This window comes from Methylocystis iwaonis, assembly GCF_027925385.1.
Taxonomy (GTDB): Bacteria; Pseudomonadota; Alphaproteobacteria; order Rhizobiales; family Beijerinckiaceae; genus Methylocystis; species Methylocystis iwaonis.
In genome coordinates this window covers 2,728,170-2,785,245 of sequence record NZ_AP027142.1, presented here as the reverse complement: position 1 = coordinate 2,785,245, position 57,076 = coordinate 2,728,170, and the positions used below count along the sequence as shown (strand labels likewise).

51 protein-coding genes (2 of these 51 only partly in view) are annotated in these 57,076 nt (G+C 63.5%); 28 read left to right on the top strand and 23 right to left on the bottom strand.

The window, feature by feature from the left end; all coding sequences use genetic code 11:
- The 3 genes in view from QMG84_RS13420 to QMG84_RS13410 are tightly spaced (at most 4 nt apart) and all read left to right on the top strand, a layout consistent with a single transcriptional unit that may run on beyond the window.
- A protein-coding gene (locus QMG84_RS13420) for a hypothetical protein (protein ID WP_202073605.1) crosses the window boundary here: on the top strand, positions 1-163 show its end. The gene continues 164 nt to the left of window position 1, outside the view; only the last 163 of its 327 coding nucleotides appear in the window; its start codon lies off the left edge, out of view; it ends in the stop codon at positions 161-163.
- Positions 164-167: 4 nt separating this feature from the next.
- On the top strand, positions 168-1,766 hold the full coding sequence (locus QMG84_RS13415; protein ID WP_281928491.1) for an OmpA family protein: 1,599 nt from the start codon (positions 168-170) through the stop codon (positions 1,764-1,766).
- Positions 1,763-2,260: a Rab family GTPase gene (locus QMG84_RS13410; protein ID WP_281928489.1), complete on the top strand. Its 498-nt coding sequence runs from the start codon at positions 1,763-1,765 to the stop codon at positions 2,258-2,260. Before QMG84_RS13415 ends, QMG84_RS13410 begins: the two co-directional genes overlap by 4 nt.
- Positions 2,261-2,351: 91 nt before the next feature.
- Here the strand turns inward: QMG84_RS13410 and QMG84_RS13405 are convergent, their stop codons facing one another.
- The 6 genes from QMG84_RS13405 to QMG84_RS13380 all read right to left on the bottom strand — a co-directional run bounded on the left by QMG84_RS13405 (position 2,352) and on the right by QMG84_RS13380 (position 7,210).
- The gene (locus QMG84_RS13405) at positions 2,352-3,158 is read right to left on the bottom strand and encodes a hypothetical protein (RefSeq protein WP_281928487.1); all 807 of its coding nucleotides are present in this window, start codon (positions 3,156-3,158) and stop codon (positions 2,352-2,354) included.
- 156 nt (positions 3,159-3,314) lie between these two features.
- Entirely contained in the window at positions 3,315-3,905 is a 591-nt protein-coding gene (locus QMG84_RS13400) for an alpha/beta hydrolase (protein WP_281928485.1), read from the bottom strand.
- Between the two features lie 58 nt (positions 3,906-3,963).
- A complete protein-coding gene (locus QMG84_RS13395) occupies positions 3,964-4,428 on the bottom strand; it encodes a GNAT family N-acetyltransferase (RefSeq protein WP_281928484.1) in 465 nt (154 codons plus the stop codon).
- A 157-nt stretch (positions 4,429-4,585) separates the two neighbouring features.
- The gene (locus QMG84_RS13390) at positions 4,586-5,182 is read right to left on the bottom strand and encodes a LysE family translocator (RefSeq protein WP_281928482.1); all 597 of its coding nucleotides are present in this window, start codon (positions 5,180-5,182) and stop codon (positions 4,586-4,588) included.
- 242 nt (positions 5,183-5,424) lie between these two features.
- Positions 5,425-6,147, bottom strand: a complete 723-nt coding sequence (locus QMG84_RS13385) for a class I SAM-dependent methyltransferase (RefSeq protein ID WP_281928480.1) — start codon at positions 6,145-6,147, stop codon at positions 5,425-5,427.
- 409 nt (positions 6,148-6,556) lie between these two features.
- Positions 6,557-7,210 (bottom strand): response regulator, encoded by a 654-nt coding sequence (locus QMG84_RS13380; protein ID WP_281928478.1) that lies wholly within the window; start codon positions 7,208-7,210, stop codon positions 6,557-6,559.
- Between the two features lie 168 nt (positions 7,211-7,378).
- Between QMG84_RS13380 and QMG84_RS13375 the strand changes: the two genes are divergently transcribed.
- Complete coding sequence (locus QMG84_RS13375; protein WP_281928476.1) at positions 7,379-7,732, top strand: hypothetical protein; 354 nt, start codon at positions 7,379-7,381, stop codon at positions 7,730-7,732.
- A 145-nt stretch (positions 7,733-7,877) separates the two neighbouring features.
- Here the strand turns inward: QMG84_RS13375 and QMG84_RS13370 are convergent, their stop codons facing one another.
- Positions 7,878-8,246, bottom strand: coding sequence for a hypothetical protein (locus QMG84_RS13370; RefSeq protein WP_281928474.1), 369 nt, complete (start codon positions 8,244-8,246; stop codon positions 7,878-7,880).
- A gap of 241 nt (positions 8,247-8,487) precedes the next feature.
- Between QMG84_RS13370 and hemN the strand changes: the two genes are divergently transcribed.
- From hemN to QMG84_RS13345, 5 genes are all read left to right on the top strand, one after another.
- Entirely contained in the window at positions 8,488-9,834 is a 1,347-nt protein-coding gene (hemN, locus tag QMG84_RS13365; protein ID WP_281928472.1) for an oxygen-independent coproporphyrinogen III oxidase, read from the top strand.
- A 44-nt stretch (positions 9,835-9,878) separates the two neighbouring features.
- Positions 9,879-10,268: a hypothetical protein gene (locus QMG84_RS13360; RefSeq protein WP_281928470.1), complete on the top strand. Its 390-nt coding sequence runs from the start codon at positions 9,879-9,881 to the stop codon at positions 10,266-10,268.
- 294 nt (positions 10,269-10,562) lie between these two features.
- Positions 10,563-11,660 carry an ATP-dependent DNA helicase gene (locus tag QMG84_RS13355; protein WP_281928468.1) on the top strand — a complete coding sequence of 366 codons (1,098 nt, stop codon included), beginning with the start codon at positions 10,563-10,565 and terminating at the stop codon, positions 11,658-11,660.
- A gap of 241 nt (positions 11,661-11,901) precedes the next feature.
- Positions 11,902-13,788, top strand: a complete 1,887-nt coding sequence (locus QMG84_RS13350) for a patatin-like phospholipase family protein (RefSeq protein ID WP_281928466.1) — start codon at positions 11,902-11,904, stop codon at positions 13,786-13,788.
- Between the two features lie 9 nt (positions 13,789-13,797).
- Positions 13,798-14,088 carry a hypothetical protein gene (locus QMG84_RS13345; RefSeq protein WP_281928465.1) on the top strand — a complete coding sequence of 97 codons (291 nt, stop codon included), beginning with the start codon at positions 13,798-13,800 and terminating at the stop codon, positions 14,086-14,088.
- 258 nt (positions 14,089-14,346) lie between these two features.
- On the opposite strand, the gene QMG84_RS13340 is transcribed toward QMG84_RS13345, so the two are convergent.
- Positions 14,347-15,603: a hypothetical protein gene (locus tag QMG84_RS13340; protein ID WP_281928464.1), complete on the bottom strand. Its 1,257-nt coding sequence runs from the start codon at positions 15,601-15,603 to the stop codon at positions 14,347-14,349.
- Positions 15,604-15,734: 131 nt separating this feature from the next.
- Between QMG84_RS13340 and QMG84_RS13335 the strand changes: the two genes are divergently transcribed.
- Entirely contained in the window at positions 15,735-16,346 is a 612-nt protein-coding gene (locus tag QMG84_RS13335) for a hypothetical protein (protein WP_281928463.1), read from the top strand.
- A 23-nt stretch (positions 16,347-16,369) separates the two neighbouring features.
- On the opposite strand, the gene QMG84_RS13330 is transcribed toward QMG84_RS13335, so the two are convergent.
- Together QMG84_RS13330 and QMG84_RS13325 are read right to left on the bottom strand one after the other, a co-directional pair.
- Complete coding sequence (locus QMG84_RS13330) at positions 16,370-16,867, bottom strand: hypothetical protein (protein ID WP_281928462.1); 498 nt, start codon at positions 16,865-16,867, stop codon at positions 16,370-16,372.
- A gap of 186 nt (positions 16,868-17,053) precedes the next feature.
- The gene (locus tag QMG84_RS13325) at positions 17,054-17,572 is read right to left on the bottom strand and encodes an HNH endonuclease (protein WP_202073742.1); all 519 of its coding nucleotides are present in this window, start codon (positions 17,570-17,572) and stop codon (positions 17,054-17,056) included.
- A gap of 559 nt (positions 17,573-18,131) precedes the next feature.
- Here QMG84_RS13325 and QMG84_RS13320 point away from each other — a divergent pair.
- From QMG84_RS13320 to QMG84_RS13310, 3 genes are all read left to right on the top strand, one after another.
- Positions 18,132-19,448 carry an exopolysaccharide biosynthesis polyprenyl glycosylphosphotransferase gene (locus QMG84_RS13320; protein ID WP_281928461.1) on the top strand — a complete coding sequence of 439 codons (1,317 nt, stop codon included), beginning with the start codon at positions 18,132-18,134 and terminating at the stop codon, positions 19,446-19,448.
- 88 nt (positions 19,449-19,536) lie between these two features.
- Entirely contained in the window at positions 19,537-20,754 is a 1,218-nt protein-coding gene (locus QMG84_RS13315) for a metallophosphoesterase family protein (protein ID WP_434085990.1), read from the top strand.
- Positions 20,754-24,503: an AAA family ATPase gene (locus QMG84_RS13310; protein WP_281928459.1), complete on the top strand. Its 3,750-nt coding sequence runs from the start codon at positions 20,754-20,756 to the stop codon at positions 24,501-24,503. Before QMG84_RS13315 ends, QMG84_RS13310 begins: the two co-directional genes overlap by 1 nt.
- 36 nt (positions 24,504-24,539) lie before the next feature.
- On the opposite strand, the gene QMG84_RS13305 is transcribed toward QMG84_RS13310, so the two are convergent.
- A complete protein-coding gene (locus QMG84_RS13305) occupies positions 24,540-25,634 on the bottom strand; it encodes a TadE/TadG family type IV pilus assembly protein (RefSeq protein WP_281928458.1) in 1,095 nt (364 codons plus the stop codon).
- 165 nt (positions 25,635-25,799) lie between these two features.
- Positions 25,800-27,020 (bottom strand): TCR/Tet family MFS transporter, encoded by a 1,221-nt coding sequence (locus tag QMG84_RS13300; RefSeq protein WP_281928457.1) that lies wholly within the window; start codon positions 27,018-27,020, stop codon positions 25,800-25,802.
- A 284-nt stretch (positions 27,021-27,304) separates the two neighbouring features.
- Between QMG84_RS13300 and QMG84_RS13295 the strand changes: the two genes are divergently transcribed.
- The 4 genes from QMG84_RS13295 (at position 27,305) to QMG84_RS13280 (ending at position 32,174) form a co-directional block, all read left to right on the top strand.
- Positions 27,305-28,876, top strand: a complete 1,572-nt coding sequence (locus tag QMG84_RS13295; RefSeq protein ID WP_281928456.1) for a porin — start codon at positions 27,305-27,307, stop codon at positions 28,874-28,876.
- 90 nt (positions 28,877-28,966) lie between these two features.
- Positions 28,967-29,683, top strand: a complete 717-nt coding sequence (locus QMG84_RS13290; protein ID WP_281928454.1) for a tetratricopeptide repeat protein — start codon at positions 28,967-28,969, stop codon at positions 29,681-29,683.
- The gene (locus QMG84_RS13285) at positions 29,680-29,808 is read left to right on the top strand and encodes a hypothetical protein (protein WP_281928452.1); all 129 of its coding nucleotides are present in this window, start codon (positions 29,680-29,682) and stop codon (positions 29,806-29,808) included. Before QMG84_RS13290 ends, QMG84_RS13285 begins: the two co-directional genes overlap by 4 nt.
- 626 nt (positions 29,809-30,434) lie before the next feature.
- Positions 30,435-32,174 carry an OprO/OprP family phosphate-selective porin gene (locus QMG84_RS13280; protein WP_202073629.1) on the top strand — a complete coding sequence of 580 codons (1,740 nt, stop codon included), beginning with the start codon at positions 30,435-30,437 and terminating at the stop codon, positions 32,172-32,174.
- A 79-nt stretch (positions 32,175-32,253) separates the two neighbouring features.
- Here the strand turns inward: QMG84_RS13280 and QMG84_RS13275 are convergent, their stop codons facing one another.
- Complete coding sequence (locus QMG84_RS13275) at positions 32,254-32,904, bottom strand: Fe2+-dependent dioxygenase (protein ID WP_281928450.1); 651 nt, start codon at positions 32,902-32,904, stop codon at positions 32,254-32,256.
- A gap of 514 nt (positions 32,905-33,418) precedes the next feature.
- On the opposite strand from QMG84_RS13275, the gene QMG84_RS13270 reads away from it, so the two are divergent.
- Both QMG84_RS13270 and glpD read left to right on the top strand, forming a co-directional pair.
- Positions 33,419-34,774: a DEAD/DEAH box helicase gene (locus tag QMG84_RS13270; RefSeq protein WP_281928449.1), complete on the top strand. Its 1,356-nt coding sequence runs from the start codon at positions 33,419-33,421 to the stop codon at positions 34,772-34,774.
- 212 nt (positions 34,775-34,986) lie between these two features.
- Positions 34,987-36,447 (top strand): glycerol-3-phosphate dehydrogenase, encoded by a 1,461-nt coding sequence (glpD, locus tag QMG84_RS13265; RefSeq protein WP_281932006.1) that lies wholly within the window; start codon positions 34,987-34,989, stop codon positions 36,445-36,447.
- A gap of 186 nt (positions 36,448-36,633) precedes the next feature.
- Here the strand turns inward: glpD and QMG84_RS13260 are convergent, their stop codons facing one another.
- A complete protein-coding gene (locus QMG84_RS13260; protein ID WP_281928448.1) occupies positions 36,634-38,358 on the bottom strand; it encodes an acyl-CoA dehydrogenase family protein in 1,725 nt (574 codons plus the stop codon).
- A gap of 361 nt (positions 38,359-38,719) precedes the next feature.
- Here QMG84_RS13260 and QMG84_RS13255 point away from each other — a divergent pair, with 361 nt between their 5' ends.
- The 5 genes from QMG84_RS13255 to QMG84_RS13235 all read left to right on the top strand — a co-directional run bounded on the left by QMG84_RS13255 (position 38,720) and on the right by QMG84_RS13235 (position 42,473).
- Positions 38,720-38,944: an FmdB family zinc ribbon protein gene (locus tag QMG84_RS13255; protein ID WP_281928447.1), complete on the top strand. Its 225-nt coding sequence runs from the start codon at positions 38,720-38,722 to the stop codon at positions 38,942-38,944.
- Positions 38,944-39,819 carry an alpha/beta fold hydrolase gene (locus QMG84_RS13250; RefSeq protein WP_281932005.1) on the top strand — a complete coding sequence of 292 codons (876 nt, stop codon included), beginning with the start codon at positions 38,944-38,946 and terminating at the stop codon, positions 39,817-39,819. Before QMG84_RS13255 ends, QMG84_RS13250 begins: the two co-directional genes overlap by 1 nt.
- Positions 39,820-40,002: 183 nt before the next feature.
- Positions 40,003-40,530 (top strand): translation initiation factor IF-3, encoded by a 528-nt coding sequence (infC, locus tag QMG84_RS13245; RefSeq protein WP_202073633.1) that lies wholly within the window; start codon positions 40,003-40,005, stop codon positions 40,528-40,530.
- Between the two features lie 195 nt (positions 40,531-40,725).
- Positions 40,726-41,508, top strand: a complete 783-nt coding sequence (locus tag QMG84_RS13240; protein ID WP_281928445.1) for a hypothetical protein — start codon at positions 40,726-40,728, stop codon at positions 41,506-41,508.
- Between the two features lie 125 nt (positions 41,509-41,633).
- A complete protein-coding gene (locus tag QMG84_RS13235) occupies positions 41,634-42,473 on the top strand; it encodes a TadE/TadG family type IV pilus assembly protein (RefSeq protein WP_281928444.1) in 840 nt (279 codons plus the stop codon).
- A gap of 23 nt (positions 42,474-42,496) precedes the next feature.
- Here QMG84_RS13235 and QMG84_RS13230 read toward each other — a convergent pair whose 3' ends face one another.
- The 7 genes from QMG84_RS13230 to QMG84_RS13200 form a co-directional block, all read right to left on the bottom strand.
- Positions 42,497-43,336, bottom strand: a complete 840-nt coding sequence (locus QMG84_RS13230) for an ABC transporter permease (protein ID WP_281928443.1) — start codon at positions 43,334-43,336, stop codon at positions 42,497-42,499.
- A complete protein-coding gene (locus QMG84_RS13225; protein ID WP_281928442.1) occupies positions 43,333-44,079 on the bottom strand; it encodes an ABC transporter ATP-binding protein in 747 nt (248 codons plus the stop codon). The genes QMG84_RS13230 and QMG84_RS13225 overlap by 4 nt, the downstream gene beginning before the upstream one ends.
- A gap of 94 nt (positions 44,080-44,173) precedes the next feature.
- A complete protein-coding gene (locus QMG84_RS13220; protein WP_491562318.1) occupies positions 44,174-45,265 on the bottom strand; it encodes a YVTN family beta-propeller repeat protein in 1,092 nt (363 codons plus the stop codon).
- Positions 45,262-46,440, bottom strand: coding sequence for an ABC transporter substrate-binding protein (locus tag QMG84_RS13215; protein ID WP_281928440.1), 1,179 nt, complete (start codon positions 46,438-46,440; stop codon positions 45,262-45,264). Before QMG84_RS13215 ends, QMG84_RS13220 begins: the two co-directional genes overlap by 4 nt.
- A gap of 280 nt (positions 46,441-46,720) precedes the next feature.
- Positions 46,721-47,122, bottom strand: coding sequence for a lanmodulin LanM (gene lanM, locus QMG84_RS13210; RefSeq protein ID WP_281928438.1), 402 nt, complete (start codon positions 47,120-47,122; stop codon positions 46,721-46,723).
- A 72-nt stretch (positions 47,123-47,194) separates the two neighbouring features.
- Complete coding sequence (locus QMG84_RS13205; protein WP_281928437.1) at positions 47,195-49,597, bottom strand: TonB-dependent receptor; 2,403 nt, start codon at positions 49,595-49,597, stop codon at positions 47,195-47,197.
- Between the two features lie 203 nt (positions 49,598-49,800).
- On the bottom strand, positions 49,801-51,129 hold the full coding sequence (locus QMG84_RS13200) for an ATP-binding protein (protein WP_281928436.1): 1,329 nt from the start codon (positions 51,127-51,129) through the stop codon (positions 49,801-49,803).
- Positions 51,130-51,238: 109 nt separating this feature from the next.
- On the opposite strand from QMG84_RS13200, the gene QMG84_RS13195 reads away from it, so the two are divergent.
- Positions 51,239-51,859 (top strand): response regulator, encoded by a 621-nt coding sequence (locus QMG84_RS13195; protein WP_202073641.1) that lies wholly within the window; start codon positions 51,239-51,241, stop codon positions 51,857-51,859.
- A gap of 235 nt (positions 51,860-52,094) precedes the next feature.
- Here QMG84_RS13195 and QMG84_RS13190 read toward each other — a convergent pair whose 3' ends face one another.
- Both QMG84_RS13190 and pqqA read right to left on the bottom strand, forming a co-directional pair.
- Positions 52,095-53,123: a cytochrome-c peroxidase gene (locus QMG84_RS13190; RefSeq protein WP_281928434.1), complete on the bottom strand. Its 1,029-nt coding sequence runs from the start codon at positions 53,121-53,123 to the stop codon at positions 52,095-52,097.
- A gap of 145 nt (positions 53,124-53,268) precedes the next feature.
- On the bottom strand, positions 53,269-53,346 hold the full coding sequence (gene pqqA, locus QMG84_RS21430; protein WP_165052019.1) for a pyrroloquinoline quinone precursor peptide PqqA: 78 nt from the start codon (positions 53,344-53,346) through the stop codon (positions 53,269-53,271).
- 404 nt (positions 53,347-53,750) lie between these two features.
- Here pqqA and QMG84_RS13185 point away from each other — a divergent pair, with 404 nt between their 5' ends.
- The 3 genes in view from QMG84_RS13185 to fhcD are tightly spaced (each overlapping or abutting the next) and all read left to right on the top strand, a layout consistent with a single transcriptional unit that may run on beyond the window.
- A complete protein-coding gene (locus tag QMG84_RS13185) occupies positions 53,751-54,863 on the top strand; it encodes a molybdopterin-binding domain-containing protein (RefSeq protein ID WP_281928432.1) in 1,113 nt (370 codons plus the stop codon).
- On the top strand, positions 54,857-56,491 hold the full coding sequence (locus tag QMG84_RS13180; protein WP_281928431.1) for a formylmethanofuran dehydrogenase subunit A: 1,635 nt from the start codon (positions 54,857-54,859) through the stop codon (positions 56,489-56,491). Before QMG84_RS13185 ends, QMG84_RS13180 begins: the two co-directional genes overlap by 7 nt.
- On the top strand, positions 56,479-57,076 hold the 5' portion of the coding sequence (gene fhcD, locus QMG84_RS13175) for a formylmethanofuran--tetrahydromethanopterin N-formyltransferase (protein WP_281928429.1). The gene runs 311 nt beyond the window's last position; 598 of the gene's 909 nt are visible here — the first part of the coding sequence; it begins with the start codon at positions 56,479-56,481; its stop codon lies beyond the right edge, outside the window. The genes QMG84_RS13180 and fhcD overlap by 13 nt, the downstream gene beginning before the upstream one ends.

Below are 57,076 nucleotides of genomic sequence, written 5' to 3'. Positions count from 1 at the left end.
GCGCAGAGAGTTCCTGACGCGCTTCGAAGAACTCGACTCCCGCATCCTCGAACTGTCTCAGGAAACCGAGAAAAACCGGCTGGAGACGATAGAGGCGATCGGCGGCGCGATCGTCGAATTGGGTTACATCATCAAGGCGATGAGCGAGAAGCGGAAGGCTTGACGCGATGTCGGCGCCAAGTGGGATCGAGGCCTTCGAGAAAGTAAAGTCGCTTTTACTTGGAGAGACCGTCCGTCGCCTCGACGAGACAGACGCACGTCTCGACAGGATCGACGCGCGCGTCGGAGACGAGGAGAAATTCGCCATTTCGTCAGGCGACGTCATGGTCGAGGCGTTCAAGCGCGCGGAACATAAACGCCCGCGTGACCTTACCGCCGCGCTGGCGCCTTCGGTCGTCTCGATCGTCCGCGCCGAGATTCGCAGCTCCAAGGATATGATGATCGAGGCCTTGTACCCGATCATGGGCCGTCTCGTGACGGTGACCGTCGCCAGCGCTTTCCGTGACCTCGTCGAGAGCCTCAACGCGCGCATCGAAGCGCTCATTTCGGCGAACTCGTGGCGTATGCGGCTGCGCGCTCTGCTGACCGGCCGCTCGATGGCGGAAGTCGCGCTCGCCGAAGCCGAGGCAGGTCGTTTGAAGCGCGCGCTGCTGCTCGAGCGGGGGAGCGGCCGCCTGCTCGCGATATGGCCCGCGGAGGAAGGCGAGGAGGGCGGCAACGCCGATCTGCAAAGCGGGCTGATTGCCGCCATCACCGAATTCGCTGCGAATGTTTACGCCTATCGAGGCGGCGAATTGCGCATGCTCGACATCGGCTCGGGCATCGTGTTCTTGCGCGCCTCTCCACGCGTGATCGTCGCGGGCGAATTCGGCGGCCAATTGTCGCGTCGAATGGAGCGCCGTCTCGACGACACCTTTCTGTCGATCGTCGAGCGGCACGAGGCGGATGAGGCTTCCTGCACGTCCACCGCTTTGGGCGATATGTTGAATGAAGCGCTCGCCGCAGAGAAATCGAGGCGGAGCAAGGCGCCGCTGATGATTTTCAGCGCCGCGCTGGCGTTTCTCGGCGCGTGGCTCGCCTGGGATTCGATGCTGCACGGATGGCGCGAAAGGCGCATCCGCGAGGCTTATGTCGTGGCGATGGCCGGCCATCCCGCCTTGGGCAAATATCCGCTCCGTCTCGAGATCGACCATCAAGCGGAAATCGTCGTTCTGCGCGGGCTCGCCGCTGACGAAACAGAACCTCGGACGCTCGCCGCGGAACTCATCGAAGCGGCCGAACCCTATCGCGTCGCCAGCGACGTCACCGCGGTTGCGCCTGTCGCGCAGATGGAGGCGCTGCGTGAAGCGCTCGGCGAAGCGCATGCGGCCTTACAGCGCCTCAAGGCCGAACAGGAGGAGCCGCGCGCCAAGCTGCGGCGTTTCACGGACAGTTTCGCGGTCTTCTTCACAGAGCTCGACACGTTTCTCGATCCCGCCGCCGCCGCGGCCGGCCTCGACGAGCTGGCGTCGCTTCTCAAAGCGAGCGGCGAGGGCGTGCGCGTCGTCGGCTATGCCGACGAGGTGGGTACGACGGGGCGAAATAGATTCGTTTCGCGCAAGCGCGCCGAGAGGGTCATCGCGATGCTCGTCGAGCGCGGCGTCGCGCGCAACCGTCTCGCGCTCGTTTGGCGCTCGACATATAATCCCATCGGCGATCCCAATGCGGAGCTGCATAGCCGCCGCGTGTCGTTCGAAATGCCCTTCGCCGGGGAGTTCGCGAAGTGATCTCGGCGAAAGTCATGCTGCTCGGGGACATTGGCGTCGGAAAATCGTCGCTGGCGCGCCGTTTCGTCTTCGATCGCTTCGAGAGCGATTACAAGACGACGATCGGCGTCGATGTGCTCACGCATGACGTCGCCCTCGGCCCCGACTCAAACCATGAAACCTTACGTTTTGTCCTATGGGATACGGACGGGGATTTCGGCCTGCGCATTTTCGAGACGGTCTATCTTGCAGGCGCTTCGGCTGCGATCATCGTCGCCGATGCGACGCGGCCGGCGACGCTCGTGAAAATGGCGGGCCTCGCCTCGCATTTCGAAGAAAGATTTCCCGGCCGCCCGGTGGCGGCGATCGTCAATAAAATCGACCTCGCCCCCGAACTCGCAAGCGACGGATCGCCGTCGCGGCACGACGTCGTTTATACGAGCGCCAAGACGGGGCAGGGGGTGGCGGAGATGTTTCTCTCGCTCGGCCGTGCGATCTGGCGGCGCGCGATGTGAAAGCCCGACCGGGAATCCAGAGCCACAAACGCTGGTGATCGCGCGCTGCGCGAGTGTCGGGAGCGACCGAACCAATCCAACGGATCGCGCATCAATTGCCGTTGGTTGGCTTGGAGCCCGCAGCCGCCTCCGGAACGTCCTTTTGTTGCTTTGCCGCTTCCTTCGCGAGATCGGCTCTGAGCGTCACGATATCGGCGACGAGCCGCTTCTTTCTTTCGTCGAGCGGCTCCTTGACCATTTTCTGGTAATCATCTTTCGACGCGCCATAGAAGGCGACGCCGAGGCTCGCGACTCTTTTTTCCGGCTCCCCGCATTTTATCTCGATGACTTTCACCAGTGTTTCGGCTGGTTCATTCGATAACGGCACAAGGCTTTTCGACTCCGAGACCAGACAATTATCGAAGGCGCTCGACGCTTCGCTCAAAAGCTTCGTGCGTTCGAACTCCACCGCTTTGATCCGATCTTGCGCAACGCTCGCCGCCTCTTCGCCGCGTGGCGCTTGAGCGGCTTGCTCTTTTTCGACTTGATGGCGTTGCCTTTCGGAGGCGGCGGCCTGGTCGAACAAAGAACGGAGCCCGGGCTGCATCGACGCATAGGCGGACCGAATGATCGCGTTCGCTTCGCTCCGACCAAAATCGCCACGGAAAAGCGCGTCGCGCGCCAGATCGATGTGATTGCCGCACGCCGGGCGCAGCGAGCTTTCGATGCGCTCGAAAAGCGCCGCAGGCTCTTTTTTGGCGGCCTGTCTCAGATATTGCTTGGCGCAGTCGGCATAAGCCGCAAAATGCGGCTTCACCTGCGAGGCGATAAATTGATCCGGTCCCGCAAAGACGGGGGAGGATGTCGTTACAGAGAAGCAGCAGACGATTCTGGAGAGAACCCGGACGATTTTGCTCATATCACACCTTCGGAAACGCCAGGGCGCTATGGCGGCTTTGCGCGCTCGTGGGAAACAAGCGCGAGACAGGATGGGCGGGGTTTGAAGCTTTCGAATCGACGTCGCAAGCGAACTATACCGGAGCGCTATTCAATTAAAAGCATGTAAATCAAGAACTTAGTTCAAATAGGCGGCGACGGTGGCGCGCATGGCCGCCAGACCGGCTGCCCGTCCATGACGGAAGGGACTGTCTGCTTCTGATTTTCTGCGATCGTTGATGGCTTGTGGCTTGGGATCCAGTTTCTCAAAATAATCGATAATCCAACAATCGTTCGACCAGAATGAGCCAGACTGGGCGATCACTTTTGTGAATCGGGATGGGTTCACCATCGAGACATAAGCTGCGGCCAAACCGGTATAGCTAAGACCCGCGATCACGCGCTCCTGGGCCTCGAGTGCGCTAGGATAGACGCTCTCCAGCCACGGGAATAACTCTTCTTCGATGAACTGAGCGAACGGAGAATAGCAGGGGCACTCCACCCATCTGGATGCGGCGCTTTCCATCGAGACAAAGACAAAAAGTGAACTAGCGATGTCACCCTTGGAATCGAGGGCGTCGATGATCGATATCGCCCCGACACGGTCTCGATAAAGCTCCGCATCCAGAAACACAGTCACGTTCGTGGCCCTATGCTCCGGCTCACGCACCCATACCGTCCGCTCATTCGCAAGGTGGATGCTCTTTAAAGTATGCTCTGTTTCTTTCATTACACGACCCGACGGTTAAAATCCGGGATTGCCGCGAACTGAAACGGATATCGGATCTTCAAGCCAGGGAGTGAGGCCGCTGAATCTCGAAAAAGTGGCAAAGCTCGTAACGCTCACGGGCGGGTGCGTAGACCATGCCCTCCCCAGTTGGCTTCATTCCACAAGCTCTCAGAACGGCAATCGACGCTGCATTTCCCGGTTGAACCGCCGCCTCGATCACGTCGAGGTCGAGCAGGTCGAAACCTGCCGCCAATGCTGCCGGGGCAAGCTCCCTCATGTAACCCTTGCCGTGATGCTTTTCGCCGAGCCAATAACCAAGAGAGCCGCGCCGACGGTTGTCTTCGTCGCGGAGGAGCATCACCCACCCGGTCAGCTCGCCGCTGGCTTTTTCGGTCACGGCGAAAGGAAGTGCATCGCCCCGGCGCGCCCGTTCACAAGCGGCGTCGATACACACGACAGCCATTGCATAGGTAAAAGGGACGGGCCAATAAGCCACCCATCGGCTGACTTCCGGCGTCATCATCGTGGCGGTCGCTGCCGCATCTTCGGCGTCGACACAGCGTAGGAGGAGTCGGGTCGTCTCCAATGGTTGAAATGGGTCGCTTTCCATACTTTGACAGATACCACAGATCGACATCGCAGGCGCTGATCCTGCGCGCGTAGGCAGTCTGCCGCTTCGATTACCACGCCGCTTTCGCAGCGAGCGTCAGCAAGAATATGCCCGCAATGATATTGAAAGCGGCCATCACATCGCTGCTTCTCGCGGCTTTCGCGGCCGTCGCGAAAGCCGCACCGCAAAGCGTCAGGAATAGCGCCATAATCGAGACGTGGATCGAAGCGGCGAGGAAATAGGAACTCAAATTCACGCCCGCAAAAAGAGGGACAACCGTCAAATAAAGAAGGAGCGGCTTTACGTTTAGCAGATTGGCGGTGATAGCGCTTGTCATCTTTACAGAGTCGAGGCTGGTCACTTCGCGCGTCACTCCAGATAACCCCTCTCCGATCATCCGGAGCCCCAACCACATCAAATAGATTGTTCCGCCGATTTTGAGGGCCCACATCGCCGCTGATGATCGGGCCAAGAGATTCGAGACGCCCAAACCTGCCAATGTCGCGTGGATGTAGATGCCGGTCGCCGTCCCCGCTATTACTGGCGCTACTCCGCGCAACCCGGAGCGCGCCGCGTTGCTCATGGCCATCGTAAAGCTGGCTCCGGGAGACAAAGCGATTGGTAAAATCGCAGCCGTGAAACCGGTTATATCCATGTTGATTTGCATATTACCGTTGCGATAGCGCCTGTATCGCCCGCTCTGTCCGGGTGCGCAAATGCAAGCGCGCCGCAAGATAGTGGCTTTATGAGGCCGAGGGAAAGCACGATCCAAGGAGCTTCCGATGCGCCTGAATGTCAGAAAGCCGAACTGTATCGAAGCGCTACCCAATTAAAATCACTGGATCAGGTAAGATTGGCAAGCTCCTGCACGGTAAGTCGCCGCGCTCGTGCATCCGATCCCCCCAGACCCTAAGGGGAGTTTTGCGGAAGCCGCCATTCCATCACGAGAAACCAAGGCGCGCGGCGATATCTTGCCTCCCGTTCAGGGTCGTCTCGCGACTGCGGCTGCGGTTCATCGAAGAAAGTCAGCGTAAGGCCCTGCGCAAGCAGTTCTTTCATATACGAGGCTAATGGTCGATGCCAGTTTTTGACGCGAATGCCTGACCACTCGACCCACTCGGGGAACTCCTCCAGGTAGCGATCGACCGGGTAATAAAGACAGTTTCCGTCCTGATCTGTTATCCAGCCGCTCGAACACGACGTGATGAAGCTGTTTAGATTGGCGATGAGTAGAGTCCCGCCGGGCTTTAGCACACGCGTCATTTCCGCCAGCGCCGCGCGGAAGTCATCTATGTCGAGTAGCGTCAAATAACTGACGACGAGGTCGAAGCTTTCGGCGGCGAATGGCAGGCTCTCCGCTCCGCCGATGCGGTAATCGCCATCAGGGTCGCGCTGACGCGCATGAGAAATCAATTCTTCGGTGGGGTCGATTCCCACCACATGGATACCTTTTAATTTGAGCGCGCGGCAAAAGCGTCCTTCGCCGCACCCCACGTCGAGCGCGCGCTCGAAAAGCTTTCCGGATACCCGCTCCATGATCACAGGATCGAGCACATGCTCGCGTCCAAAATCGCCGCGTTCACCTTGCGCCGCGATCCACGCGCTCGCCGATTCTTCCCAGCCGTTGCTCATAAGGCGCTCCATTAGACGAATTTATGATTTAAAACTGCAAGGATAAGCAAAACCGCGAATGGCGCAGCCGGGCGACGATGTTTGCCACTGGCCCATCGCGCATCTTTCCTAGCATTCCTGCTCAGCGTAACGCATGCATACATTCATGTCGCGGCCCTCGTCATGGCCGGGCTTGTCCCGACCACCCACGCCGCGCAACGGCGGCTAACGCTGGGCATAGGTCGATCATGGAACATTTGCGTCGGCTAGCAGGACAGGGAGCATCGCAAAGCCCGCGCTGAACTTCATCCCTAGCGATAACGCGTCCTGTTGGTCTGTGCCCGCCGGCGTGGGTGGCCGGGACAAGCCCGGCCATGACGGTCCCCGAAATGTGTGATTCCCTTAGACCCGCTTAGCGAAATATTAGCAGCTACCTTTCCGACAGCGCCCGTATCGCCAGCTCTGTCCGGCTACGCAAATGCAGCTTGGCGAGAATGGTCGAGACGTGGTTCTTCACCGTGCCTTCCGCGAGGCCCATATCGCGCGCGATTTCGCGATTGCCCTTGCCGGCGGCGACGTGGTTGAGGACGTCCTTCTCGCGTTCGGTGAGCGGCTCCTCGTCTTCGAACGATAATTTGCTCGGCGTTCTGACGCGGCGAAACTCGGTGAGAATCTTTGCTGCGACGCTGGGCGACAGGCGCGGCTCGCCGCGCGCCGCCGCGCGGATGGCGGAGAGGATTTCGGCCTCTTCGGCGTCCTTCAGCAAATAGCCTTGCGCGCCGGCCGACACCGCCTCGAAGACAAGCTCGTCGGCGTCGAAGGTCGTGAGCATGATGACGCGGATCGACGGCGATTTCGCCAAAATGGCGCGCGTCGCGGCGATGCCGTCCATGCGCGGCATTTTGAGGTCCATCAGGATGACGTCGGGCGCATAGGCGAGGGCGGCGCTGACCGCCTGCGCGCCGTCCGCGGCCGTGGCGACGACCGCAATATCCTCCTCGAGCGCCAGGAGCGCCGCCAGCGCCTTACGGATCACGCTCTGATCCTCGGCGATCATCAGGCGTATCTGCTTTCCGGCGGTCAATCGGCCTCTCCCCGCCTACCACGAGTTTGGCAATATAATAAGCGCAACCAGGGCTATGCGCAAAAAGCTGACTGGAAGCTGAACGGCGTGGACACCTTCGGTTCAGGCGCGCGGCGCGATAGTCGCTTCATGAGGCCGAGGGAAAGCCTCGATCCAAGGGAGCCTCCGATGCGCCTGAATGTCAGAAAGACAATCGCTCTCACTGTTTTGGCCGGATTGCTCGGCGCGGGCGCCGCCTCGCCCGCCGCCGCCGCCGATGGCTGGGGCTGGCATGGCGGCTACGGCTGGGGGCATCATGGCGGCTGGCGACATCATCATGGCGGTTGGGACAATGGCGGCGCGGCCGCCGCCGCCGCGATCGGCGGTCTGGCGCTCGGCGTCGCCGCCGGCGCGATGAGTCAGCCCCAATATGGGACCGGCTACGGCGGCTATTATGGCGGCGACTGTTACCCCGTCGATCGCCCGGTCGTGGACGGCTGGGGCAATGTCGTCGGCTATCGCAGGGCCCAGGTCTGCGATTAGCGCTCTCTTAATCTCCTCCGACCCGTCCTCCCCGGGTTTTGTTGCGTCCCGCGTGCTTTCCGAGTTTCCGCCGCCCACCCCCGCACCCCTCTCGCGCGGCGGCGGACAAAGAGCCTCCCGGAGCGATCCGGGAGGCTTCCTTTTTTCAGATCGGCTTGAAGGCGAGCGAGGATTTGCCCTCGGCCGGATCGCGCCGCCAGATGCTGGCGCTGTCGCGTTCGAAATGGGCCTTGTGGCCCTTGCGCGCGACGAGCACGAGGCGGCCACGGTCGAGCGACCACCGCACGGGGTCGAAAACCACAATGCCATTGTCGCGGCAGGCGGGGGCCAGTTGCGCTCTGCCGCCGCCCATCAAGGTCAGCATGCAGCCGGTGTCCTTATCGTCACGCAGAATGCCGTAGCGGCCTGCCGTGTCGCCGGCGGCGACGGCGTTGGCGAGCGGCAAAGCGGCGAACAGGGCCGCGGCCAGGCCGAGGCGCCGCAGCTTATCCGCGCGCGGGGAAGAGGTCGACATCGACGCATGCTCCAGAGTGGGTGAATCGCGTGCAGTCTGCCCTTTTCACGCGCCCGGGCCAAGGCGTCTGCGGCCGTTTTCGCAGCAATTCGGCTGAGCAATCATGCGCCAACGCACGTCCTGCTCAGATTCCGCCAACTTAGATGAGGCGCGGTAATCTGTAGCAGGCGGGGGCTTTTGCGCAGCGCGGTCGATCGGGATAAAATTACGAGAATTTCGTCCCCCAGGAGTTCCCCGCCTCATGGACCCGGCCGCACTCGCGCTCGCCGAACGCTCCGCGCCTCGCTACACGAGCTATCCGACCGCGCCGCATTTCGTAAAGGAGATCGGCGACGTCGAGATGCGCGACTGGCTCGGCGCCCTCGATCCGCACGCGACGCTGTCGCTTTACTTCCATGTGCCGTTTTGCCGGGAGATCTGCGCCTATTGCGGCTGCCACACCAAGGCGGTTCGGCAGGAGGCGCCGCTCACCGCCTATAAGGAAACACTGCTGCGCGAGGTCGAGATGACCGCCCGCGCGACAAGCGCGCGCAGCGTGGCGAGCATCCATTGGGGCGGCGGCACGCCGGGCATTTTGGGGCCCGCGCGCTTTGGCGAGATTATCGAGCGCCTGCGCGACCTCTTCGACGTCACCCACGAGACGGAACATGCGATCGAGCTCGACCCGCGCCTCCTCGAGCCTGAAATGGCAGAGGCGCTGGCGCGGGCGGGCGTCAACCGCGTCTCCTTCGGCGTGCAGGATCTGAACGCCCATGTTCAGGAAGCGGCCGGCCGGGTGCAGCCCTTCGAGATCGTGGAGCGCGCCGTCGCCATGATGCGCGGCGTGGGCGTCAGCGCGATCAATCTCGATCTGATGTATGGCCTGCCGCTGCAGAGCGTCGCGGACGTCGAGCGCACGGCCTCCATGGCGGCTTCGCTCGATCCGCAGCGCCTTGCGGTTTTCGGCTATGCGCATGTGCCCTGGTTCAAGGCGAACCAGAAGCTTATCGACGCCGCCGCGCTGCCCGGCGCAGCCGAACGCCTCGCGCAGGCGGCGGCGGTGCGTCGGGCGTTGGAGCGCGCGGGCTATGAGGCGATCGGCCTCGATCACTTCGCGCGCCCAAACGATCCGCTGGCCGTCGCAGCGCGGCAGGGGCGCATGCGCCGCAACTTCCAGGGCTATACGATCGACAGCGCAACCGCTCTGCTGCCCTTCGGCGTTTCCTCGATCGGCCGTCTGCCGCAGGGCTTCGTCGGCAACGCCACGGATCTTGCGGGCTGGCGGCGCGCTGTGGAGGCGGATCGATTCCCGGTCACGCGCGGCCTCGCCTTTTCCGTCGACGATTTGGCGCGCAGCGAGATCATCGAGCGGCTGATGTGCGACTTTGCCGTCGATTTCGGCGCCATCGCACTGGAGCATGGCTTCGCGGTCGACGCCTTCGACCAGGCGCGCCTATCCTTGAGCGGGCTGGAGCGCGATGGCGTGGTGGCGCTGCGCGACCGGCGCGTGAGCGTCACCGAGCGTGGGCGGCCGTTTGTGCGCCTTGCCGCTGCGGCTTTCGACGCCTATCTGGAGGCCGGCGCGGCGCGTCATTCCGCGGCCGTCTAATCTACGAAAAGCAGTGCCGGGCAGGGGGCTGTCTGGAGAGGCGCATGACGCCGCTGACGGCCTTTTTCGCCAAATTCATCGGCGCCTATGCGCTGTTTGCGGCAGCGTGGCTTTACTTCCGCCGCGAAGCCGCGGTGGGGCTGATCGAGCGCATCTCCCACGATCCCGTCTTCGAATCGATGATCGGCGTGCTCCGCCTCGTCTTCGGCCTGGCTGTCATCTCGGCCCATAACCGCTGGGGCGGATGGCTGGAGGCGCTGGTCTCGGCGCTTGGCTGGATCGGCCTCTTCAGCGGGCTTGCGACGATGTTCCTGCCAACCGGCTTTTTGCGCAGATCGGTCGACTGGATGCAGTTCAAGGAGAAGCTGCCCGTTTACGCGCTTGTTTCGGCACTTCTCGGAGCCGTGCTGCTCCTCGGCGGCCTTGCTGCGTGATGCGCACGCCAGGCTCGGAATCCAGGTTACGCACCAGCGTCATGCCCGCGCTTGTCGCGGGCATCCACGCCAAGACATTGCGACACGCGGGGAGGAGAAGCGGCGTTGTTCAGCTTATGCTCTCAGCTTTTCTGCGTCGGCGCGGCGTGGATGGCCGCGACAAGCGCGGCCATGACGCGGGAACACGTTTGCTCGTTAACCCGAATTCGGAGCTCTGATGCGCGCGCGGACCGGCTTGTGAGGCGGAGCCGTCTCCGGCATCGTGCACGTCCCCGATTCTAGCCGTAAGAACCCATGCCCGTCTGGACGCCCGAACAGGAGAATGCGCTGAACAGCGTCGCGAAATGGCTCGCGACGCCGCGCGGCCCGCAGGTGTTCCGCCTGTTCGGCTACGCCGGCACGGGCAAATCGACGCTCGCGCTTCACCTTGCCGAACATGTCGACGGCGACGTCGCCTTCGCCGCCTTCACCGGCAAGGCCGCGCTGGTGATGCGCTCCAAGGGTTGCAAGGACGCCCGCACGATTCACAGCCTCATCTATCGCGCGACCGATTCCGAAACCGAGGAGCCGTCCTTTGTGTTGAACGACGAAAGCGACGCCGCGCGCGCAAAGCTTATCGTCATCGACGAATGCTCGATGGTCGACGAGGAGCTCGGGCGCGATCTGCTTTCCTTCGGCAAGAAGGTGCTGGTTCTCGGCGATCCGGCGCAATTGCCACCGGTGAAGGGCGGGGGCTTTTTCACGGAGGCAGAGCCCGATGTGATGCTGACGGAGGTGCATCGCCAAGCCTCCGACAATCCCATCATCCGCCTGTCGATGACGATTCGCGAAGGCGGCACGCCGACGCGCGGCGTCTTTGGCGAGACGCGCGTCGTCTCGCGCGAAGGGCTCGATCCAGCGCTCGTCACCGGCGCCGATCAGGTGCTGGTGGGCATGAACAAGACGCGGCGCGCCTATAACGGGCGGCTGCGCGAATTGCGCGGCTTCACCGGGCAGTTTCCGCAATCGGGCGAAAAGCTCGTCTGCCTGCGCAACAACCGCAAGAAGGGCCTGCTCAACGGCGCCCTCTTCACGGTGAAAAGCGCGGGCGCGCTGCGGCGCGGGAAAATACGGATGCTCGTCATGCCGGAGGAGGGCGAGACGGGCAAATTCCAGCGCGTCGCCGTCATTCCGCAGTTCTTCGACGGCGGCGAGGGCGAAATTCCTTACGCGATGCGCAAGGATTCGGACGAGTTCGATTTCGGCTATGCGCTGACCGTGCACAAGTCACAGGGCTCGCAATGGGACAATGTGACCCTCTTCGACGAGTCTTTCGCCTTCCGCGAACATCGCGCCCGCTGGCTCTATACGGGCGTCACGCGCGCCGCGCACAAGCTGACGTTGGTGATGTAAAGCAGGAAGCCAGAGCGCCGTCATTCCCTACGCTCGCGGAGCGAGCGATCGGGAATCCAGAGCAAAGCTGGCTATTTTGGCTCTGGAGTCCCGATCGGGCCTTCGGCCCGTCGGGAATGACAAGCGCAATGGCATAACGCCCGCGCCTTCGCTTTCGGCGCGATAAGAAAGGCAGACCCGTTGTCAAAACGCGCGCGCGAGCGTTAATCTTCCGTCTCATATTTCAGTGATGGAGGTTTTTATGACTGCTGCGCGGATTCTAGCCATTGTCCCGAGTGTCGGCGCCTATATCCCAACCGTATGGAGCCTTGCGCCCGGCCAGAAATTGGGACTCGCCTTGTCCGGCGGCGGTTTCCGCGCCTCGCTCTTCCATATCGGCGTCCTGGCGCGATTGGCCGAGCTCGACTTGCTGCGGCGCGTCGATGTGCTCTCCACCGTTTCGGGCGGCTCGATCATCGGCGCATTCTATTATCTCAAGCTTAAGAAGCTGCTCGAGGAAAGGCCGCTCGGCCCGAATGGCGAACCCATTTTGCCGTCGTCGCAGGACTATGTGGACCTCGTCGGCGAGATCGAAAGCGAATTTCTGGCGGCGGTTCAGACCAATGTCAGAATAAAGGCGCTGCTCGACCCCGTCGCCAACGCCAGGATGATTTTCTCGGATGATTATTCGAGAAGCGACCGCATCGCCGAAGTATATGAACAGTGCTTTTACAGCAGATTCGCGAAGAACCCTGGCGAGAAAATTCCGCTGTCGGATTTGCTGATCACGCCAGCCTGGATGCAGCCCGGCTTCAATGTGCGGGAGTATAATTCGACATCGGATTTCAAGATTCCCATCCTCAACCTCAACGCGACGTCGCTGAATACCGGCGGCCGATGGGTTTTCACCGCGACGGATCTGGGCGAGGTCCCCTCGGCAAATCCGATCGGCACGATCAAGCCCTTGCCAAGGATCAGTTATTCGGACCCCAGTTTGACGCCGGAGCAGCAAAAGAAGCTGGCGCAGATCGGCCTTTCCGAGGCTGTCGCCGCTTCGGCCTGCGTGCCGGCGATATTTACGCCGCTCGCAATCCACGATCTCTATCCGAAGGGAGCGAATGGCGAAGAGATTGTGGTCGAGCTGGTCGACGGCGGCGTTTACGACAATCAGGGCGTCGAGGCGCTGCTTTCTGAAAAATGCGACCTGATCATTTGCAGCGACGCCTCCGGGCAGTTGGACGGGAACCGTACGCCGGACATTCAACTGTTGCCGGTCGCCACGCGCTCGAACGACATATTGGCCACGCGCGTGCGCGCCGAGTGCTACGACAATCTCCGCAATTGCCCCGGCGATGGGAGCTTCGTCTTTTTCCACCTGCGCGACGACTTCCCCGGAAATGCGGCCTATCCGTCGCTGCCCGGGCCGGTCGACCAGTGCAACGGTCTCAACGATGGGCATATCTACGCCCTTTCCAATATCAGAACCGATCTCGACGCCTTTTCGGACATCGAAGCCTATACGCTGATGTACGACGGCTACTGTCTCGCCGACTATTTTCTCCAGCATAACCAAGGTAACGCGGGGCTCGGCGCGCCGTCTCCCGGCGGCGCGCCTCGGCAACCGTGGCGTTTCCTGGCCATCCGGGGGATGGTCAAGACCGACAAGCAAAAGCTGCTTTCGCATCTGCTGATAGGGAAATACTTGTTCTTCAAACCCTTCTACGCCGATCCCGCGCGGACTTGGGGCGTCACGCTCCTTCTGCTTGCGCCAGTCCTTTTCTTCTTGTGGGCGCGCGTCGATCTCGTTGCAGAACTCTACAAACTATTCGTCGAAAATATATTGTACTACCTATTGCCAGCGGCGCTTATCGGCGCCGCGGGCTACGCCATCGTCAAGGCTTTGGACAATGCGCCAAAATTGCTGAAACTGTTCGACTTCATTCGCAAATACCGGCGCGCCGACAACCCCATGCTCACCGCCCTGTTTTACGCGCCCGGACTTATCGGCGCGGCAGTCGCGTTCTTGAACCTCTCCATCTACAACAAGATCTTCCTTCAGGCCGGCCAATTGCCGCCGCCGTCGGACCGCGAAGCAGCGCCGGAGGCCGACCGCCGTCCAGAGCAACTGGAGGCAGCCGCGCAGGAATAGAGGAAAACCATGGCCGAGCGCGCGATCGAAATGCGCCGTCTTTCCGACGGCGCCGTCTATCGCTTTCTCCCGGCGCCAGTGGCCGAGGACGGGCTGCCGCGCTTCAAGCGCGCCGACAAGGACATCTGGATTCTACGCGATTCGGATTTCGGTTGGATCGTTTGGGACGCAGAAGAGCAGGCGTTGATGGGGCGGCCCTGGGACGTCGCGATAAATCGCCAGGGCGCGACGCCGCCGGAATGCGACTGGGTAAGCCGGAAGGGCGCGAATTCCTTCGTGTATCGGCTCGTCTTCGTCTGATGCGAACCCGCTTGAACTGCGGATTTTGTCATTCCCGGCGGGCTGAAAGCCCGACTGGGAACCCCGGAGCCATAAGAGCGCTGGTTTTGCTCAGAGCCCGTCATTGCGAGCGAAGCGAAGCAATCCAGGCCGGCGATGCGGCATTGGATTGCTTCGTCGGCTCCGCCTCCTCGCAATGACGACGGTAATTCCGATCGCTCGCTTTGCGAGCGTCGGGAATGACAGGCAACCGAACGGGCGAGATTTCGTCTGAGGCGCTTATTTCGTCCAGGAGTCGATCGCATCGGCGAAGATGCGGTCTCCGGAGGGGCCCTTTTCCATATTGATCGTCGCCGGCCGCCCGTCGGTGAACTGCAACGGCAGATCGATCACCGCGAAGGAACGCAGGAGCTGGATGTTGCGCGCTTCATGGTCGCCGCGCATCAGGCCGATGAGGAAGTTGTTCTCGGTGATCGGCACTGGAATGCCGAAGACCTTTTCGCCGGCCTGCGCGTCGGCGCGGCGCATCTGAATCGGGCCGATCGCCTTCACGCCGCCGAGCGGGCTCCCCGGCGCCGGCTTGAAAGACACGTTGATCGTGTGGGAGGCCGAAAGCGCCGAGTCGTTGTTCTTTTGAATCAGCAGCGTCAGCTTCATCTTGCCGTCGGGAATATCCACATCGCCGCGGATCGCCGAACTCACCGGCTCTCCGGGGCCGCCGCCGACATTCTCCAAACGCCAGACCACCGTGGCGTTATAAATCCGGTCGACCTTATCGGGCGCCTGCAAGGTCGCGACCCACAATTCCGCCTTCTGCGCCACCGGCACAACGACCGTGCGCTTTCCAGATGACGGCGCCGGGGCGGATGCGCCGCCATCGACGCGGCCGCCGAATTTGCCGGCTTCCGCCGCGTCGGAAGGCGATGTCTCGGCCGGCTGCAGCTTTGCGAGATCTTCCGGCCGTTCGCGCAGATACCATGCGAGGCCGCCGACGACGGCGATCAGCGCCACCAGCACGCCTGCAAGCGCCCATATGCGCTGCGTCGGACGTTGCGCGCGCGGCGGCAGAGGCAGCGGCGCGGCGGGACGCTGCGCTTCGCGCGGCGGGGCTTCCGACTCGGCGGCGGGGAGCGCGTCGGACCAAGCCTCTTCGACGCTGCGCTCGGCCGGCGGCGGCTCCGGCGGCGCTGCGGGCTTCGGCGGTTCGGGCGCGCGCTGGCGCGTCGGCGCGGGCTGCGGCTTCGGCGGTTCCGGCTTCGCGGGGGCGGCGGTGGTCGGCGCTGGTTTCGTAGCGGATGGCTTCGCCGGCGCTGGCGTCGCGTTCTTGGCGGCGATTTCCTGTTCGAGGCGCGCAACGGCTTCTTCGAGCGCGCGGCCTTCGGCGGAAATGTCCGCTTCCGCAACCGGCGGCTGAATGCTTCTCAATTGATTGAACAACGCCTTGCGCGCCCGATCATAGACAGCCTGTCGCGCGTCGGGCGTCTGCTGGGGTAGGGCGGCAATGGCGCGGGAGATCAACGAATAGTAATCAGCCATGGGCGGTTAAGAGCACTTCCTGCCGGGGGCGTCAATCCTGACCCCTTGCAAATGCGAGAAAAACAAGGGATTCCAGCGTGCTTGTCGGCGATCGCGACGCGGCCGGCCGAGCCTGATCGGAAGAGGAAGATATGTCATCGCTCATCTCATTGGCGCGTCTCTTTGGCGTCGCCTTCGTCGTCGCATTTTTCGCGCCGGTTTGCGCAAACGCGATCAGCATGGACAAGGCCTCGACCATTCGCGACCAATGCGAAATCTCGATAGGCCCTGACCTTATCGGCGTCGTCTCCTATATGCCCGATCGTTCGCGTGATCGCTTCTGCGGCGATTTCCCCTCGACGGGCCGAATCATTCTCACGATCGACCTCATCGCCGAGCGCCTGCGCCAATTGCCGATCGAGGTGCGCATCGTGCGCGAGAAAAACGGACCGATTTCCCTGGAGGAAGATCCGGCGCCTTTCACCGTGGCTTATCTTCCGCCGCGCCTCTATCCGGGCGGCGCCGTGCCGATGGAGCATATGTTCGACGAGAGCGGCGCTTACGCCGCCTTGATCACCGTAACGGAAAACTCCGGAACGAAGCGCACGACGCGTTTCGCCATCAACGTGGGCGGCCCGCTGCAGTTCTATGCGACGGCGATGCTGTCGGCAGTGTTTATCTTTGGCGCAGCTTTTCTCTATTGGCGCTACACGGAAGAAAAGAAGCAACGCGACCGCGCTTCGCGCGCTTTCCGCCCGACCTGATTCGGTCAAGTGAGGAGCTCGCTCTAAATTCCGCGCCCGTCGCTCGCCGTCTGCGGCGCCGCCGCCTTGCGGGCGGGCGCGGCGATCAGCCAATAGATCGCGCCGGTCAGCGCGCCGGTGAGGAAGAACAAAAGCGCGAGCCGCGCCTCCGCCTCGCTGACCTTATGGGCGCGCTCCAGCCCTTTCGACGCGCGCGCAATCCAGGGCGAGGCGCCCGCGAGGACGCCGCTGACGCCCGAATACCAGACGATGGAGCGCGCGCCGGCCGCTTCTCCGACAAGAGCCGCCACGGCGAGCGGCGCGGCGCAGACCGCGACGATGGCGGCCCATATCACAAAGCCCAGCGTCGCGACGGCCTGCTCCGGTTCGATCGCCTCGTCCAGGATCGCGAAAATCCCCGCGAGGACGGAGGAGAGGCCTGCTTCCCGCGTCACGGGATCGAAGAAAGCCGAAACGAAGAGAAAGACCGCGCCGACGCCAACAGCGATGACGAAGCCGAAAACAATGACGATCAAGCGCATAGCAACTCTCTGGCGCCGGCCTTACACGATATCCGCTTGATTGGGCCGGTGTCATTCCCGACGCTCGCTTGCGCGATCGGGAATCCAGAGCCAAACCAGCGATATTTTGGCTCTGGATTCCCGGTCGGGCTTTCAGCCCGCCGGGAATGACATTCCCCAACGCGAGCTGTTCAAACGGAAATAGCCTTACGGCTCGAGCACCGAATCCCAGTAGAGATAATCCATCCAACTGTCATGGAGATAGTTAGGCGGGAAGCGGCGGCCGTTGCGATGCAGGTCGACGACCGATGGCTGATAGGGCGTCTGCGCCGGCGTCATATGCGCGTCGAGCGGCAGCCGGTCGCCCTTGCGCAGATTGCAGGGCGAGCAGGCTGCGACGACATTCTCCCAGGTGGTCGCGCCCCCCTTGGAGCGCGGGATCACATGGTCGAAGGTCAATTCGTCATGCGCCCCGCAATATTGGCAGGTGAAGCGGTCGCGCAGGAAGACGTTGAACCGCGTGAAGGCCGGCTGACGGGCCGGCCGCACATATTCCTTGAGCGAGACCACAGAGGGCAGGCGCATCTCGAAGCTCGGGCTTTTGACCGTCTTGTCATATTCCGAGACGATATTGACCCGATCGAGGACGACGGCCTTGATGGCGTCCTGCCAGCCCCATAGCGAAAGCGGATAGTAGCTCAGCGGGCGATAGTCCGCGTTGAGCACCAGCGCGGGACAAGCTTGCGGCGAGACATATTGGTGTCTGAAGTGAGCGGTCACCTTGCCAGCCTCTCGGTTTCGAGAAGGGCCCGAAGGACCGCGCCAAGGTCCACACCGGCCTTTTGCGACTCTCTATATGTTACAGGGAGGATGACGGGCTTGTGAAGGCGCCTTGTGCAGCCGATTTGCGCGGCTTGTCCGGCGGGTTCATGAAGTAGAAATCTAGCAAAACGATAGGTATTTTGAATAGTTAATTCCAGCTTGAGGCAGTGTTTTGCAATGCCCGATTAGCTGGCGAGCAGAGGGTGGCGCCAGACAGGGCTCATTACTTGCTCCGATTCGGCTATAGCATCGCTCTTGTTCCATTTTGGGGCAGGCGAGCCGATCCAGGGCCGATCAATTGTCTCAGCAGGCTGATTTTTCCAAAAGGCCGTCTCAGTTTGAAACGCGGTCCCCAAAGGCGAGGCCGCGGCTTCTCGCGGGGACGAATCGCGTCGCAGCTTATTGGGCGCCTCGCCAAAGCACGGCCTTCGTCCGGGCGTCGTTCTCGCTCCTCGCCGCATCTTTGGATTTTCTGGCGCTCGTCCTGACCTCGGTCGTGGTCCAATTCGCCTATGGGGCGCTCACGATCGGCAATCTCGAACTGGGCCTCGTTGCGACGATGATTTTCCTTCTCGGGAGCGTCGTCCGGGAGGAATATTCTTTCGCCAACTACCTCCAGCTTCGCGGCCACGCCTGGCGCTGTTTCAGCCTGTGGAGCGTCGTCAGCCTCCTCGCGCTCGCGATCGGATTTCTGTCCAACGTCACTGGAGAGACGTCGCGGGCCGCCTTCGTGCTGACCTCGACCCTGGGGTTTGTGGCGCTTTTCGCCGAGCGGGCGACGCTCACCCGTTTCGTCCGCTCCAGCGCGGCCGCGGGCGGCGTATCGGCGCGGCGCCTCTTTCTCGTCGGTTTCGAGAAAGACATCGAGGCCTTCACCTATCGCTACAAGCCCTGGACCTGCGGCATGACCGTCGTCGCTTCAGTCGTGCTGCGCGAGACCGAGCATACGCTCGACGACGACCTCACGCTTGCGGCGGCCTCGGCGCGTATGCTGCGGCCCGACGACGTCTTCATCCTCTCGCCCTGGTCGCGCACCGATGTCATCGACAAATGCGTGACGGCCTTCCTGCGCGTGCCCGCCCGCATCCATCTCGGGCCGGAGCGTGTGCTCGACCGCTTCGCCAACGCCCATATCGACAAGGTCGGCGCGATCTCGAGCCTGAGCCTCTCGGGCGATCCGCTCAATCTCTTCGAGGTGGCGGCGAAGCGCGCCTTCGACATTGTGGTCTCGGCGCTTGCGCTCGTGGCGCTGTCGCCGTTGCTGTTGCTCTGCGCGCTGGCGATCCGGCTCGACAGCCGCGGGCCGGCGCTCTTCTATCAGCGTCGTTACGGCTTCAATCGTCAGACGTTCCGCATCGTGAAACTCCGCACCATGACGACCATGGACGATGGGCGCCACGTCAAACAGGCCACGGCGAATGATCCGCGCGTGACCCGCGTGGGGCGCATTTTGCGCCGATACAACATCGACGAGCTGCCGCAGCTCTTCAATGTGCTGCGCGGCGAGATGTCGCTCGTCGGGCCGCGCCCGCACGCGCTGGCGCATGATCAGCTCTTCGAGCGGCGGATCGCGCTCTATGCGCGCCGTCACAACGTCAAACCGGGCATGACCGGCTGGGCGCAGGTCAACGGCCTGCGCGGCGAAATCGATTCGCCGGAGAAGATTCGACAGAGAATCGAGCACGACCTTTATTACATCGACAATTGGTCGCTGCCGCTCGATCTCTGGATCGTGTTCCTCACCGTCTTTTCGCGCAAGGCGTATCGCAACGCGGTTTGACGAGTTGGGGGGCCGGGCGGCGGACCCGGGCAGGCAAGTTGCGTATCGCTTGCCTCGGGTCCGCCGCTTGCTGCTTACTGTCGCCGCTGTGATTCGACTCCTACATACCGCCGACTGGCACCTAGGCGCCGCTCTGCAAGGCTGGTCGCGAGAGCCCGAGCATCGCGCCGCGCTGGCGCAGCTCGTCGAGACGGCGCGCGCCCGCGCCGTCGATGCGGTGATCGTCGCGGGCGATATTTTCGACAGTCTCAACCCGTCCGCCGAGGCGCAGCGGCTGCTTTACGACACGCTGCGCGACCTGCGCGCCGCCTGTCCGCGCGCGACCATCGCGCTTCTTGCCGGCAATCACGACCCCGCCGGCAGGCTGGAGGCGCCCCGCGCCTTGTTCGAGATCGCCGGGGTGCATTCGGTGGGCGTCATCACGCGGCGAGAGGGCGCGCTCGACCTTTCCACGCATCTTATGCCGATCCGGGACTCATCCGGCGCGGTCGGCGCGCATCTATTGGCGCTGCCCTATCCGCGCGCCGCCGACCTGCCGATCGCGGGGGCGGATGTGGCGGGCTCTGCTACCGTCTGGGGCGTGCGGGCGCTTTATCGGGAGGCCGTCGACGCCGCTCGGGCAAAAATCGGCGATGCGCCGCTGGTCCTCACCGGCCATCTCCATGTCGCCGGCGGGCTCGAATCCGAGGGCGAGCGGCGCATTCTGGTGGGCGGCGAGCATGCGGCGCCGCCCGACATCTTTCCTGCCGACGCCGCTTATGTGGCGCTGGGCCATCTCCATAAGCCGCAGAAGGTGGGCCGCGAGACGATCCGCTATTCCGGCGCGCTGATTCCGATGTCGAAGTCGGAAATCGACTATGCGCATGGCGTAACGATCGTGGAGATCGACGCTGTCGGCGCGGCGACCGCCGAGCATGTGGCCTTCACCCGCAGCGTCCCGCATCTGCGCCTGCCGCGGCAGGGCGCGCTGGCGGTCTCGGAGATCGAGAGCGCGCTTTCCTCTCTGGCGCTCGCCCCAGAAACGCCCGACGACGCCCGGCCTTTCGTTTATCTCGCTGTGACGGTCGACGGCCCCGCCGTGGGATTGAAGGCCGAGATCGACGCGATCTGCGAGAAGTTTCCGGTGCGCCTCGTCTCGCTCGCCGTCGAGCGGCCGCAAATGAGCGAAGCGCCTCAGCCGGCGCCAATGCGGCTTGCCGAACGCCAGCCGCGCGATCTCTTCCGCGAGGCTTTCGAAGCGACGCATCACGTCGCGCCGACAGAGGAACATTTGCGCTGCTTCGACCGGCTCGCGGAGGAAGCGTAATGCGCATCCTCGCGATCCGGGGCGAAAATCTTGCGAGCCTAGCAGAACCCTTCGCCATCGAGTTCGAGAGCGAGCCTTTACGCTCGGCCGGGCTTTTCGCCATCATTGGCGAAACGGGCGCGGGCAAGTCGACCATACTCGATGCGCTGTGTCTGGCGCTTTACGACGAGTTTCCTCGCGTCGTAGCGCCCGGCGCACGAGACGAAATGCCGGACCCCTCTGGGGCGACTATCAAGGAAAATGATCCCCGCACGCTGTTGCGACGCGGGGCGGGGCGTGGTTTCGCGGAGGCTGATTTCGTCGCGCGCGACGGCAAGCGCTACCGCGCCCGTTGCGATCTCATGCGCGCGCGCGGCAAGGTCGCCGGGAGGCTGCAAAACCGTGGCCGCAGTCTCTGGCGCATCGATGAGAGTGGGGAGAAGATCGAGACGCTGGAATCCGGCGTCGAGCCGGTCAACCGCCGCGTCGTCGAATTGACTGATCTGACTTTCGATCAGTTCCGCCGCACGGCGCTTTTGGCGCAAGGCGATTTCGACGCCTTTCTGCGCGCCGACGCCAAAGAGCGCGCCGATCTTCTCGAAAAAATCACGGGCGCGGAAGTCTACGGCCATCTGTCGAGACGCGCCTATGAGCGCTGGGACGAGGCCGCGCGCGCCGTGAAGGCGTTGGAGCAGCAGCGCGCGCTCATCGGCGCCATGCCGGAGGAGGAGCGCGCGGCGATCATTGCCGAGAGCGAAGAGATCGGGTCGCGGCGCTCGATGCTCGCCGCCGAGCAGAATGAGATGCTCGACGCCTTGCGCCGGATCGACGCGCGCGCGCAAGCGCAGCAGAAGCTCACTGAGGCGGAAACCACGTGCGCCGCTGCGAGCGAGGCGCTGGCGGCGCTCTCGCATCAACGACAAATGCTCACGGACCTCGCTAACGCCGAGCCCTTGCGCGCGCCGCGCGAGGAATTTCGCAAAGCCGAAGAGTTACTGGCCGAAAAACAGGCTTCGGCGTTGCTCGCGCAACAACAGGCCGAGGCGGCGCAGGCCGCCGTGGAGGCGGCGAGGACGCAAGAACGCGTGGCGGCGGAGGCGTTAGGCGCCGCGCAGCGCGAGATCGAGCAATTCGAGCCGCTGTGGCGGGAGGCGAGCGCGCTCGACGCGCGCATCGAGGCGCAGCGGCGTGAAGCCGACAAGGCGCGTGAAGTGGAAGCTGCCGCAGCGCTGCGCCTCGCCGGTAAGCAGGAGGCGCTCGCCAAGGCGCTAGCGGAAGAAGAAGCGGCGGCGGCTGAAAGCGCGGCGTCGCAGGGTCGGTTGGAAACGCTCGAAGCGGCGCGGCCGTTGAGCGAGCGGTGGGAAGAGATCGACGAATGGCTCTCCAAGCGCACGCTTCTGTGGAAAGAAAAAAGCGAAACAGAGCGCGCGCTGCAAGAGGCTGCCAAAGAGCTGGGCCGCGCCGGCGAGATGCGCGCGGCCTATGACGCCGCCGACAAAGCAGATCGCACGCAGCTCGACGCAGTGCTGGAGCAGACGCGCGAAAGAGAGGCAGCGCTTCAGGCCCTCGATGCCCCGGCTGCGCAAAGGCGGGCCGAGGCGTTGTCCGCCGCGCAAGAGGCTTTGCTGTCCATGGCGCGTTGCGCGCGCGATTACGCCGACGCCGAGGCGAGCGCTGAAAGTGCGGCGGCGGACATCGCCGGGCTCGGCGCGGCGCATGGCGCGCTTGTCGAGCAGTTGGAGAATTTGCAAGCCGCGCGCGATGTCGAGGCCGCTCAGACCGCTGAGGCCGAGCGCCTTGGCGAATTGGCCGACGCCGCCGCCGATCCACATGCGCTGAGGCTGCGCGCCGCTCTGGACGACGACGCGCCTTGCCCAGTCTGCGGGGCCAAGGACCATCCTTTCGCACATGCCGAAAACGCCGCGCGGGCGCTCGTCGATGCTCTGCGCGCCAAGCGCGAGGCGGCGCGTCAGGCGCTGGCGCGGACCAACAAGGCCATTTCGGAAACGTCTGCTCAAGAGGCGGCGACGCGCGCCATGCATGAAGAGGCGGCGCGGCGTCTCCGCGCCGCGAAAGCAGTGTTGGAAGCCGCCACGCGCGACTATGCGGCGCTGTTGACGCAAAACCCCGACTGCGGCGCCCCGCAGGAGATAGCGGGGGCCGGAGCAAATATTGCCGCTTTGCTCGAAGAACTCCGCGCGCAGCGCGCGGCGCTGACGAAGATACAGGAGACGGCGCAGAAACTCTCGTTGGAGATCGAGCGCCTGCGCAAGGCGTCGGACGATAAGCGCCACGCGATCGAGGGGCGCAAGGAGACGCGCGACGAAGCTGAGGCGCTCGCGCGGCGGGCGGGCGAGGCGCAGGCAGGGCACAAAGAAGAACTTGCGCGCGCCATGGAGGGCATCCGGTTGCACGACGGGTCGCTTGCGCCCTTTCTTACGCTTTGCAATCTCTCTACCGCCGATCTCGACCGCGACGCCGCCGGCGCGCGTAAAAGGCTCGAAGAGGCCGGCGCGCATTATCGGAAGGCCAAGGAGGCGCATGATAGCGCCGCCGCGCGGCTTATCGAGCTGAGGCCGCAAATCGCAGCCTTCGAGGCGGAGACGCGTTCGCTCGCCGATCAGGCGAAGGCTGCGGTGGCGGAGCATCTTGCGCGCGCCGCAGACCTCGCCAAATCGCAGCAGGAGCGCGGCGCGCTGCTCGGCGGCGAAGCCACCGCAGCCCACCGCGCGCGTTTCGAGGAACAGCACAAGACCACGCGCGGAACGCATGAGGCGATGCGCGAGGCGCTGTCGGCGGCCGATAAGGCGAAAGCCGCGAGCGATGAACGCAACGCCGGCGCCGCGCGCGACGTCTCGGCGGCGCAAACCGCTTCGGTGGCGGCGCGCGCGGCTTTTGGCGAAGCGCTCGCAGCGGCGGGGCTTGCCGAAGAGGACGCCACACGGCTTCTTGCGTTCTCGCGCGAGGAGACGGCGGCGATGCGGCTCGTCGTCGAAAACGCGCAATCGGCGCTCCACGCAGTGGAAGCGACTCTCGCGCAACGGCGCCGCGATCTTGCCGAAGCCGAGGCCGTTGCGCCGATCGACGTGGCCCGCGACACTCTCGCCGCACGCCAGGCGGAATTGGCGCAGGCGCTCGACGCCCTTTCTGCGCGGCTAGGCGCCTTGCAGGAGCGACTTGCGCGCGACGATGAGGCGCGCAGCCGCGCGCGCAGCCTGTCGGAAGAGATCGCGGCGGCGCAGACCAATCGCAGGATTTGGGACGAGATCAACGCCGCGATCGGCTCGAAGGAAGGCGACAAATTCCGCCGCTTCGCGCAGAGCGTGACGCTCGAACAGCTCGTCGCGCTCGCCAATCGTCGCCTGTCCTTGCTCTCGCCGCGCTATCGGCTGGAGCGCGCCGGCGAGATTGGATCGCTCGGGCTTCAGATCGTCGATCGCGATCTTGGCGACGAGCGGCGCTCGACGCGCTCGCTGTCCGGCGGCGAACGCTTCCTTGCGTCGCTCGCCCTGGCGCTCGCGCTCGCGGGATTGGAGGGCCGGGATTCCTTCGTCGATACGCTATTCATCGACGAAGGCTTCGGCGCGCTCGATGCGGCGACGCTCGACGTCGCGATCGACGCGCTCGAAAATCTGCAAGGGCAGGGGCGCAAGGTCGGCGTCATCAGCCACGTCGAATCGATGCAGGCGCGAATCGCGACGAAAATCTGCGTCGAGCGGCGCGGCGGCGGCGTCAGCGCGGTTCGGCTGCGCGCGCCGGGCTTTGCGTAAAGCTATTCGCGGACCGACCAATGCGGCCACGCCTGCTCATTTGGTCAATCTGGGGGCGCCGCTGTAATTATTGTTCGAGGCGCAGGTCGTTTGGATGCTGAAGAAAACGTCCTGGTTCGACCAACTCCCGCCGGTCAACGAGCCGGCATAGGGCGTATCCTCCCAGGCGTGGGTGTTGGTCGCCGTCGTCTCGCCTTTGGCGCAGGGCAAAAGCTGCATGATCGAGGGCGCGGTCGTGGTCGAATACATGTTGACGCCATTGACGAAGAGATTGCGCGATTGGCCGGCGTCCGAAGTGCTGTAAACGACAGGCGACGCCGTCTTCGTATAGGTCTTGCGGGAAACTTTCGTTCCGGACGTCACGCAGGCGTAATTCCTGGTCGACGACGATTGGGAGGTGGTCGGCGCCATTCCCGGGCCGCAACCGTCCGTGTAAACCGTCATGGTCAGATAGGCGTTGTCGTAATTCGAGCCGAGCGAAATCGACGTATTCACAGGCCCGGTGACCATATCGCCGCCCGACAGGAATTCGGCGGTCGTCGTTCCGGTCCCGCGGCCGCTCTGGCCGCCCAGGTCGACCGGCTGATAGACGTATGACGCGAGAAGCGTGTCGCTGGATGCGCCGACCGTATGAACATAGAGGTCGACTTCTTTCCAGTACCAGCCATAGGCGCCGGTCAGTGTGAAGATAAGAGTCGACGGCGTGCGCGCGGTCTGATTTGTCGCCGTCGCAGTGGCCCGGATCGGAATCGAGTCGATATAGGCGAGCTGCAGAAAGGTCGTCGGCACTTTCGCGTCGGCCGTGCCGGTGATCGAGCCGTCGGCGTTCTTCGTCCAGGAGACGGTCGCGTTTTTCAGCAGCGAGGCGTCGGGTTGGTTCGTGAGATGTATCGTGGCGGCGGTCGATTGATTTGCCGTCGCCGCCAGGGTCGCCGTATCGAGCGCCTGTTGAAGCTCCGATTTCGCGCGATCGACTCGCATGAAGTCGACGCCGGCGCCAACGAACAACATGATCGGCAAGAGCGCCATGGCGAAAAGAACTGCCACAACGCCGTCGTCCTCGCGCTGCATGGCGTGGACGAGCAGTCGAATCCTGCCCGAGTAATGGGAGAAGCCCCGAGTCCGCATCATGCGTCTCTCGTTTAGTTATGTAGTGATGCGGTATTACTCCTCAGTCGTTGACAAACCCTTCAGAGAATATTCCGGCCTCGCATCAAAATTCGGATAATTGGCGCAGCCGGCCCCCGACGCGCGATTGCGCCGTTTGCGGAATTTTCTGAATAAATACTTGTTAAATTAAAGCAATTTGTAATTGATGGCTTTCAGTCCCAGCGTAAGACTGGAGACGAGGAGCGCGGCGGCGGCGAAATAGCTCGCGCCGGAGAAAAAATCGATCGACAGCGAGAAGGCGAAAATCTGCGAGAAGATCAGCGGGCCGGTCATGCCCGAGACGCCGCGCAGACTGCCGAGCGCGCCTTGCAGCCGGCCTTGCTCCGAAGAGCCGGCAAGCCGCGTCGCCAGGCCTTGGAAAGACGGATTGGCCATGCCCCAGAGCGCCACCAACGGCGCCCCCGCCATGAAGCCCAGGCCCGTCGGCGCGAAGGCGAAGGCGAGAAAGCCGAGAGCGCCGGAGACAAGCGCAATGGTCAGCGTCACTTTTTCGCCGAGCCGCGCCACCGCGGGCCGCACCAGCCCGCCGGAGACGATGGTTTGCGACACGCCGACAATTGCAAGCGCCCAACCCGTGTCGGCCACGTCCCAATGATAGCGCTGCTGCGTATAGAGCACGAAAAGCGCCGGCAGCGATTCATGCGCGAGATAGGACAGGAAGAGCGCGCCGGACAGCAGCGTCAGCGCGCGATCACGCCGCAGGAAATCGAGCGAGCCGGCCACATTGGCGCTGCGCCAGACAATGCCGGTCGTGCGCTTTTCGGGCGGCAGAGATTCAGGGAGGATGAAATAGCCGTAAAGCGCATTGGCGAGGCTGAACGCCGCCGCGGCCCAGAACGGAAAGCGCAGATCATACGCGCCGAGCGCGCCGCCGATCGCCGGGCCGAGAACGAAGCCCAGGCCGAAGGCGGCCCCGATGAGGCCGAAACGGCCCGCGCGTTTCTCCGGCGGGGTGATGTCCGCGATATAGGCGTTGGCGGTCGAGACGCTCGCCGCCGTGGCTCCGGAGATCAGCCGCCCAATGAGGAGAAACGGCAGCGAGGGCGCGAGCGCCATGAAGATATAGTCGAGGCCGAGACCTAGGTTGGAGGCCAGCACGACCGGGCGGCGGCCGAAATGATCGGACAGGGCGCCGAGCACGGGCTGGAAGAAGAACTGCATCGCCGCCCAGGCCAAGCCGAAGAGGCCGACGATTCGCGCCGCCGAGCCCAGATCCCCGCCCTCGAACTGCACGATCAGCTTCGGCAGCACCGGGATGATGACGCCCAGAGCCAGCATATCCAGCGCGACGGTGACGAGGATGAAGATGAACGCCGCCTCACGACGAGGCTGTTGCGCGGGGGTCATCTGTGGCCTTGCAGTTAGGAAAAGTCGGCCTTTCCGATAGCGGCAACGCGACCGCGCGGCAAGGCGGTGATTTGGGCGAGGCCAGGACAAGCTATGGTTAATATCGTGGCGGAGTGTGGCCGTTATGCCACGCGAATCAGGCCTGTAAATGCTAAAACTGTGGCATTGGGGCCACAGTTGCGTTCGCGCCTCCTGTCACAGTTTGCGTTCTATGAAAATTGTCACGCCATTGTCATCGACGGGCGGCTTCACTCGCCCCCGGAAGTTAACGAAGGGGGTTCCTTATGAAACTTGGTGTTGGACGGGCCGCATTTGCCGCCGCGGCGTTCGGTCTTTTCGCGGGGGTGGCGGCCTCTCCGGCCGCGGCCGACACGGCTTCGGAAATCCGCGCGTTGAAAGCGCGCCTCAACAAGCTCGAATCCGAAGAGGCGGCCGCGAAACGCGCCGCCAAGGCGGAAGCGCAGCGCGCACATGCCGCGCCGGCTGTGGCGCATGCGCCGGAGGCGCCGAAGCACTGGTACGAGAAGCTCAGCATCCGCGGCTACACGCAGATGCGCTACAACGACACGATCAACGCGGACAATTGGAACAATGTCTACAGCCCGCATGATCGCTCGGTGGGCCCGCGCAGGAACTTCCTGCTCCGTCGCGCGCGCCTGATCGTCAGCGGCGACGTCTCCAGCCATCTGTATCTCTACGTTCAGTTCGACCTCGCCTCCGCGCCGTCGGGCACGTTCAGCAACAGCTTCACGGCGGGGACCAACCCCTCCTACGCCCTGTACAATCCCCAGATCGGCATCTACGGCAACTCGGCGGGTAATTTCGCCCAGATGCGCGACGCCTACGCCGATATTTCGATCGACGAGAAGAAGGAATTCCGTTTCCGCGTCGGTCAGTCGAAGATCCCCTACGGCTTCGAAAACATGCAGTCGTCGCAGAACCGCCTCGCGCTGGACCGCGCCGATGCGATCAATAGCTGCTGCAAGGACGAGCGCGATCTCGGCATCTTCTTCTACTATACGCCCGAGCATATGCGTCATCTCTTCCGCGACCTTGTGAGGAACAACCTCAAGGGCACGGGCGACTATGGCATGGTCGCTTTGGGCGTCTATAACGGCCAGGGCGCGAACCGCATCGAGCTGAACAATGGCGTCCACATCGTCGGCCGCTTCACCTATCCTTACGTCTTCGCGAACGGTCAGATCGTCGAAGCCTCGATCCAGGGCTACACCGGCCGCTACATGCCGACGACGTCCGCGATCACCCCGTCCCTCGGCATGGCCACCAATTGGGCCGGCTACCGTCCTGTCGGCTTCCCTGGCGCCGGCGTGCCTTTCGTCAATGCGCCCGGCTATTTCGACGGCACCCGGAATCTCGTGCTCGGCAATTATCCCGGCGCGAACGCCTGGGGCTGGAGCTGCGTCAATGGCTGCCAGGGCGTCAAGGACGATCGCGTCGCCGTCACCGGCGTGATCTATCCCCAGCCCTTCGGTCTGCGCGCCGAATGGAACTGGGGCCGCGGCCCCGCTCTCGATCCGACGCAGACCTATATCCGCTCGGCCGGCCTGAACGGCGGCTATGTCGAGGCGACCTATAAGTATGACGACAAGGAGTTCGGCCTCGGCACCTTCTTCCCCTTCTTTAAGTGGCAGTATTTCAACGGCGGCTGGAAGACCGAAACCAACGCTCCGTCGGCCCGCACCTATGAATGGGACGTCGGCGTCGAGTGGCAGCCGCTGCCGGAGGTCGAGGTGACGGCGGTCTATTCGAATATGAACCGCACCAACACCGGCGCGGCGCCCTACCGCCAGTTCCACGCCGACTTGCTGCGCATGCAGCTTCAGTGGAACTACTGAGCGAAATTCGATACGCTCCACAAACAAAAGGAACGTCCCCGGTTTTCCGGGGGCGTTCCTATCTCTTTATAGCGTGAAAAAAGGGTTCGCATGCGAAAGCGCATTGGCTCATTCCTGATCCTGCTCGCCGCCACAATCGCGGCTAGTTCAGCTCGCGCCGACGCTTACGAGGACGTGACCGCCGCGACAAGCAAGGGCGACTACGCGGCTGCGGTAAAAATCCTCAAACCGCTGGCCGAGAAAGGCGAAGCGCGGGCGATGTCCGAGCTCGGCCCGATCTACCTTATGGGCAAGGGCGTCCCGGTCGACCACAAGGAAGCGATCAAGTGGATCAGGCAGGCTGCCGAAAAGGGTGACGCGGCGGCTCAGGCCAATCTGGGCACGATGTATCTCGATGGCCACATACTGAAGCAGGACTATGCGGAAGCGATGAAGTGGAGCCTGCTCGCGGCGGGCAAGGGCGTCGCGGCGGCGCAGGCAAATATCGCCAGCATGTATTATGACGGCTCCGGGGTCGGGCAGGATTATAAGGAAGCCGCGAAATGGATGCGCCTCGCCGCGAAGCAGGGAGACGCCGAATCGCAGGTCAATCTCGGAACCATGTATGTGGCGGGTCAAGGTTTGGATCGTGACCTGCTGCGCGGTTACATGTGGACCGCGATCGGCCTCGAACCTTTGTCCATGCCGCCCGACCAGAAAAAGGAAATGCAGGAGTTATCCTCGCAGCTCCTCTCTGAGCCGGATCTCGCCAAGGCCAAAGAGATGGTCAAGAAGTGCAAGGAATCGCAATTCAAGAATTGCGATTGACGATGAGCCTGAACGGCGCGTCGGCAAAGCCGCGCCGTAAAGGGCGGCGCGGCTTTTTTTGTCGTGGTTTTTTTCTAGGCTTTTATTTCGGGCGCGGCGCGATTCTTTCCCGCCGCCAATTTTGAACGATTGAAGCGGCTGAACGCGCGCCAGGCGCCTCCCTCTGAATCTCGACGACAGCGTCTTCGGTCCCGATCTCTCGCTATCGGGAGCGCTCGCAAGCTCTGGTTTCTTGCGAGAGGCTGATCGACGAGGATTGTTTCAGCCCCGTTCAGCCAAGTCCACCACCACGCCCCTACGGCGATAGGCTTTTTGCCCGTTCTTCGCGCCTTTAGACAGCGGGCTCGACCCAAGGCGGGCGGATCAGACCGTCGGCTCCTTTCGCCGCGACCCATCCACTGCGCAAAGCGCGAGGTTGAGAATGGGATGCTGATATTTCTGCCATATGTCCAATAGATTTCTTGCATTGCCAATCAGCGATTATATGTTTCTCAAATACAGTAATGTTTCGAGGTGACGACTGGCGTGTTTCAGATTCACTGGAAGTATGTCGTAATATTATTAGTTGACACCATGTAGAAATATTCAGAAATGTGTCCGAACTGTGTTGCAAAATGGCAACGATATTTGTGAATAACTATCTATAGCGCAGCTAATACTTAGAATGTCATGGATATGTCATAGGATGTATCGACTATGCCTCAGCCTAAAAAATAGGCACAATCGGAGTGCGGGCTGGAGAAATTCGGACATGATCAAGAAATATGCAGTTTGCGGCGCAGCGCTCGGCGCGCTTCTATCCTCGTCGGGAGCCTTCGGGGCCGCCGACCCGGGGTCGATCGAAAAGCGCATGAAAGCTCTGGAGGCGGAGATGGCCAAGCTGCGTAAGGAAGCGAAGGAGGCCAAAGCCGCGGCCGCCGCCAAATCCAACGTCGCCAACCTTTCGCACAAAGGCGATGTCCACGCGCCGCCGCCGGTGTTCGTAAGCTTCAAGAACGGTCTCTTCGTCGAGACCGAAGACAAGGCTTACAGCTTCAAGGTTGGCGGCCGCATCATGGTGGACGGCGGCGGCATCTCCCAGCCGTTGAACGGCTTCTCGAACCAGGTCGGCGTTCGCCAGATCCGTCTCGAGGTCGAAGGCAAGGCCGCCCAAGTCTGGTTCTACAAACTGCAGTACGACTTCTCCGGCACTGGTCAGGTCACCGGCAACAATCAAGTGCTCGGTGGAATGCGCGATGTGTATTTCGGCATCCAGCATCCGGCCCTGTCGGTTCCTTTCGCGAAGGACCCGCTCTTCGTGATGGTCGGGAATCACTTCGAGCCTTTCAGCCTCGAGTCGACCTCTTCTTCTAAATTCCGCACGTTCATCGAGCGCGCGATGGCGGTGGAAGGCATCGCCCCGAACCGTCACCTCGGCATTTCGGTGGGCGGTTACGGCGACAACTGGACCGGCCGTATTGGCGTCTTCTCCACATCGATGGAAGACGCCTCCTACACGCCGGGCCAGAACACGCCGTCGAGATGGGGCATTCCGAAGGCCGCTGGCTGGGTCTCCACGGGCGGAGCCCAATATGTCGACGTCGCTGGCCGCTTCACTTATGCGCCGATCAAGGACGAGCACAATCTGCTGCACTTTGGCGTGTCGGGCCGCTACCACAGCCCGAACGACGCCACCGGCGCCAACGACGATCGAGTTCTGCGTCTCGGCAATCGCCTGCGCTCGGAGGCGACCGTGCTCGGCCAGGGCCTTCTGGGCACGCCGGATATGTCCTGTGGCTCCTACGCCAACGGCGGCCTGTTCGGGGGCATCCCGTTCAGCGCGGTGGCCGGGCACTGCACCAAGCATGTCACGAGCTACGGCTTCGAGCTCGCGGGCGCCTATGGGCCGTTCGACATGCAGGCCGAATATATCGCAACGGATTATACGCGCGACAACAACAAAATCCTGCAAGCTCGCGCCTCGGGCGTGTTCGCTCCGGGCGGGTCGAGCTCTCACTTTGGCGGCTACTATATCTACGGCCAGTATTGGGTGACGGGCGAAGAGCGCGCCCAAGCCTACAGCACCTCCGATAAGTCGGGCGCGAATTTCTTCGAGCCGAAAATCAAGAACCCCTTGAGCGCGGGGGGCTTTGGCGCGTTCAGCCTGGCCGGGCGCTACAGCTCGGTCAATCTGAACAGCGGGCCTTACTCCGGTTCGGGCCTCGCGAATATGCTCGCCTACACGACTTATGTGCAGCCGAGCGCCGCCACGACCGCCGCAATCGTCAACTCCGGCGTCTATGGCGGCCGTCAGGAGAACGTCACGACGGGCTTCAACTGGTATCCGGACAAGGGCGTGCATCTCCAGTTCAACTGGACGCATGTTCTCCACGTCTCGGCGCCGCTCAACGATTACAACATCGTCGGCGCCCCGATGCCGGGCCGTCAGGGCTTCTACTACAATGGCGCGCATCCCGACCTCTTCGAGGCGCGCGCGCAGGTCTACTGGTAAGAGTTCGCGCAAGAAGACCGTCCCGCGCCTCGCGCGGGGCGGTTTTTTCGGGGCGCGGAAAAGAGGCCGTGGCTCTGCGCTATTCGCACCACATGCGCATGAGACTTGCCGCGTTCTTCAGCAGCAGGTCGACCAATTCGTCACGTCCATGTCGCGCGACGTAAGAGCGGTGAACGACATTGAGCTCGCGGAGAACCGTGCGCCGCTGTTCGTCCCGCACCCGGCTTTCGATCCAGCCGACGCATGCGAGGCGGCTGCCCCGAGTGACTGGCGTCACGCGGTGAATCAACCCGGTCGAATAGAGGAACAGGCTGCCGATCGCGGGCTTGACTTTCAAGAGACCGTGCTCTTGCTCTAGCACCAATTCGCCGCCGTCGTAATTGGCGTGATCTTCGAGAAACAAGGTGAACGAGAGATCGCACCTGTAGTTGTTCATGATCGGCGCGTCGGTGTGGTTGCCGTATTCCATCCCTACGTCGTAGCGGTTGACGCTCATCGCGGCGATGCGTTTGGGAATGGCGTAAAGCTCTACCTCTTCGTGGGTCATCAACCTCGAAGCGATGTCGTCGAGAATCCTGCTACCTTTCTCGCGGTCCATTTGCAGATTGTTTTTGACGCGCGCCGCAAGGCCGGTGGCCGTCGACGAGCCGGCATTGAAGGGCGTATCGACGATCTTCCTACGCAGACGTTCGGCGCTGTCCCGGTCCAAGAAATTGTCGATGAGCAGCACGGGAAAATCCTTTGAGTGGATCGAGCGAATTAATCGCGCTACTTCCGGGTCGCTCGACGACGCAGGCCCGGCAAAGACGACCGCGCCCGAGAGGAGGCGATGACGCAGGCTTTCTGAATGGCTGGCGGAGGCATGATCGAAAGGGAGCGCCCGGCACAAACTGGCGGAGCCGTGCCGGGCGCTGGGGGTCGGCCGCGGATGGAGACCGGCCGACGCGACGCAATTATACCCGGGGCGTCTTGGACTCTGTTTCTGAAGCATTGCTGCTCTGCGTCAGACGGGCCCATTGACCAGCGGCGCTTCTTCTTATACGAGATTGAAAGCTGCGCCGCAGCATGAGGCGCTCCAGCCGCGTATAGCCGACGTCACTCTCAGTTGCGTCGGGCCCGCTGTCGAGCCTCCCCACGCATCAATCGACGGCCCGATACGCGGGGCAAGTCTCCCTTTTTTCCGGATCGAAACCGCCGCGCCCGCTTTCCGGCCGCGGCTGCGAATCCCTTATGAAAGACGCTCAGTGACCCAATTTGCCGATCTCGGTCTTTCCGAGATTCTTCTTCGCGCCTTGAACCGCGAAGGCTATGAGACCCCGACGTCCATCCAGGCCCAGTCCATTCCCTATCTGCTCCAGGGCCGCGACCTTCTCGGAATTGCCCAGACCGGCACCGGCAAGACGGCGGCCTTCGCTTTACCGATCCTGGAGCGCTTCGCCGCCGACCGGCGCCGTCCTACCCCCTTTACGGCGCGCGCGCTGGTGCTTGCGCCGACGCGCGAGCTCGCGGCCCAGATCGCCGATAGCTTCCGCGCCTATGGGCAATTCATGCGGCCGAGCGTCGGCGTGATCGTCGGCGGCGTATCGCATCGTCCGCAGATCGAGATGCTGTCGCGCGGCCTCGACGTGCTCGTCGCGACGCCCGGCCGGCTTCTCGACCATATTGCGTCGGGGCGCTTCAAGCCGGCGACGACAGAGGTGCTCGTCCTCGACGAGGCCGACCATATGCTCGATCTCGGCTTCGTCGTCCCGATCCGCCAGATCGTGGCGAAGCTCTCCAAGAACCGCCAGACCTTGCTCTTCTCCGCCACCATGCCGAAGGAGATCGCCGGCCTCGCGCAGGACATGCTGAATAACCCCGCGCAAGTGTCGGTGACGCCGGTCGCCACCACCGCCGAGCGCGTCGACCAGCATGTGTTTCTCGTCGACGGCGGCGCTAAACGCGATGTGCTGCTCGAGCTGATGAAGGATACGGACGTCTCTCGCGCCATCGTCTTCACGCGCACCAAGCGCGGCGCCGATCGCGTGGCGCAGCACCTCGAGGCGGCGGGCGTCGGCGCCGAGGCGATCCACGGCAACAAGAGCCAGAACCAGCGCATCCGTGCCCTCGACTCGTTTCGCAAAGGACGCACCCGCGTTCTGGTCGCGACGGATATTGCGGCGCGCGGCATCGACGTCGATGGCGTGACGCATGTCGTCAATTTCGAGCTGCCGGAAGTGCCGGAAGCTTACGTCCACCGCATCGGCCGCACGGCGCGCGGCGGCGCTTCTGGCCGGGCGATTTCCTTGTGCGACAACGGCGAGCGTCCGTTGCTGCGGCAGATCGAGAAGCTGACGCGCCAGTCGCTGCCTTTCACCGACCGCCGCAGCGAGGACCAGCGCCGCGACGACGCCCAACCGCGCCGCGCCCAACCGAGCAATGGCGCCGGGCGAAATGCGTCGCATAAGCATCCGCGCCGCGAAGGCCAGCACGCCGAAGCGCGCCGGCCGGGCGGCGAACGCCAGAACGCGCAGCGTCCGGCGCGGCCAGCCAATGGCCAGAAGCGGCGGGCGCATGGCGGCGGCGGCAATCGCCCGCAATCGCGCGCGCCGCAGGCCTGATAAGAAAGACCATCGCTTTCGCAAAGCCGGCAGCCGCCGGCTTTGCCTTTTCTGAGAGGCTCGGCGTCATTGCGAGGAGCGAAGCGACGAAGCAATCCAGGGCCGTGATGCGGCTCTGGATTGCTTCGCTGCGCTCGCAATGACGGCGGATGGTATTGGCGCTCGCCCGCACGCGCCTTAGATTGAGCATGAGCCAACCGAGAGCGGCGCGCATGCTCTATGACCTTCTCATTATCGGCGGCGGGATCAACGGCTGCGCCATTGCGCGCGACGCGGCGGGGCGGGGGCTTTCGGTGCGCCTCGTCGAGCAGAACGATCTTGCGAGCGGCACGTCGTCGGCCTCGACCAAGCTCATTCACGGCGGCCTGCGCTATCTCGAGCTTTATGAGTTTCGTCTCGTGCATGAAGCGCTGGAGGAGCGCGAGCGTCTGCTCGCCGCCGCGCCGCATATCATCTGGCCGCTGAAATTCGTGCTGCCGTACGAAAAGGGCCTGCGTCCTTTGTGGATGCTGCGGCTCGGCCTCTTTCTCTACGACCATCTCGCGCGCCGCAAACGCCTCGAAGGCTCGCATTTGGCCGCGCTAGGGGACAATGCGCTCGGCGCGCCGCTGCGCGAAACCTATAACGTCGGCTTCACTTACGCCGATTGCTGGGTGGAAGATTCCCGCCTCGTGGCGCTCAACGCACTCGACGCCAAGGAGCGCGGCGCGACGATCAGCGTCGGCGCGCGGCTCGTTCAGGCAAAACGCAAGGGCGCGCATTGGACCGCTAAACTCGATGGCGGCATGGAGATCGAGGCGCGCGCTTTGGTGAATGCGGCGGGACCGTGGGTTTCGCAGGTTATCGAGGGCGCGCTGCATATGCATTCGCGCAAGCATGTGCGGCTGGTGAAGGGCTCGCATCTCGTGACACGCAGGCTCTATGACGGCGACCACGCTTATATTTTGCAGAACCCGGACGGCCGCATCGTCTTCGCCATCCCCTTCGAGCATGCGTTCACGTTGATCGGCACGACCGATGTCGCTTATGAGGGCGCGCCGGGCGAGGTTGCAATCAGCGACGCGGAGACGGACTACCTCCTCGACGCCATCAACCATTTCCTGCGAAAACCAGTCACGCGCGCAGACGTCGTGTGGAGCTATTCGGGGCTGCGGCCCCTTTACGACGATGGGTCTCTCAACGCTTCGGTGGTGACGCGCGACTATGCTTTCGATCTCGACGCGCCGGAAGATGGCGCGCCGGTTTTGTCGATCTTCGGCGGCAAGATCACCACGGCCCGCCGTCTCGCCGAACATGCGCTGGACGAGTTGCGCCGCTTCCTGCCGGCGCATGGCGAGGCATGGACGGCGGGAGCTACGTTCCCCGGGGGCGATATGGAGTTCGACGCCCTTCTCGCGCGGTTGAAGAGCGAGAAGCCTTTTCTCGGCGACGTATTGGCGCGGCGGCTCGCGCGCGCCTATGGGACGCGCGCCGAGCGCATTTTGAAGCACGCGCATGCAATGGCGGATTTAGGACGCGACTTCGGTTGCGGGCTCACCGAGGCGGAAGCGCGTTACTTAATGGAGAATGAGTGGGCGCGCAAAGCCGACGATATTTTGTGGCGGCGTTCTAAGCTCGGGCTGCATATGAGTGCGGAGCAGCAGTTGGGCTTAAGAGAATATATGGGCGCTTAGGCGCTTCCCGGCGATCCAGCGTTGTGAGCCGCCAATACCTCCCCTTTACGGGGAGGTCGGCGGCCAAAGGCCGCCGGGTGGGGCTCGCGCCGCAACAACCGTGGTGGGGCTTTACCCCACCCGACCCCGCTTACGCGGGGCCACCCTCCCCGTAAAGGGGAGGGATTCGCTCGCGCCCCAGCGCATTCACCCCCCAAACGCGGCCTTTCCTTCTGTCACTGAGCGCGCGCCTTCTATTACTGTTTGCGCCAAGCCCGGCGCCGCAACCGCAATGTTCTTGGCGAAGAAATGCGCGAGCGCTTCATAGCGCGCAGCGTTGTGGTCATTTTCGCGACGTTCGGCTTTGGCGGCTTTTTCGAGAAGCGTCGCGCCGCGCGCCAGTGCAAACAGGCGCAGATAAGGCGTCGCGCCCGCAAGGGCCTCGGCCGGCGCTTGCTTCGTCGCGCACAACAGATAGTCGCTGGCTTGTGCGAACGCTTCCACCGCCGCGCCGACCGCGGCGACAGTGCTCTCTCTTGCGATGGCGCGCATGTCGTCGATTTCGCGGTTCAGCGCCGCGCCGCCCGACATCGGCAATTTGCGGCCGACGAGGTCGATCGCCTGAATGCCATTCGTGCCTTCATAGATCGCGCAGATGCGCGCGTCGCGCATAAGCTGGGCGACGCCTGTCTCTTCGATATAGCCCATGCCGCCATGCACCTGCACGGCGAGCGACGTCACCTCATCGCCCATGTCGGTGGAGAAGGCCTTGGCCACAGGCGTCAGTAAGCTCGCGCGCTCTTCCGCTTCCCTGGCGCGGGTGGGGTCCTGGTCGCGATGCGCGCGGTCGAGCGACGCGGCCGTCTCGAAGCAGATCAGACGCGCGGCCGCCGTCAGGCTGGCCATGGTGAGCAGCATGCGAGCGACGTCCGGGTGCTCGATGATCGCGCTTGTCTCCGGCGCGCCCGGCGCACGGCCCTGCTTGCGTTCCTTGGCGTAAGCCAGCGCGGCCTGCGTGGCGCGTTCGGCAAGCGCAACGCCCTGCAGGCCTACCGAAAGCCGGGCGTTGTTCATCATGGTGAACATGCAGGCAAGGCCGTTGTTTTCTTCGCCGATCAGAAAGCCGACGGCGTCCTCATAGACCATGGTGCAGGTCGGCGAGGCGTGGATGCCGAGCTTGTGTTCCACTCCGGCGCAGTGCAGCGCGTTACGCCGCGTGAAGGCGCCTGTTTCATCGGGCAGGAACTTTGGCGCGAGGAAAAGCGAGATGCCCTTCGTTCCGGGCGGCGCATCGGGGAGACGCGCCAGCACGAGATGCACGATGTTGTCGGCGAGATCGTGCTCGCCATAAGTGATGAAGATCTTCTGGCCCGTGAGGCGATAGGAGCCGTCGGCGTTGCGCTCGGCCCGTGTGCGCAGAAGCGCAAGGTCGGAGCCCGCCTGCGGTTCGGTGAGATTCATCGTCCCGGTCCATTCGCCGCTGACGATCCTGGCGAGATAGGTCTCCTTCAGCGCCGCGCTCGCATGCGCCTCCAGCGCCTCGATCGCGCCATGGGAGAGGAGCGGGCACAGGGCGAAGGAGATATTCGCCGCGTTCCAGATTTCCGTGCAGGCTGCGTTGAGAAGCGCCGGGAGGCCAAGCCCGCCGTGATCCGGGTTCCCCGCGATGGCGTTCCAGCCGCCGGCTTGCCAAGCGGCATAGGCCTCGCGCCAGCCGGGGGCGGTGGTCACGGCGCCATCGGCAAATTTGACGCCGGCGCGGTCGCCGGTCCTGTCGAGCGGCAGAAGCTGCCCTTCGGCGAATTTCGCCGCCTCGTTGAGCGTCTGCTCGGCGACGCCGTCGGCGATATCGGCGTAGAGGTCCTCGAGGTCCGCCCCCGCTGCGAGGCGTAGAGAGAAGAGAATATCAGTAAGCGGCGCGCGATAGGTCATCCGGCTCAGCCTCGGGAAAGCGAATCGTCAAACTGAATTTAGCGCCCTCGGGGAGAGCGTGGTCGATAATGACACCCTTACACACCGTCATGGCCGGGCTCGTCCCGGCCATCCACGCCGTGCAGGCGTCAGAACGTGCGGAGCGGATAAGTTTACTGGCATAAACCCCGCCTGTGGGACAGCGCGTCCCGTCATCGGCCGTATCCCTCGGCGTGGATGGCCGGGACAAGCCCGGCCATGACGAGATGCGAGGTCCGACCCGTGAGCGCGCCACCCTCTCCAGCCCGCGCTTTTTCGCCGGCTTTTCCGCGGCGCCGGCAACGCCTATTATGCGGCGAACCTTTCCAACCCACGAGACCCCATGCCCCTCTACGCCTTTCGCTGCCAGGATTGCGCCCATGAATTCGAGACGCTCGCGCGTTTCGAGGAGATCCCCGAGTGCCCCGCTTGCGGCGGCGCGCATGTCGAGCGCCAATTGTCGCTGATCGCCAAGCCCGCGGCGGGCGGCGATGTGGACACAGGCCCGAGCTGCGGCGCCATGTCCGGCGGCGCGCCCTGTCCGAGCTGTCCCGCGCTCGCCGGGTGATGGACGCCGAGGCCCTTCTCGGCGCGCGGCGCATTTTCGTCCCCGCCAATGGGCTGATCTTCGAGGTTTTCGAAGCTGGGGAGGGGGAGCGACTCGCGCTGCTGCTGCATGGCTTCCCCGAAACCGCCGTCATGTGGCGCCATCTGGTCGCGCCGCTCGTCGCCAAGGGCTATCGCGTCTGGGCCGTCAATCAGCGCGGCTATGGCGCCACGAGCCGGCCGAAGGGCAGGAAGCATTATGCGCTTGCGGCCCTCACCGGGGACATCGCGGGCCTTATCGACGCTTCCGGCGCCAAGTCGGTCACGCTGATTTCCCATGATTGGGGCGGCGTCGTCGCCTGGATCGTCGCCATTCGCCGGCTGCGGCCGCTGGAGCGGCTCGTCTTCATCAATATTCCGCACCCGCTCTGCTTCTGGCAGACCTTGCAGCGGAGCCCCCGGCAAAGGCGGAAATCGTTCTATGTCGCCTTGTTCCAGATTCCGGCGCTGCCCGCTTGGCTGCTGTCGGTCGGGCGCGGCTATCTGACGGCGGCGCTGATCCGCAAGGCGGCGCCGCGCCCGGGCGCGATCTGCGACGACGCCATGGACATTTACCGCGACAACGCCGCTGCGCCCGGCGCAATGACGGCCATGCTCAACTGGTATCGCCGCGCCCTGTGGGATGCGCTTGCGGCGCGTGACGAGTTCGCCGCGCGCGTCGAGGCGCCGACGCTGATCGTCTGGGGCCTCCGCGACGTCGCTTTGGACCGGGACTGTCTCGAGGGCACGGAGCGTTACGTCGCCAACCTTCGCATCGAGCGCCTGCCGGGCGTGAGCCATTTCTCGCCCGAAGACGCGCCCGAAAAGCTCGCCACGCTCATAGATGATTTCCTTTAACGCGCATTTCCGCGTGAATAATCTCTAAATGGCCATTTCGCCTGTTGACTTGCCGCGCAGTCGTGAGAATCTCCCCCGCTCCGGACATCCGTCCGAAAATCATCTATCCGCGCGCTCAGCGCAGTTTTCGATCACGGCCGAGGTTGTCGGCCCTCAAAGGAGTAAAGATCCATTCGCAGGCCAATGAAGAGCACCGCGGCGCCGCAAAAAGAAGGCCCGCGCACCAACCGAGAAATTCGCGCCCGTGAAGTGCAGTTGATCGATTCCGAAGGAAAGAATCACGGCGTCGTCCAATTGCTGGACGCGTTAGGCATGGCCGAGCAGGCCGGACTCGATCTCGTCGAGATCGCGCCGAACTCGACGCCGCCGGTCTGCAAGATCCTCGACTACGGCCGTTTCCGCTTCGCCGAGCAGAAGAAGGCCGCCGAGGCCCGCAAGAAGCAGAAGGTGGTCGAGGTCAAGGAAATCAAGCTCCGTCCCGGCATCGACGAGCATGACTACGACGTCAAGATGAAGGCGGTTCAGCGCTTCTTCGAGGAAGGCGACAAGGTCAAGGTGACCCTTCGCTTCCGTGGACGCGAGATCGCGCATCAGGACATCGGCTACCGATTGCTGACGCGCGTGAAGGCCGAGACCGCTCAGATCGCCAAGGTCGAGCTGGAGCCCTCGATGGAAGGGCGGCAGATGGTGATGGTTCTTGCGCCGAAATAGGCGCTGCGCCCGCCGGCGACCCGGCGGGCAGGGGGAGGGGTTGGCAGGCCGATGTCGATTGCGCCGTCCAGGACATTTCTTTCTCGGGCGGCCGCTGGGCTTGTGTCCAGCGCGCTGATGTCGGGCGCTGCGCTAACGCCTGCTGGCGCCCAGCTTGCGCTTCCCGGGGCCGTGGCGCCGACTCCGGAAGGAACGGTGACGTCTCCTGGCGGAAAGTCCAAGAAAAAGCTCAGCAGCGGCGAAATGGGGCAGGCGCGGGGGCCTGTCGTCATGCCCAAGGCCCCTTCCGAGGAGACGATCGTCGGCAAGACGCTGCAGCTCGACGGCGCAGGCGGCGCCATAGAGTTCTCCCGGATCGGTCCGGATCTGGAAGTCGCGAAGCTGACGCTTTCCGGCGATCGCCTGTCGCGCTCGGGCGAGGAATGCCGCGTCGAGATCGCCGGCATGCCCTTGAAACTCACGCGCCGCGACAGCGGCTCCGGGCTGCGCCGCTATCAGCTTCTGTCTCTCCCGGCCTGTCCGTTCACGCTCGACGTGCTGGATGGCGCCATTCTCGTCACCAATGACGGCAAGGCCTGCGAGATCAAGGAAGCGGATTGCCGCGCCGATCCGAGCGGGCTTTGGGGCACGGCGGAGAGGGAGTTCGACCCCAAGAAGGCCGAGGACATGCTCGGCGCCCGCGCCAAGGTCGAAAAAGACGTGCGCGCCGATTTCCGCGAGCTCTACGAGCGCAACAAGAAAGAAAAGCTGGTCCGCAGTTTCGTGGTGAAGGAGCAGGCGGGCTTTTCCTCCTGGCGGGAGGAGGTTTGCCGCTCCTACGCCAAGGAATCCGACTTCGGCTATTGCGCCCTGCGGCTGACGGAGGCGCGCGCCATTGCGCTCGGGGCCCAGCTCGCGAGCGGCGTGAAGCTGCCGGAAGGCTACGCCGAGGCCGCAGCGGCGGAAGAGGCGGCGGCGAAGGCCAAGGGCAAAAAATAAATTAGCTGGTCGAAACAAGCGTTTAGACTGGCTGCGTTTAAGCTGCCGCTAAGGTCTTTCCCTGATCCTGTCGATGAAGACATGGTTTGGGGGCCTGGAAATTGCGCCTATTACAGCTTTACGCCTTGGCGAACAGGCCGTCCGGCTTCGCGGCCTGTCAGCGCGGCACTGTCGCCATTCTCTTCGGCCTAGCGCTTTTTCCCGTGGCGCTCCTGGTGGGCGGCGCCGTCGACTATTCTGCGGCAGTGACGAAGAAGTCGCGATTGCAGGAAGCGCTCGATAAAGGCGTTTTGGCGGCTGCGGCAAAAGGCGCCGCCGATTCTGCGCTCCTCAACCGATATTTGAACGCCAATATGCCTGTCGGGATCAGCGCCATCAGTGCGACGCTTGCCGTCAGTACGGCTGCAAATGGCGCCGTTATCTACGCGTCTGACGCGACCTTTGCTGTTCAGACGGCTTTTCTGAAGATCATCGGGATGAACTCGATCAACGTGGGCGCGCATTCCGAGGCGACGCTTCCGACGCAGATCGTCACCGCGACTTTCAACGCGGTCAGCGCCAAGGGCGCTTTCGCCAAGGACATGTTCCTCTGGACGAAAAACGCTTCTGGGGCCGTCACCTCTAAGCAGACGGTTCTTTCCTACCGTTACGGCGTCTCCGGCTCCGGAACCAACCCGCCGGTCGGGGCTTGGACAGTCACTTTTTCGGTCCCGAAATATTCGACCTATGGCGTCGGAATGGTCGCTTACCAGGACCTGAGTTATCAAGGTGGGCTGATCAATCCGGTCGAGTTCTATAGCGACGTCAACTCGGCCTCTTTTCGTAAAACCGGCAATTGTCAGGATAGCGGCGGCGCCCAGTACAACGTCGAAGACGGCGGCGACAACGACTATCTCGATTTCGTCTACACAATGAAATGCGCGCTCGGCGTGGCGTCCAATAGTGTGGCGCGCCTCTCGAAATAAAGAGGGAGATGCGGGGCGCCGCTCTATCCGCCCCTGCGCATCAGCATGCCCCGCGCGGGATCGTAGGCGATGATTGCGCCGATGAGAAAGACGCTCGTATAGCCTGCGACCGCGAGCAGCGAGACCCAGTCGAGCTGCTGATAAAAGGCGAAGCGGATCAGCTCGACCGCGTGGGTAAACGGATTTGCCTGGCAAGCGTAATAGAGCCAGGGGCTCGAATCCTTCACGCGCCAGAGCGGGTAGAGCGCGGAAGAGGCGAAGAACATCGGGAAGATGACGAAGTTCATCACGCCCGCGAAATTCTCGAGCTGCTTGATGAGCGATGACAGCAGCATGCCGAGCGCGCCGAGCATGAGTCCGCCGAGCGCAAGCGCCGGCAGGACGGTGAGATAGCCCCATTTGGTGGGCGGCTCGATCTCCCAGAAATAAGCAATCAGCAGAAAAGCGTAGACCTGCAGGATCGACACGGCGACGCCGGCGAAAAGCTTGGCGCCGAGCAGGAACCAGCGCGGGAAGGGCGAGACGAGCAGCGTGCGCATATTGCCCATCTCACGGTCGTAGACCATGGAGAGCGACGACTGCATGCCGTTGAAAAGCTGGATCATCGCCATGAGGCCAGGCGCGATATAGACCTCGTAGAGCACATAGGTCTCGTAGGGCGGGATGATGGAGACGCCGAGCACCTGCCGGAAACCCGCCGCGAAGATGAAGAGCCAAACGAGCGGCCGCACCAGCGCCGAGACGAAGCGCTCGCGCTGATGCAAAAAGCGAAGCCCCTCGCGCCAGACGACGCCCCAAAGACAGACGAGATATTGGCGCGGGGTGAAAGAGGAGGCGAGCGTCATTGGCTCCCGACAGCTCATGCCGAAATCCTCTCCACGTCGGCGCCTGTGATCTTCGCGAAGGCCGCCCCGATCTCCGCTGCGCCGCTTTGCGCGACGATCTCTCGCGCCCGTCCGGTCGCCAGCGCTTTGCCCTTGTGCAGGATCACCACCTGATCCTCGGGATCGATCTCGTCGATGAGGTGGGTCGTCCACAAGACCCCGAGCCCCTCGTCGCGGACGAGGCCGCGCACATGGGCAAGAATATCGGCGCGCGCCTTGATGTCGAGGCCGACGGTGGGTTCGTCGAGAAGCAGAAGGCGCGGTTTGTGCAGCAAAGCGCGGGCGATCTCGATGCGGCGCATCTGCCCGCCCGAGAGCGCGCGGGCCTTGTCATTGGCGCGCTCCGCAAGGCCGGCGCGCGTCAACGCCTCTTGCCCTAAGCGGCGGGCTTCGAAGGGCCCGATGCCGTGCAACGCCGCGTGATAGACGAGGTTCTGCATCAGGCTCAATTCAAGATCGAGCGTGCGCGCCTGAAACACGACGCCGAGCCGCCGCAGCGCCGCGCCAGGGCTGCGCATGACGTCTGCGCCGAAAATCTCGATCTGGCCCTGCCGCGCCGCATAAAGCCGCGTGACGAGGGAGAAAAGCGTGCTTTTACCTGCGCCGTTGAGGCCGAGCAGCACGGTGAAGCTGCCGGGCGCGACAGTGAAGCTCACATCGTCGAGCGCCTTGCGGGCGCCATAGGCGTGCGAAAGATGGCGGATGGCGAGGGCGTCGGTCATTGCGGCGCTGTGTTGCAGGCGAGCCTGAAGGCGCGCGGTCCGGACCGCGCGCCTTCAGGCGCGCATCGGCGATAATCAAGCAGCGCCGGCGCCATCATTGCGGCGCCACCACCACGCCCCAGGGGAAGGAGCCGACCGGAATAGACTTCACCACTTTAAGGCTCGCCACGTCGATCACCGACACGTCGTTCGACACGCCATTCGCGGTGAGCAGATATTTTTCGTCCGGCGTGAAGGCGAGGTGCCAGACGCGCTGGCCGACGAGCAGATACTTTTCGATCTTCTTGGACTCAGCGTCGATTACCGCCACGCGGTTCGCGGGGCCCAGTGCGACAAAGGCGCGCTTGCCGTCCTTGGTGATCGAAATGCCGATCGGCTGGATCGCCTCCTTCGACATTCCGGGAATCTCGAAACTGATCTTCTGCTTCAATTCGCGCTTGTTGGGATCGATCACCGCCACCGTGCCGCCAACCTCCGACGACACCCAAAGCTCGGAGCCGTCCTTCTTGAATTCGGCGAAGCGCGGGCGGTTGTCGACGAGGATGTTGGCGACGATTTCCTTGGTCTGCGTATCGATCAGATGCGCCATATTCGTCGTCTCCGACGTATTGACGAGGAGCTTGCCGTCCGGGCTGACCGCCATGCCTTCCGGCTCGACGCCGACGGGAATGTCGCCCACCTGCTCCTTGCGTTTCACGTCGATAAGCGTGACGAGATTATCATTCTCGTTGGAGACGTAGATCATGTCGCCCTTGGGGCTGAGCACGAGCAGCTCCGGGTCCGGGCCGGAAGGGAGCTTGCCCGTGAGCTTTAAGGTTTTGGTGTCGAGCACCTGAATGGCGTCGTCGTCGCCGGCGCAGATGAAGAGCTCGGAACCGTCCTTGTTCAGCTCGATGCCGCGCGGGCGACGGCCGACTTTCACGGTCGCCGTCGCTTCCAGCTTCTCCGTGTCGATGACGGTGATGGAGTTGCCTTTTTCATTGCTGACGAACGCCGTGTAGGCGTGGGTTTGGGCGGGGAGGAGAACGCCGCAGAGGAGCGCCGCTCGCAGCAGCCCCCTCCCCAGCCCTCCCCCGCTTCGCGGGAGAGGGAGCAGATCGCGGTCTCCATAAAAAAAGCGGCTCTTGGGCGTGAGTGTTCCCTCTCCCGCGCAGCGGGGGAGGGGCAGGGAGGGGGCCTTCTTCATTTTAACCTGCACTTCGTTTCGGGCTGATCGAGCCCCAGCGTATCGAGTTCGCTCACCTGATGCAGGAAGCCTTCCTGCGGCGAGACGGAGACGGTGATGCGGCCGTCCGACAGCAGGATCGGCTGGCGCAATTGCTGGTTCCAGGGACGCAGCGTCTGACGCACGCCCTTGAAGGCGGCGATGGAGAAATCCTTGCCGAGCATAAACGCGCGCAGTCTGTCGGGCGCGTTGGAATTGGTGCGCGTCGCCGCTTCGCCGATCATGCGCATGGCGAGCCAGGCGGCGTTGTCGCGCGCGTTCATGAGACGGCGATAGGTCATCATGAAACGGTTCTGCAATTGCTGGGCGCCCCATTGTTCATGGGCGGGGTCCCAATTGGTGGGATAGAGGCCGGCCGAGCCCGCGACAGGGCGCGGGTCCCATGTGCGATAGGGGAGATAGCCCGCGAAAACCTCGCTCTCATCCACGGCGACAAGCGCGTCATAGGCGGGCGCATTCTGGGTCAGGACGGGCATTTGCCGTTGCGTCTGAACCGAGCCCGAGTCGCTGCGCCGCCCGCCGCCGGTGTCTTCATAGAGGCGCTCTTCGACGATCTTGGCGCCGAACTTCTTGGCCGCGCGGCGATAGGCCTGCGCGAGCAATTCATCATTGGCGTGCGAGCCCTTGATGAGCAGCCATTTGCGCCACTGTTTCCAGACGAGATATTGCGCGAGCCCGTCCGCCAGCATGGCGCGCGTCGGCGTGACATGCACGACATTGGCGCGGCAGTCTTCCTCGCGAAGCCGATCGTCGGGCGCCGACACGTTGAAGAGCAACGCGCCCTTCGTCTTGGCGCGCTCGCTCGCCGCAAGAAGACGATCGGGCGAGAGATCGGCAATGATGAGAAGCGCGCCCTTGTCGACGAGCGCGTCGATCGCCGCCGAGGCATCGGCGCCGTCGTCGAGCTTCTCGTCGATCGCTTCAAAGGTTTGATGCGTGAATTTGCCGGTGGTGTTGTTGTCGACCGCGCCCATCAGCGCGCCGGCGAGCGTGTCGTCGGCGGCGGGAATGTCGAGGATGGAGAGGGTCTCGCGCGAGTGCGGCTCGCGCAGCACGCCGACCTTGATATCGAGCGTCTCGGCGCGCGCGGGGGCGGCGGCGAGCATGAGGCAGAAAGCGGCGGCGAGGCGTTTCATGGCCTTCTACATGGCCGGATCGGCGGGAGGGATCAAGTTGTAAGAACGCGGTCCATCATTCGCGCCCTTGGTGTTCGCGCCCTTGGAGAATGCGAGGCAATCGGGAATCCGGAGCAAAGCCTGACACCTTTTCCGGTTGAACAGCTCGCATTGGGGAATGTCATTCCCGGCGGGCTGAAAGCCCGACCGGGAATCCAGAGCCACAAAAGCGCTGGTTCGGCTCTGGATTCCCGATCGCTCGCTTAAGCGAGCGTCGGGAATGACAGCCGGAAAGCCGGGATCAGCGGACGACGCGCAGCAGCGCCTTGCCTTGCTTGGATGCGAATTCCTTGTCGTCCAGCGTCCCTTCATTGTCGCCGTCGGCTTCCTTGAAGAGCTTGCCGACGACGGCCAGATATTCGTCCTTGCTCAGCGTGCCGTCATTGTCGGGGTCAGCCGCTTTGAATTCCTTTTTGGAGAGGCGGCCCTGAAGCTCCTTGGGCTCGATGGTGCCGTCATTGTCCTTGTCGAGCTTGGTGAAAAGCGCCTCGGCGGATTTGTTCGCCTCGTTCACGTCGACCGTGCCGTCGTTGTCCGTATCGAGCGAGGCGACCGGCGGGGCCTTTTTGGCCAGCGCGGGCGCGACCGGGGCGACGAGCAGCCCGGCAAGCGCCAGCGCACAGAACACAAACGTCTTTTTCATATCGATCTCCAAAGTTGGCGCCGAAGCAGCGCTAAAATAGGCGCCCGGGAGCCCGGGCGCCAGCGCCGCCGGTTAAAAGGAGATCTTCACGCCGCCAAAGAGGCCGAGCGGCGGTCCGAGCGAAACCATCTTCGGATTCGACAAGGGCAGGAAGGAAATCGCCGCCGTATCGTAGAAAACGCCGAAGCTGCGCGACCGCACATTGGCGACGTTTTCGATGAGCCCGTAGAATTGCAGATTCGGCGTCGCCTGCCAGGACGTGCGTAAATTGATCAGCGCATAGGGCGAGAGCGTGCCGAAGGCGTTGATTTCGTCCTCGCGCAGCCAGCCCCCCGTCGAATAGACGACATCGCCCCCGATTCGCCATTGCGGCGTCACGGCGTAATCCGCGCCCGCCTTCAGGCGGTGGCGCGGGATCGAGGACATGTTTGCGCCGGGCGTGATCATCACGCTGCCATTGCCGAAGGCCGCCGCCAGCGGATTGTTCGGCGCGCCGAGCAGGATCGTCGACTGGAAGGTGGCGTCGGTCAACGTATAGCTGAGCCAGGCGCTGAGCCTTTCGTCGGCGTAGCGCAGCGAGGCTTCGACGCCCTGGCGCAAGGTCGTCCCGGCGTTGGTGAAATAGCCGCGCCCGCCGACCTGGGTTGGGACGCTCAGAATGTCGTTGAAATTATAGGTGCGATAGAGCCCCGCGCTCCAGGTGAGCTCGCCGGGGAGATAATCCGCCGCCCACGGAATGATCGCAGGAAGCGCGACATTGCCGCGCAGGCCCGTCTCGATCGTATGCGACACCACTTGTTTCAGCGGCGGATCGGCGACAAGGAAATTGTCGATGAGACAGGGACGGTTCGGGTCGGCGCAGGCGAGCTCGAGCGGCGTCGGCGCGCGATTGGCCTCCGAATAGCTGGCGTAGGCCGAGACATTCGGCAGGATTTTATAGGTGAGGCCGGCAACAGGATTGATGCGCGTATAGACCCCCGAGCCGTTGATCTGCGTCCCGCGCATATCATAAAGCGAAATGCCGGCGCGATTGAAGCGCGCGCCCGCGGTCGCCGAGAGCTTGTCGGTGATGTCGAGCGTGTCGAGCGCATAGACGCCGAGATAGTCGTTCGAGGCGCGCACCGAAACGCTCGAAATGCTGCTCCCGGGTTCTTCCACGACCGGGCCGGTGATCCCGACGACGAGGTTCGGTTGAATGACGCCGAGCGTCTCATTCGCCGAAAAGGCCGTCCAGCCGTGATCATAGCTGACGCCGAAAGTGATCTTATTGTGGAAGCCGAAATAAATATCGTCGTTTGTGGCCTGGACGGTGCCGCCGATGGTGCGTGAGCGAGTCCAGGTGTTGTCGATCACGCCGAGCGATGCGGCGCCGCCGAAATAGTCGGGAAGCCGCGTGTCCTCGCCCTCGCCGTTGCACAGCGTTGCTTCGCCGCAGGAATTGAACTCGGTGGTGTTGCCGTCGACGCGCGCTTGATCGAAGGCGCGGAAGTGAACGTCGCCGAAAAGCTTCCAATGCTCGTTGGGCGCGATGTTGCCGTTGATGTCGTACATCGCCAGCGTGTTCTTATAGGTTTGCGGCGTCGTATAGGCTGCGCCCGGATCGATGTTCGTCAGCTCGACGGGCGCCGGGCCGCTGGCGCCAAAGCGGTTCTGCGCCACCGTGACATTGGCGTGGATTTCGCCGCTCTCGCCGCGATAGCCGACGTCGCCGTAAAGCCGCTTGACGTGCGAGCCGGAGAAATGGCGATAGCCGTTATCGCCCGCGGCCTCCATGGCGAGGTAGCTCGCAAAGGCTCCTTTTTGGACGCCATATTGCATCGAGGCCTGACGGCGCGCCCAGCTACCGGTGCGGGCGTCGAGTTCGAAGCCCTGATAGGTAAAGCCGTTCTTCATATCGACCGTGACCGCGCCGCCGATGGCGTTGAGGCCGAAGAGCGGGTTGCCGGTGACCACCGTTAGGCGGTCGATGGCGATATTCGGGATCAGGTCCCAGTTGACCGCGTCACCCCAGGCTTCGTTGACGCGAATGCCGTTCTGATAGACGGCGAGCCCCTGCGGCGTGCCGGAGATGGGCGAGGCGACAAAGCCGCGGAAGTCGATCTGCGGCTGGAAGGGATTGCCGGCGACGTCGCTGATGATCACGCCCGGCGCCTGGCGCTGAAGCGCGCCGGAGACGTCGAACTGGCGGGTCTGCGCCAGTTCCTTGGAGGAAAGCGTATAGGTCGCCGCCGGAACGGCGTATTTGATAACGACCGGGGAAGCCGCGGGCGTCGCCGAGATCGGGGCGGAAGAGACGCGTGTGGACTGGCCGGCGGCCGGGCGGCTCGGGGCGGTTTGCGCGGTCGCAGGACGCGCGGTCGAGCGCAGCGGTGCGCCGCCGACCTCGATCGTCGGCAAGGAGGTCTGCGCCAAGGCCCCGCCCGGCGCGAGCGCCACCGAGAGAGCGATGAAGGAAATCCGTCTATCCAAAACCATGGCCCCAGTCCGATTTTTGCGAGCATCTTTATTGGGCGGGTTTATATCTCTCAGCCTGCCGCGCCGTCCCGTCGCCAAGACAGTTTAGCGACAATATTCCCGACCTGTTGCGCCTTCGCTACAGGTTTGAAAAATAACGGTTTTACAGGGATGCAGTCCTGCTCTTTTCGGGAGAAAATCCCGGGCCTCTCGGGCCGAGCGGCTCAGCTCCGCGTCTTGTCGGCGGACGCTGCGTCGAGGGGCAATTCGGCGACGAGCCGGGCGCCGCCGTTCGAGCCGTTGTCGAGCCTGAGGGTTCCGCCAAGCGCGGTCACCCGCTCGCTCATGCCGCGCAGCCCGAGTCCGGCAGGCGTGAAAGCGGCCGGAAGCCCCGTCCCGTCGTCGCGGACTTCGACGCGTAGCCGCTGGCCGGCGCGCGCGATCGCGACGGCGATTCGGCTTGCGCCCGAATGTCTGAAGGCGTTGGTGAGCCCTTCCTGGACGACGCGATAGGCTGTGATCGCGGTCGTTTCGTCGAGCTTGGCCCGCGCGCCTTCGAGCGAGAGATCGATGGCGATTTCCGCCCGCGTCTCACGCCAGCCGCGCGCCAGCGCCTCGATGGCGTCGGCGAGGCCCATCTCTTCCAGGGCCGCTGGCCGCAATCTCCCTAAAATGCGCCGGTTCACCTGCTGCAAGGCGGCGATCTGGGCGTCGATCTTGGCGCAGTCTTCCGCCAGTCGCGCCGGGTCGGCGCCAGAGCTTTGCGCCTTGCGCGCCAGGGCGCCGACGCCGGCGCGCACGGTGAAGAGGAAAGGTCCGATCTCGTCGTGCAAGTCGCGCGCGATGGCGCGCCGCTCCTCGTCCTGCACATGGATCATGCGGCGCAGAAGCTGCCGGTTTTCCGAGTCGAGTCGCTGCAAAGTGGCGGCGAGGCTGTCGATGCGCTCGGCGATCATCACGAATTCGCGGGAGCCGTCGGTGGGAACGCGTATCGCATGATCGCCCTGTTCGAGCCGTTGCAACGCGTCCGAAAGTGCGCCGATCGGGGCGAGCGCGCGGGAAACAGCATAGGAGACGAGTGCGAAGGCGATCGCGGCGACGCCGGCCGCGCCGATCGCGAGCCAGACAATTTCCTCCCAGATCTCCGCGATTTCGTCTTGCGAGCTTGCCGCAATTTCGATTGTTCCAAGCGGCGTTGCGACGCGCGTCGGCGCGGGCGCGCGAAACACCAGCGCGCTGAACCAGTCGGGCGCGCGTTTTTCGGCCGCCGGGGTCGATGGCGCGTCGCCTTCCAGTATCACGCGCACATGGCGAAGGCGGCCCGCGTCTTCCATCAGTTCCGCGAGGACGGCGCGTGGATTCTGCGTCGTCGACAGTCGGGGCAGGGTGGCCTGGACGAGTTCGCGCGCGAGTCTGGTCGCGCCCTCGGCCTCGGCGCTGACGCGCGTTCCCGCATGGAGGATCAGAAGGCTTACGCCAAAGCCGAGGCCCGCGATGATGACGCCGCCGATCAGAAGCGAGAGCCGCGCGCGCAACGTCATTTTTCGTAACATGGCCGATTTCCTCCCGCTTTCTCGCCTGCGTCGGGACGAACGCAGGGAGCGGCGACTTTACGAAGGCGCCGCTTACGGTCAATCTTGACGCAGTTTCAAGGGAGGAAAGATGCGCGTTCTTATAGTCGACGACCATCCGATCATTGTCGCGGGCTGCTCAGCGATGCTCGCCGGGGAAGGCGACATAGAGGTCGTCGACGCCCGTGATGCGGAGAGCGGCCTTGCGGCCTTTATCGCCAACAAGCCCGATGTGACGGTTGTCGACATCGCCATGCCCGGCGTTTCGGGGCTCGAATTGACGCGGCGAATTTTGGAGATCGACGCGCAGGCGCGCATCGTCGTGTTCAGCATGAATGACGACCCGATCTTCGCCGCGCGGGCGATCGAGGCCGGCGCGAAGGGCTATGTCACGAAGAACGACGATCCCTTTCTGCTGCTGAAGGCCGTGCGCGAGGTGGCTGCTGGCGGGGTGTTTCTCATGCCGAAAATCGCCAATCAGCTCGCCTTTGCGAAAAACTCCGCCGCGGTCAGCCCGCTGTCGGCGCTCACGGCGCGGGAGCTGGAGATATTGCGCATGCTGGGCTCGGGCCTCGGCATGGCCGAAATCGCCGAGGCGACTCAGGTTTCCTACAAGACCGTCGCCAATAGCTGCTCGATCATGAAGCGCAAGCTCGGCGCCCGCACGCCGATGGAGCTGATGCGAATCGCGCTGGAGCAGAAGCTGGCGTGAGTTGGGCTTCCCCGGCGGGAAGGGGGAGAGGGGCAGGGCAATCGGGCGAATAGCAATCTCGCTTAGCGATCCCCCTACCTCCCCTTTACGGGGAGGTCGGCGGCCAAAGGCCGCCGGGTGGGGCTCGCGCCGCTAGGACCGTCGTTGGGGCTTTACCCCACCCGACCCCGCTTACGCGGGGCCACCTCCCCGTAAAGGGGAGGGATGGGCTCGCGCCCTGCGCTCTGAAAGGTGCTTACTTCGCGTCCGGATAAGGCTCCGGCGCCGAATAATTCGCCGGGACGGGCCCCGTCAGGCTTCCCAGGAAGGCCACGATGTCGGCGGCGTCCTTATCCGAAAGCGTCTTGTCGAGCTGCGTCTTGCCCATGATCTTCACGGCCTTGGTCAGATCGTCGACCGAGCCGTCGTGGAAATAAGGCGCGGTCTTCGCGACATTGCGCAGGCTCGCGACCTTGAAGACGTAGAGATCGTCGTCGTTTTTGGTGACGTCCGCGCGGCCCTTGTCGGGGTTCGTCGCGCCCGTTTCCTTCCAATAGTCTTCGGTCACGCCGAACTTCTGGAAGGAATTGCCGCCGAGACCCACGCCATTGTGGCATGTCGCGCAGCCGGTATCGATGAATTTGCGCAGGCCCGCCTGTTCCTGCGGCGACAGCGCCTTGGCGTCGCCTGACAGGAAGGCGTCGAATCTCGACGGCGTCAGCAACGTCCATTCGAAGGCGGCGACGGCGATGCCCCAATTGCGGGAGTTGATCGGGTCCTTGTCGTCGGGAAAGGCTTTTGCGAAAGCGTCCGAATAGGCGGGGATCGCCTTCAGCTTGCCCATTGCAGTCGCTTGGTCGGGATTGCCGAAGCTCGCCGGGCCGAGCAGCGATTTTTCCGCCTGCTCTTCGAGCGATTCGCGGTCGCCGCGCCAATGCTGCTTGAAATTCATCGCGGCGTTGAAGATAGACGGCGCGTTGCGGGGATTTTCCTTGCCGAACACGCCGACTGCCTTCGGAAGGCCATCGGTCGCCTGCTTATCCGGCAAATGGCAGTGAGAGCAGCTCACATTGCCGTCCATCGAGACGCGATTCTCGAAGAACAGCCGTCGACCAAGCTCGGCGCGGACAGCCTGCAGCGAATCCTTGGCGACCGGGACCGAAGGAAGCGGCTGGAACGACGCATGCGCGTCGTTGAGAAGCTTTTTCGTGTCGAGCGTTTCGGCGATCGCCGCCGTGGACAGGATGGCTGCCGTTGAAGCGATAAATAGCGCCGATTTGCGCATGACGGCCCTCAGAGACTTTGCAGTTTCAACGAATTGGGCAAAAAAATCGAGCCGAGTAAGAAACGCCGTCAACAGCGGCGTATATCCTACCGGCTCGCTTTTTTGTCGAGCGCATCGTCGCCGAAGCGACGATTCTCGCGAAATCTTAGATTTCAGCCGAAGAGTAGCTGGTGACTTCCATGCCGACGCAAACTTCGACGATCACAGGGGTGGTCCAGGCCATGTCGATATCCTCCGAATTGGAACTCTGACGGCTGCTTCCCGCTCTTGTTGGCCGTTTGATCGGCTGGGGCAGGTTCGAGCTCGGCGAGAGCATTATCATGATCGATGGGGCCGTGCAATTGACCTTATGGCCCCGCTTGCGGCAAGGCTGGCGCGGCGGCAGACCTCGCTCCTTATGTGTTCTGCAGAGATGTGACGCCCAAGCGTCTCGACATGGCGCGTGACGGCTGCTAGGTACAGCGCGCTTTCGAAACGGGCGCATGCAATCCGGCCGAAGGCCATCATTCAAAAGCCTCAGAGCCTTCCTCACGCTACTGGCGGCGAGAGAATCGCTCGGGCCCGCGCGGCGCCGGCCGCGCGGCTAAGGACAACAACCGCGACCAGCGGAACGGGGCAGGGAATCGGATGAGCAAGGCGACGCTCGACGGCAAAGCGATTGCGCTCGAAGACGCCTATAAAGAGGCGGCGCGCATATTGAGCCGCGCGAATTTTCCCCTCGTCGCAGGCCTCGGGGCGGACGTGCCCGGCGCCCGCGCGGCAATCCTTCTCGCCGAGCGGCTGCGCGGCGCCTTCGATCATCTGGCCTCAGGCGATCTGCTGGCCGATCTCGATGTGAAGCGGTCTTTTGGCATGTTCACCACCACGGCCAATGAGGCGCGGGTGCGCGCCGATGTCGTCGTGCTCGTCGGACCCGGCCTCACGAAACAATGGCCCGGCATGCTGGAGCGTCTCGCGCTCGATCAGGCGCCGCGCCACGGCTCGCACGCCGGGACGCCGCGCAAGGTCATCTGGCTCGGGCCGGACGCGAGCGAGGTTAACGCAATCGGCGGCGCGACGGTCATTCCGGCTAATTTGCAGGAAATCTCCGGCGCCCTCGGCGTCTGGCGCGCCCGCGTCGGCGGCCGCCCGGTCAATGCCGATCGGATCGACGCCGCCAAGCTCGAGCGGATCGACGCCCTTGCGCAGACCATGAAGAACGCCAAGTTCGGCTGCTTCGTCTGGGCCGCCTCCGCCGGCCTCGACGCCCTGACGATCGAGATGATGCAGGCGCTCGTCACCGACCTCAACGTCACGACGCGCTTCACCGGCGTGCATATCGGCGCCCGCGCCGGCGCGTCCGGCGTGACGCAAGCGGCGGGCTGGATGACGGGCTTCCCGCCGCGCACGGGCTTCGGCCGCGGCTATCCCGAGCACGATCCCTGGCGCTTCGAGGCGTCCCGTCTCGTCGATAGCGGCGAGGCCGACGCGGCGCTGTGGATTTCAGCTTTCGACGGCGAGGCGCCGTCCTGGTCGCGGGGCGATGTTCCGCTCGTCACCCTGGCCCCCGCCGGCGCTGCGCCGGCGCGCGGGCTTTACATCGAAGTCGGCCAGCCCGGCGTCACCCATGACGCCGTGCTCATGGCCCAGGAGACCGGCGGCCTGACGCTGCGCACGGCCACGGCGCCGTCCGACGCGCCGACGGTTGCTCACGTCATCGACGCCATCATGGCGAATGTTTCGGAGGTCGCGCCTTGCTGACAGTTTTGCGTGGCGGCCATGTCGTCGACCCGGCAACGGGCAAGGACGGCGTCGGCGACGTCTGGTTCGAAGACGGCCGCATCGTCGCGCCCCCGGCCGGCGGCAAGGCCGATCAGGAGATCGATTGCACGGGCCATATCGTCATGGCCGGCGCGATCGACATTCACTCGCACATTGCCGGCGGCAATGTGAACACAGCGCGCCTGCTGCTGCCCGAGCTGCATCGCGGCATTCGCGCGCGTCTCGCCAATACGCCGCTCTCGACCGCCAAATGGTCGACCTATGAGACCGGCCGGCTCTATGCGCAGATGGGCTTCACAACCGTCGTCGAGCCGGCGATGGCGCCGCATCACTCGCTGCAGACGCATTTCGAGCTCAACGACGTGCCGATCCTCGACAAGGGCGCGCTGACGGTTCTCGGCAATGACGACTTCCTGCTGCGTCAGATCCGCGCGGGCGAGCCCGAGAGCGCGATCAACGACTATGTCGCGACGACGGTCGCCGGCACGAAATCGCTCGGCCTCAAATGCATCAATCCGGGCGGCTGCGAGGCCTTCAAGGAAAATATGCGGGCCTATGGGCTGGACGATGAGGTGCCCTTCTACGGCCTCACCTCGCGCAAGATTTTCCAGTCGTTGCAGAAGGCGACGCAGGCGGTGGGCATCCACCATCCGCTGCATCTGCACATGAACAATCTGGGCATCGCCGGCAATATCCAGACCGCGCTCGACACGATCGACGCGGCGCAGGGCCTGCCGCTGCATCTCGCCCATATTCAGTTCTACGCCTATGGCAAGGAGGGCAATAATGCCTTCTCCTCCGCCGCCGCGACTTTCGCCGACAAGATCAACGCCAATCCGAACGTCACGGTCGACGTCGGCCAGGTGATGTTCTCGCAGACGGTGACGATCTCCTCCGACGTGCTGAAACAGTTCAACAGCATGCCGGGCGCGATCCCGAAGAAGGGCGCGATCTTCGACGGCGACGCCAATGGCGGCGGCATCGTGCCCTACAACTACAAGATCTCGAACTATTACAACGCCATCCAATGGGCGGCGGGTCTGGAGCTGTTCCTGCTCATCAAGAACCCCGAGCAGGTCTTCTTCACTACCGACCATCCGAACGGCGGCCCGTTCACCGCTTATCCGGAGCTGTTCGCGCTGTTGATGAGCGCGGAGCTGCGCGAGCAGGTGATGGCGCGCCTGCCCGCCGAGGCGCTGCAATTCACGACGCTGCCCTCGCTCAAGCGCGAATACACTTATTATGAGCTCGCGCAGATGAGCCGCTCGGGCGCCGCGAAGCTGTTCGGCTTCACCGATCGCGGCACGCTCGCGGCCGGCGCCGTCGCCGACGTCGCGGTCTATAAGGAGAGCCGCGACAAGGCCGGCATGTTCCGCCGCGCGGCTTACGTCTTCAAGGACGGCGACCTCGTGGTGAAGGACGGCGAGGTGTCGCATTACAAGCGCGGCAAGACGCTGCACATCAGCCCGCGCTTCGACAACAACATCAACAAGCGGCTCGATAGCTACTACGAGGAGCTTTACGGCCTGCCGCGCGGCATTTTCGACGTGCCGGACGCCGCTCTGCCGCACAAGGACGCCTTTGCGGAGGTCGCATGCAAGGAATAATTCGCAACGGCGTTCGCATCGACGAGAGTTTCGCCGAAGCCTTCCCGATGAGCGGGACGGGCATTCTCATCACCGGCCCCAACGCCAAATGGGCCATGATCGCCGCCAAGACCATGACGGGCTTTGCGACCTCGGTCATCGGCTGCGGCTGCGAGGCGGGCGTCGACTGCGAGGTTTCGCCCGACGAGACGCCGGACGGGCGCCCCGGCGTGCGCGCGCTGCTGTTCGCCATGTCCTCGAAGGACGCCGAAAAGCAGCTCGTCAACCGCCTCGGCCAATGCGTGCTGACCTGCCCCGGCTCGGCGGTCTATTCGACCGTCAAGGGCGAGTTCGAGATCAAGGTCGGCGACGCCGTGCGCCAGTTCGGCGACAAATGGCAGATGTCCAAGGCCATTGACGGGCGCCGCTTCTGGCGCATCCCGGTGATGGACGGCGAGTTCTTCTGCGAGTCGAAGGTCGGGCTGACGAAGAAATCCGTCGGCGGCGGCAATCTGCTCGTCATGGGAGCGGATTGGGAATCGACCATGCGCGCGACGGAAGCCGCCGTGGCCGCGATCGACGCCGTGCCGGATGTGATCCAGCCCT

Bases quoted from the DNA above. Each gene is read 5' to 3' on its own strand.
- QMG84_RS13415 (WP_281928491.1), top strand. From the start codon at position 168: ATGTCGGCGCCAAGTGGGATCGAGGCCTTCGAGAAAGTAAAGTCGCTT.
- QMG84_RS13405 (WP_281928487.1), bottom strand. From the start codon at position 3,158: ATGAGCAAAATCGTCCGGGTTCTCTCCAGAATCGTCTGCTGCTTCTCT.
- QMG84_RS13400 (WP_281928485.1), bottom strand. From the start codon at position 3,905: ATGAAAGAAACAGAGCATACTTTAAAGAGCATCCACCTTGCGAATGAG.
- QMG84_RS13395 (WP_281928484.1), bottom strand. From the start codon at position 4,428: ATGATGACGCCGGAAGTCAGCCGATGGGTGGCTTATTGGCCCGTCCCT.
- QMG84_RS13390 (WP_281928482.1), bottom strand. From the start codon at position 5,182: ATGCAAATCAACATGGATATAACCGGTTTCACGGCTGCGATTTTACCA.
- QMG84_RS13385 (WP_281928480.1), bottom strand. From the start codon at position 6,147: ATGAGCAACGGCTGGGAAGAATCGGCGAGCGCGTGGATCGCGGCGCAA.
- QMG84_RS13375 (WP_281928476.1), top strand. From the start codon at position 7,379: ATGCGCCTGAATGTCAGAAAGACAATCGCTCTCACTGTTTTGGCCGGA.
- QMG84_RS13370 (WP_281928474.1), bottom strand. From the start codon at position 8,246: ATGTCGACCTCTTCCCCGCGCGCGGATAAGCTGCGGCGCCTCGGCCTG.
- hemN (WP_281928472.1), top strand. From the start codon at position 8,488: ATGGACCCGGCCGCACTCGCGCTCGCCGAACGCTCCGCGCCTCGCTAC.
- QMG84_RS13360 (WP_281928470.1), top strand. From the start codon at position 9,879: ATGACGCCGCTGACGGCCTTTTTCGCCAAATTCATCGGCGCCTATGCG.
- QMG84_RS13355 (WP_281928468.1), top strand. From the start codon at position 10,563: ATGCCCGTCTGGACGCCCGAACAGGAGAATGCGCTGAACAGCGTCGCG.
- QMG84_RS13350 (WP_281928466.1), top strand. From the start codon at position 11,902: ATGACTGCTGCGCGGATTCTAGCCATTGTCCCGAGTGTCGGCGCCTAT.
- QMG84_RS13345 (WP_281928465.1), top strand. From the start codon at position 13,798: ATGGCCGAGCGCGCGATCGAAATGCGCCGTCTTTCCGACGGCGCCGTC.
- QMG84_RS13340 (WP_281928464.1), bottom strand. From the start codon at position 15,603: ATGGCTGATTACTATTCGTTGATCTCCCGCGCCATTGCCGCCCTACCC.
- QMG84_RS13335 (WP_281928463.1), top strand. From the start codon at position 15,735: ATGTCATCGCTCATCTCATTGGCGCGTCTCTTTGGCGTCGCCTTCGTC.
- QMG84_RS13330 (WP_281928462.1), bottom strand. From the start codon at position 16,867: ATGCGCTTGATCGTCATTGTTTTCGGCTTCGTCATCGCTGTTGGCGTC.
- QMG84_RS13310 (WP_281928459.1), top strand. From the start codon at position 20,754: ATGCGCATCCTCGCGATCCGGGGCGAAAATCTTGCGAGCCTAGCAGAA.
- QMG84_RS13305 (WP_281928458.1), bottom strand. From the start codon at position 25,634: ATGATGCGGACTCGGGGCTTCTCCCATTACTCGGGCAGGATTCGACTG.
- QMG84_RS13300 (WP_281928457.1), bottom strand. From the start codon at position 27,020: ATGACCCCCGCGCAACAGCCTCGTCGTGAGGCGGCGTTCATCTTCATC.
- QMG84_RS13295 (WP_281928456.1), top strand. From the start codon at position 27,305: ATGAAACTTGGTGTTGGACGGGCCGCATTTGCCGCCGCGGCGTTCGGT.
- QMG84_RS13290 (WP_281928454.1), top strand. From the start codon at position 28,967: ATGCGAAAGCGCATTGGCTCATTCCTGATCCTGCTCGCCGCCACAATC.
- QMG84_RS13280 (WP_202073629.1), top strand. From the start codon at position 30,435: ATGATCAAGAAATATGCAGTTTGCGGCGCAGCGCTCGGCGCGCTTCTA.
- glpD (WP_281932006.1), top strand. From the start codon at position 34,987: ATGCTCTATGACCTTCTCATTATCGGCGGCGGGATCAACGGCTGCGCC.
- QMG84_RS13260 (WP_281928448.1), bottom strand. From the start codon at position 38,358: ATGACCTATCGCGCGCCGCTTACTGATATTCTCTTCTCTCTACGCCTC.
- QMG84_RS13255 (WP_281928447.1), top strand. From the start codon at position 38,720: ATGCCCCTCTACGCCTTTCGCTGCCAGGATTGCGCCCATGAATTCGAG.
- QMG84_RS13250 (WP_281932005.1), top strand. From the start codon at position 38,944: ATGGACGCCGAGGCCCTTCTCGGCGCGCGGCGCATTTTCGTCCCCGCC.
- infC (WP_202073633.1), top strand. From the start codon at position 40,003: ATGAAGAGCACCGCGGCGCCGCAAAAAGAAGGCCCGCGCACCAACCGA.
- QMG84_RS13230 (WP_281928443.1), bottom strand. From the start codon at position 43,336: ATGAGCTGTCGGGAGCCAATGACGCTCGCCTCCTCTTTCACCCCGCGC.
- QMG84_RS13225 (WP_281928442.1), bottom strand. From the start codon at position 44,079: ATGACCGACGCCCTCGCCATCCGCCATCTTTCGCACGCCTATGGCGCC.
- QMG84_RS13220 (WP_491562318.1), bottom strand. From the start codon at position 45,265: ATGAAGAAGGCCCCCTCCCTGCCCCTCCCCCGCTGCGCGGGAGAGGGA.
- QMG84_RS13215 (WP_281928440.1), bottom strand. From the start codon at position 46,440: ATGAAACGCCTCGCCGCCGCTTTCTGCCTCATGCTCGCCGCCGCCCCC.
- lanM (WP_281928438.1), bottom strand. From the start codon at position 47,122: ATGAAAAAGACGTTTGTGTTCTGTGCGCTGGCGCTTGCCGGGCTGCTC.
- QMG84_RS13205 (WP_281928437.1), bottom strand. From the start codon at position 49,597: ATGGTTTTGGATAGACGGATTTCCTTCATCGCTCTCTCGGTGGCGCTC.
- QMG84_RS13200 (WP_281928436.1), bottom strand. From the start codon at position 51,129: ATGTTACGAAAAATGACGTTGCGCGCGCGGCTCTCGCTTCTGATCGGC.
- QMG84_RS13195 (WP_202073641.1), top strand. From the start codon at position 51,239: ATGCGCGTTCTTATAGTCGACGACCATCCGATCATTGTCGCGGGCTGC.
- QMG84_RS13190 (WP_281928434.1), bottom strand. From the start codon at position 53,123: ATGCGCAAATCGGCGCTATTTATCGCTTCAACGGCAGCCATCCTGTCC.
- pqqA (WP_165052019.1), bottom strand. From the start codon at position 53,346: ATGGCCTGGACCACCCCTGTGATCGTCGAAGTTTGCGTCGGCATGGAA.
- QMG84_RS13185 (WP_281928432.1), top strand. From the start codon at position 53,751: ATGAGCAAGGCGACGCTCGACGGCAAAGCGATTGCGCTCGAAGACGCC.